Genomic DNA, 57671 nt, shown 5'->3' with positions numbered 1-57671 from the left:
CATCACCGGTGAACTGAAAGACAGCTTCCCTGCCGTCAGCATCACCAATCCCGACAACTTCATCAGTCTGCTCTACTACTTCGGAATGCTCACCATCAGCGGCACGTATAAGGGAAAGGCAAGGCTCACCATCCCCAACATGGTGGTACAGGAACAGCTCTATACCTATCTGCTGAATACTTACGACGATGCCGACCTGAGTTTCAGCAGTTACGAAAAGAGCGAACTTTCCTCGGCTCTGGCTTACGACGGCGACTGGCAATCCTACTTCGGCTACATTGCCGACTGCCTGCACCGCTATGCCTCGCAGCGCGACAAGCAGAAAGGCGAGTCCTTCGTCCACGGCTTCACCCTTGCCATGACTGCGCAGAACCGTTTCTACCGTCCCGTCTCCGAGCAGGACACGCAGGAAGGTTATGTAGATATTTTCCTCTGCCCGATGCTGGAAATCTACTCCGACATGAAGCACAGCTACATCGTAGAACTGAAATATGCCAAGTATAAGGATTCCGAAACCCGTGTGGAGGAACTTCGCCGGGAAGCCATCGCCCAGGCCGACCGCTATGCCGATACGGAAACGGTGAAGCGTGGCATCGGCGCCACCCGGTTGCATAAGATTGTGGTGGTGTATAAAGGTATGGAAATGCGTATCTGCGAGGAAGTAGGTTGATTGGCTACAAAAGTTTGTCATTCAGCTTTCATAAAACATGGTGGTACGGGAACATTTGCTTGCCATGCAAACGTTTCCGTAAGCTTGCTGCTACTTTTCTCTTGCGTTAATCGGTTTGCCCTTTCTTTTCCGGCTATATTTGTGAAGTGATAACTTTGAATACTTCATATTATGAAAATTATCAATCAACGTAAGATTTCTGTTTTATGGCATTTAATATGCTTCAGTTTAGTGCTGGCATTCACGGCATGTAGTGACGATAAAGAGGAGTTACAGGAGTATTTGACCCCTGCTTCTGGTAGTGAATCAATCTTTGAGCAAGGTTTTAGCTTTGGTGAAGCTGCTTCTTCGCAAAGCGTCAGTTTTGAGGCCGGGCAGCAGTGGACAGCCGAGCTGAGTGGTGAAGATACCGGTTGGTGCAACATCAGTCCGGCAAAAGGTACGTCCGGGAAAGCTACGATTATGGTTTCTGTCGGCAAGAATGAGACAGGGAAAGCGCGGACGGCACAATTGAATATTGTATCCGGTTCGAAGAAGAAAGAAATATCTGTCACTCAGGCTGCCAATGCGATTGTAGCTCCGGATGGTTTGAGTTTTACACCGGCAGCACCGGATGCCGACCAGTCCCTTGTAATTACTTTTAAAGCGGATGCAAAGTCTGCTCTCTATGGGCATAAAGGAGATGTGTATGTGCATATTGGTGTGGTCAGTGAAGGAACTTGGCTGTTCGTTCCGGCAGAGTGGACGGAAAACAAGGATAAATGTAAGATGACTTCAACCGAAGCCAACGTATGGAGCATTACGCTGAGCCCGAATATCCGGGAATGGTTTGGAAGCGGGAAGACACCGGTGAACCGGCTCGGAATAGTGATTCGCAGTGCAGACGGCAATAAGAAAGGGATAGAATCGGATTCCTTTGTTGAGGTGACCGACACAAAATATGAAGGTTTTGTTCCTGGTGAAATTAAAACTGCAGCAGTGCCGGCCGGTATGGTCGAGGGTATCAATGTAGTGGATAATTCTACGGTGACACTGGTACTTTATGACAAAGATGCGAATGGGAATCATAAGGACTTTGCCCATGTAGTGGGCGACTTCAATAACTGGACATTGGGCAATGACGAAAAATCGCAGATGTATCGTGATGATGCTTCCGGATGTTGGTGGATTACGTTGGCGGGGCTGGATGCTGGCAAAGAGTATGCTTTCCAATATTATGTAGGTACGAAGGCGGGTGAAGTGGTTCGCCTGGCTGATGCCTATACGGAAAAGATTCTTGATCCTGATAATGATAAATATATTCCGGCTTCTACCTATAACGAAAGTATGGCTTATCCTGAGGGAGGAGTAGGAATCGTTTCGACCTTCAAGATACAGAAAGACAGTTATAACTGGAAGGTCAATGACTTTAAAATAGCAAATCCTGAGCAATTGGTGATATACGAATTGCATCTACGTGACTTTACCGCCTCCAGCGACATCAATGGTGCAATGGGCAAGCTTTCTTATCTGAAGGCTATGGGAGTCAATGCCATCGAACTGATGCCGGTGCAGGAGTTTGACGGAAACGACAGTTGGGGGTATAATCCTTGCTTCTTTTTTGCGATGGATAAGGCTTATGGCACAAAGGCCATGTATAAGCAGTTTATTGACGCTTGCCATGAGGCGGGTATGGCAGTTATTCTGGATGTGGTCTATAATCACGCTACAGGAAACAATCCGCTGGCTAAACTTTATTGGGATGGTGATAAGACTGCAAAGAATAATCCATATTTCAATGTGGAAGCACCTCATCCTTATAGTGTGTTCCATGACTTCAATCATGAAAGCCCGTTAGTGCGTAAGTTTGTGAAGCGCAATCTGCAATTCTTGTTGAAGGAATATAAGGTGGATGGGTTCCGCTTTGACCTGACGAAAGGATTCACACAGACTTCTTGTACTGAAAGCACGGCATCCAATTACGATGCAAGTCGCATTGCTATCCTAAAGGATTATAATGCTGCCATCAAGGAAGTGAAAGAGGGCTCTTATGTTATCCTGGAGCATTTCTGTGATTCAAAGGAAGAAAATGAACTGGCTGCAGATGGCATGCACTTATGGCGCAACCTGAATAATGCCTATTGTCAGTCGGCTATGGGATATGCTAAAAATAGTTCTTTTAGCAGCCTTTATGAGAAAACACCTGCATGGGTAGGTTTTATGGAAAGTCATGATGAAGAACGCGCAGCTTACAAACAGTCGCAATGGGGTGAAGGTATACTGAAAACCGACCTTGATGCTCGCATGAATCAGTTGGCGCTGAACACTACATTCTTCCTTACTGTTCCAGGTCCTAAGATGGTTTGGCAATTTGGAGAGATGGGATATGACATTTCCATTGAGGAGAATGGACGTACGGGCAGGAAACCGTTGCATTGGGAGTATCTGGAGAATACTAACCGCAAGGAGCTGCACGATGTTTATGCGGATTTAATGAAATTGCGTAACGCCCATCCGGAATTGTTCGATTCAAGTGCCATCTTGACATGGAAGGTCGGAGTTTCTGATTGGGACAACGGTCGTTCATTGTTGGTAGAAAGTGTAACGGGCAAGCAGCTGGTTGTTATGGGCAACTTTACGCATAATGCGGTTGATGTAGCTTTCCCGGCAACAGCTGGTAACTGGACCAATTATTTTACCGGAAAGAGTGAAACAATAAATACACAGGTCAATGTACCGGCTCATGGATATGTAGTCTACACTAATTTCTAATTTCGGTAAAAATCATTCATACATCTTTATCAGCACCCGATTCAGCCAGTTCCAACGGAAACGGAACCAGCGTCGGGTGCTGCTTTGTTTTCCCCCGAAGCGGAGAACGAACTCACGGTAGCCATGCCTGCGGAAGGGAAGTCCCACGTCCATGAACTCTAAGTGGCGGTATCCGCGTTGTTTGGCATCATCCAGTGCTTTCCATACGGCAAGAATCCCCGGATATTGCAGGGCATAAGTCTTGCGCATGCCACCAGAGAACCATAGATAGGCGCTATCATCTGAATAAATGCATGCGCTGCCACCGATAATCTTCTCCTTATAAGTGACGATGAAGATTTTGCTTTGCTGCCCTTTTGTCAACTGGTTTTCGAGATGCTGAAAGAACTTGATGCTGGGGAAGTGGCGCCGTATCTTGGAAGAATATACGTGGCGCAACATCTGGGCAAAACAGAGAATCTCCTCTTTGGTACGTGCTTCCCGCACTTGGGCGCCGTTTTTGAGCCCTTTCTTTATTTGCCGGATACGTGACGGGCTGAAACGCTCTTCCACCTTTTCGACGCTGTGCAGCGAGTTGCGTACCCGCAGCCAATTGATGGCGATGTATTGGTTGTCCCGGAAAGATTTGTATCCGAACATGGCATTTTCCAGGTTGCGGAACTCGATGAGAAAAGAATCGCGCAATGCTTCATTGGTAAGCCTTTGCAGCATGTCACTGAAGATAATCTCTTTGTCTGCCTCGTTATTGAAATATTCTCCCGTACCGTACACCTCACATCTTTTGATGATGCCGGGTGGAAACATGCGGACACTTTTACGTATGGCGGCAAGCAGTTTCGCAACGGGCTTGTCATCTTCGGATGCCACAATGAGTATGGGGGTATACCCCGGAGTTGCCTCGTAGATTCGGAACAACTCTGTGGAATGGAAGGTGTTGGTGCCTGGCAGGTCAGGAACCTTGCTCCCACGGTAATATGTAGTGAGTTTCAAAGGCATGGTCTGCAAATTTAAAAAATAATCTCGTATCTTTGCAAAAATTATTGTTAATGTGTCGATGTGCACATTAGCATATTAGCACATAAAATCATTATGGAAAGTTTCAGTGAATTGATAAAAGCACGCCGCAGCATGCGGAAGTTTACAGAAGAAGAATTGACACAAGAACAAGTCGTCACTTTGATGAAAGCTGCTTTGATGGCACCCACGTCGAAGCGTAGCAATGCATGGCAGTTCATAGTGGTGGACGAGAAGGATAAATTGAAGGAATTGTCCTATTGCAAGGAGCAGGCATCGCAGTTCATTGCCGATGCGGCACTGGCTGTAGTGGTTGTTGCCGACCCGCTGGCAAGCGATGTGTGGATAGAAGATGCCTCCATTGCTTCCATCTACCTGCAACTTCAGGCCGAAGATATGGGGCTGGGAAGCTGCTGGGTGCAGGTGCGCGAACGTTTTACGGCTTCCGGTATGCCTTCCGGCGAGTATGTGCACGAGGTGTTGGATATTCCTTTGCAGTTGCAGGTGCTTAGTGTTATTGCTATCGGCCATAAGGGGATGGAGCGCAAGCCTTTCAACGAAGACAATCTGCAGTGGGAAAAGATACATATCAATAAGTACGGAGGAAAGTAACAGTGAGTGCAGCAAAAGCAAACAATAACCGTGATACATATAAGGCCACTGCCATCACACTGATTGTATTCGGCATTCTTTACTTGGTGGACAAATTGGTGCATTTTTCTGCAATCGGCTTGCCGTGGGTGATGAATAAGGATAATTTTCTATTGTATACCGCAGTGATTTTTCTGCTGTTCAAGCATGACAAGTCAGTGGGATTGGTATTGATAGGTTTGTGGCTGATATTGAACTTCGGGTTGATAACTGCCTTACTCGGTACGATGTCCGCTTATCTGCTGCCGTTGGCGTTGCTGGCATTAGGGGCTATTCTGTATTGGTTGGCAACAAGATAAGCGTATGGCAGGAAGAAGTATAGAAGATATGTCCATTGCCTTTATCGGTGCCGGAAATCTAGCTACTAATCTGGCAAAAGCTCTTTATCGGAAAGGGTTTCGTATTGTGCAGGTCTACAGCCGTACAAAAGAATCGGCGCAGGGATTGGCACAGACGGTGGAAGCTGCATATACCACGGAGCTGCAGGCGGTTACGAAGGAGGCGCAGCTTTATATCGTTTCGCTGAAGGACGCGGCTTTTGTAGAATTATTACCCCAGATTGTTTCTGGAAAGGAGAATGCTTTATGGGTGCATACAGCCGGCAGTATTCCTATGAATATTTGGCAGGGGCATGTTGCGCGTTATGGAGTGCTTTATCCGATGCAGACTTTCAGTAAGCAGCGTGAAGTGGATTTTGGACAGATACCGTGTTTTGTGGAAAGCAACTCGGAAGAGGATGTGCAGCTTCTGAAGGACATTGCTTCCGCCCTATCGGAAAAAGTGTATGAAGCAAGTTCTGAGCAGCGCAAAAGTTTGCATCTGGCGGCTGTGTTTACGTGCAATTTTACCAATCACATGTATGTGTTGGCTGCTGAACTGCTGAAAAAGTACGGGTTGCCGTTCGAGGCAATGCTCCCCTTGATAGACGAGACGGCCCGCAAGGTGCATGAGCTGGAACCGCTTGCCGCACAGACAGGACCGGCTGTGCGCTATGATGAGAATGTCATTGACGAGCATCTGCGGATGCTTGCCGATGAGCCGCAAATGCTGGAACTATATCGGGAGATTAGCGAGAATATACATCGGTTGGCAATAAGATAACCGGATGCCGATGCTTGCCTCTTTTGAACTAATGTTTTGCTGTATATAGGTATATTATAATGAACAAGAAAAAAGTGCAATGAGTACCATAAACTATGATTTGAAAAAGATAAAAGCCCTTGTTTTTGATGTGGACGGTGTGCTGAGTGCCAATGTTATCCCTATGAGTTCGGAGGGTGAACCTCTGCGTACGGTCAACATAAAGGATGGTTATTCCCTGCATTTGGCTGCTAAGCAAGGTGTGTTGCTGGGTATAATTACGGGTGGACGTACAGAAGCAGTCCGCAAGCGTTTTACCTCTTTAGGTTTTGAGGATGGAAATATCTATATGGGTTCTTCTGTTAAAATCCATGATTACCATGACTTCCGTGACCGTCATGGCTTGAAGGACGAGGAAATATTGTATGTAGGTGATGATATTCCCGACTTGGAGGTGATGCGTGAGTGTGGTTTGCCATGTTGTCCTAAGGATGCTGTGCCTGAGGTAAAGGCTGTGGCTCGCTATATTTCGTATGCAGAAGGCGGTTATGGCTGTGGTCGCGACATTGTGGAACAGGTATTGAAAGTGCAAGGGCTTTGGATGGCAGATGAAAAAGCTTTTGGTTGGTAGTTGTTTCAATCGTTAAATTGTAAATCGTCAAATCGTAAATGATATGATGTTAGATAATCTGAAGAAATATAAGGTGATTCTCGCCTCCAATTCTCCGCGAAGGAAAGAATTGCTGGCTGGTTTGGGAGTGGAATATGAAGTAAGAACTTTGCCCGATGTGGATGAATCTTATCCCGAGACATTGCGGGGAGCGGATATTCCTCTCTACATATCCAGGGAAAAGGCGGATGCCTACCGTGATATGATGCATCCGGACGAATTGATGATTACGGCAGATACCATTGTCTGGCTGGATGGACAAGTTCTCGGAAAGCCCAAGAATAGGGAAGAAGCCATGCAGATGTTGCGCGACATGTCCGGACGTACCCATGAAGTGTTTACCGGTGTGTGCATCACTACTACTGAGTGGCAACGCAGTTTTGCAGCGGCAACAGAAGTGCGTTTTGCTAAACTGAGCGAAGAGGAAATTGCCTATTATGTGGACAAATACCAACCCATGGATAAAGCCGGAGCTTATGGTGTACAAGAGTGGATTGGATTCATTGGGGTGGAAAACATATCCGGGAGTTACTATAATATAATGGGGCTCCCCGTACAGAGACTGTACAGGGAGTTGTTGGAGATCTAAACCAGATCCATCATTAGAGGGATATCTTTTTCACTGATTCCTTGTCTGACAAGTGTTTCTTTGTCTTTACCGAACATTTCTCTAAAAATCTCCTGCCCGCCATATTCCAAAGCTGCTTTACTGTAAAGTTCTGCAGCTTTTTCTATTTTGCCCGTTCTCCAAGCAACATGTCCGGCATTGAGATAGTCTGCCGCGAGTGGTTTGGAGGCGAGTATCTTTTCGTAATACTTCATTGCTTGCTCATACTTGCCGTTGACAAACGAACACCAGCCTATAGCACGCCATGCTTTGATACAATTGCTTTCGATGAAATCAAGCTTGAAGAAATATTGCAGAGCCTCTTCATATCTTTCCAGTTCGGCAAGGCAGCTTCCGGCGTAGAAAAGGACATTATGGCTTTCCGGCTGGATTGCCTCCACTTTCTTATAGTATTCCAGTGCAGAGGCAAAGTCCCTTATCTGCCGGTAGCACGTAGCGAGATGGCGGATTGTCCAGACATGGTCGGGCTTTAGTACATCGGCTTTCAGGTAGGCGTCTATCGCTTCCTTATACCTCTTTTCCTTTTGCAGGCAATAGCCAGCCTTTTGGAAAATGTCTGCATTTGCATGGTTCAAGGCTATCAATTCCTTATAAAGCTCCAATGCTTCTGCCGGGTGTTCTTTGCGGAAGTGGAAGTCGGCGATGGTAATCAGCAGCTCGGGTTTGCACAGAATCTCTTTGAGTGCCGGGATACGGTGCAGGGCAATCTCCTCCTTGAAGATGTCACGGAACTCGTGTCTGCGTTGGCTTAACTTGAAGAAACGGTATAAGTCGTGGACATACTGGTTGCTGATGACATCCGGTCGTTCGGCATACTGTCGCAAAGCGGAGGATTTGCTTTCGTCCATGAGTGCATCCAGATCCTGAGAAGTCATCTGGCTGAGCATCATCGTACGCTGTGACTGTGGTATATGTGCCATTGTAAAGCAAAGGGAATACTTGTCACTATTGCAGAAGAAACCGGATTGGAGGATAAGGGAGAGGATGGCATTATCTCCGGTAGGCTTGAATCCGAATTCCTTGATGATGCTGGAGTGATGCATGTCGAACGGATAGAACCAGTTGTACGGTTCCTTAAAGAACGGATAAGTCTTGAGTTGTGCAAACGTACTCATATAGACATCAGCACCTTCCAGCTGTAATTCGTTCATCTCTCGTATCTTGTCTCCCAGTCCGGAACTTTCAAAAGCTTTTTCCCAATCCGGATTAAGATCGTTTTCCTCAGGGTTCTCTTCAAAACCGAACTTCATGTTACGCATGATGTTCACATTCCTCATCATCTCCGGAATGATTTCTTCACGCATCTTCTTGTCTATCTTTTCCGTTTCCTGGCTACGGAGCAGCTCGATGTAAATACGGTTCAGTTGCTTGCCGAAACTGCCGTCTTCGTTGAGCAGGGAAAGGCGGGCTGTCAATTCGGGATAAAGCGACAGACGGGTGGGATGAAAAAGAAGTGCGAAAGCGATACCTACCAAAGCCCGTTGGTTTACTTGCGTATTTGCATGCGTTACGGCGTCTAGCAACCATGAGAATTTGCGGGTATCGAAGCATTCCATCAGACTGAGCATGACGGCACTGGTGAACAGGCACAAATCATTGACGGGAAGCATTTCTGATTCCAGTAATCCTTTGGCTTGCTGTTCGTCTTCTGCAGACCAGTCGCTGTTGCTCCATGTGGAAAGGAAAAGAACCTGGGCGGTTTGTTCGTGCCGTTGCAGTACGGCGTCCATGCCTTGGTTATCCGGCATCAGCTGACAAACGGCCAGGTCATCAGGGAAAGATTCCAATACCTTCTGTAGTGCGGCAATATTGTATTCTTTGGGGAGGCGTTCCCGGTTATTGCGCAAGGAATGGTAATAGTGCGTGGAAACTCCGTCAAGGAGAGACAGACGTGCCTGGTCAGCGACTTCCCAAGTTTCGGTCAGGATCTGGCGATATAGTTTCTGACGTTCAGGATCGTCGATTCCTTGGCGCATGTATTGCAGCATGTACTGATAGGATGTCTGAGCTTGTTCCAAGCGGTTGCGGAGTGTCCAGTCACCGCTGTTCCAAAGAAAGGCTTCCAGTTGGGATTGTGCTTCCTTCAGCCGTTGCTGCTTGAGTAGAGTAACGATATGCTGATATTGTTCTTGTATGGCTTGTTCGTTCATAAATCAGTCTCTTTTTGGGTATGTATCTTATAAAACTACAAAAAGGATGCCAAAAAGTTCATAAATTTCCATTTCCCCAGCTCAGAAACGAACTTGCAACTGTGCTTGAAGCAGGTTTGAGTTTTCTCCTTTATGGCGGTTACAGTATGTATACTGGGCTTGCAGACGGCATTTGGGATAGAACCAATACTGTACACCTGCTACATAATTGGTCTGTTTATCGGAAATAGTTTTATTTTTGTTGAAATAGTCATAAGAGGCTATTACGTCAAATTTGGGAAGCACATGGGCAGATACGGTTGCATAGTAACCGTCACTTTTAACGTGTCCGTCTTTTCCGGCCAAGTATTCTGTACGTACATCTACGGATTTTGTTTTGATGGTGGCACCTGCCGACCAGCGGTTTCGGGTGTAATTCTCTCCTATGGCTATGTCTGGATTAATGGAAGAAACGGCTACGGCGCATCCTTTCCCTTTAATAAAGGAACCGCCGACGGACAACCATTTCAATGGATGTACCATAAGGCTGCCTACAATATCTTTCTGATTGTTTTTATCTTTTAGGTTGATGCCTTGTCCGTTCATGATGGCAAGGTTATAAGTCATCAGAGAGTCGAACAAGTCTCCATAAATTAACAATCCCATATCACGACCGCTTGCAGAGCCATACAACGGATCACTGCCATTGATACCGGCCAGGTAATTGACGGCTTGAGAATAACAGTTTATTAATTCGACAAAGCAGGGAGACATCGGGTTCTCAATGGTATACATGGTTTTGAACTGTCCGATACGTGCTGTGAGTTGAGGGAGAAAGCGGTATTCCGTGTAGGCTTCCAGAATTTTTCCGGTATTGGCAAAGCTGTACATGAAGTAAGCCGACCATTTATCGGTGATTTTACCGCGCGCCATAAAGATAACTCTCTTTATATCGAAAGTATTGCTGGTACCTTCGCCCGCATCATCGTATGTATATCCCACTTGGGCATAGCCGGAGAGTGAAATGCGGTCTTTTAAAGTGTTGACTACATCATTCAGACAAGCATCTTGTGCTTTCAGGATGCATGTGGCTGATAAAAGGATGCAGGATAGTAGAATTCGTCTCATTATAGGGATAAGGATAGTAGTAAAAAAGGCAACCCTTTTTTCAAAGAGCTGCCTTTGGGTGTTATTTTGCTTGTTTTTATTCGTTGATAGCAGCGATACCCGGAAGGATTTTTCCTTCGATTGCTTCAAGCAATGCACCGCCACCGGTAGATACGTAAGACACGCCGCTTGCCAAGCCGAACTTGTTGACACAAGCTACAGAGTCACCGCCACCTACGAGTGAGAAAGCACCGTTCTTGGTAGCTTCTACGATAGCTTCGCCTACAGCGCGTGAACCGTGAGTGAAGTTCTCGAATTCGAATACACCCGTCGGACCGTTCCAAAGGATAGTCTTGGAGTTCTTGATGACATCTGCAAAGATCTTTTCAGTCTCAGGACCGATATCAAGACCTTCCCAGCCATCAGGAATTTCGTCAACCGGGCAGAACTTGGTGTTGGCATCGTTGGAGAAAGAATCGGCAATCTTGGCATCAACAGCCAAAACAAGGTTTACGCCTTTTTCTTTTGCTTTCTTCACCAGGTCAAGAGCCAAATCCAGTTTGTCATCTTCGCAGATAGAAATACCGATTTTGCCGCCCATGGCTTTGGTGAAAGTATAAGTCATACCGCCGGCAATAATCAAGTTGTCTACCTTGTTCAGCAGGTTTTCAATGATTTCAATCTTGGAAGAAACTTTGGAACCACCCATGATGGCAGTAAACGGACGTTGGATATCGTTCAAAACTTTATCAACAGCCTTTACTTCTTTTTCCATCAGGTAACCGAACATTTTGTTGTCCTTGTCGAAATATTTAGCGATCAATGCAGTAGAAGCGTGTGCACGGTGAGCGGTACCGAAAGCGTCGTTTACATAGCAATCTGCATAAGAAGCCAATTTCTTGGTGAATTCTTTCTGGCTTTCCTTAACAGCAGCTTTGGCAGCCTTCTTTTCTTCGTCTGTAGCATCTTCAGCCAAACCGCGGGGTTTGCCTTCCTCTTCAGCGTAGAAACGGAGGTTCTCGAGCAACAACACTTCACCCGGTTGCAGAGCAGCAGCCTTTACGGCAGCTTCTTCGCCCATACAGTCGTTAGCAAATTGCACCTCAACACCCAACAACTCTTCGAGATGCTTCAGAATGTGCTTCAAGGAGAACTTGTCAGCCGGGCCTTTCGGACGACCGAGGTGAGAACCGATAATTACACTACCGCCATCGGCCAAAATCTTCTTCAATGTAGGAAGAGCGGCACGCATACGGGTATCATCTGTAATGTTGAAGTTTTCGTCCAAGGGTACGTTGAAGTCCACACGAACGAATGCCTTTTTTCCGGCAAAGTTAAATTGATCAATTGTCATAATACTCTATTTTATTTAAAAGTGTTACTAATTTCTTTTTAGTGAGCGCAAAGTTAGCATTTATTTCTTTTTTTTGCTATGAAACCGTTGTTTATTCTTTGTCTTTGCCGCTCTCTTTGCTAACTTTATATTTCTGGCAGTAATATTTGCACATTAATTGCAAACCGCAGGTATCACATTGTGGAGTACGTGCCTGGCATACATAGCGACCGTGCAGGATAAGCCAGTGGTGAGCTATGGGGATGTCTGTTTCCGGTATATGTTTTACCAATTCTTTTTCGACACTGAACGGAGTTGTACATTTATCTGATACGAGACCCAGGCGATGGCTGACGCGGAACACGTGTGTGTCTACTGCCATAGCCGCTTTATTGAAAACAACGGATTGGATGACATTGGCTGTTTTGCGGCCTACGCCGGGCAGTTTTACCAGTTCTTCAAGGGTATCGGGTACCTCACTGTTGAATTCTTTCACCAACATCTGTGCCATGCCTACAAGATGTTTAGCTTTGTTGTTGGGATAGGAGACGCTGCGGATATACTCGTATACCACGTCGGGAGTAGTAGCGGCGAGTGCTTCGGGAGTAGGGAAGTCCCGGTAAAGGGCGGGGGTAATCATATTGACGCGTTTGTCCGTACATTGTGCAGAGAGAATAACTGCTATCAACAGCTCGAACGGATTGTCATAATGCAACTCTGTTTCGGCTACGGGAACGTTCTCCCTAAACCAAGCAAGGATTTTTTCATAACGCTCTTTCTTTCTCATCTTAATTTGTTTTTATGATAGTGAGGAGATACTTTCAGATTGAAATAGAAGATGGAGATAACCGTGAGGCAGGCTCCGAAAAAATATGCCATATCGAATGAGGTAATCTGTGCGATATAACCTCCTGCTGTCAGACCTATACCAATGCCTACATCCCATGAAGTCAGGTAGGTAGAGGTGGCTGTTCCGCGCTGGTTGTTGGGGGCCAGGTTTACGAACAGCGTATTGAAGGCGGGGAACATCGTCCCGAAGCCTACTCCCAATAGGAGGGCAACCATAAAAAACAATATGTTTGTCAGTTCCGGGACGGTCTTCATCAGTAGTCCGCAAGCGGACAATATGAAGAAACAGCTACATACCAGATATAGTCCTAAAGTTATGACTTGGGTGATACGTCCTTTATCCACTTGTTTGCCGGAGAACATACGGGACACTGCCATGCCGACGGCCATAAAAGTAAAAAACAATCCGGAATTCAAGGTAATTCCTATTTCTTTGGCATACATGGCTACATAAGTGCTTGTCATGCCATATGGTATGGAGAGCAATAGCAGTGCGATTCCTGCCGGGATACCTTTCAGCAGCACAAAGCGGTCCAATGAGATAGGTTCTCGTTTGACTGGTTGTTTGGGTGGGGTCTTGACGAGGCATGCGGCAACAAAACCGATAGTTCCTGATATGAGCGAGCAGGCAAAAATCGTTTCAAAGGAATATATGTCATGCATGAAAAGACCAATCATCGGGCCGAAGCTCATGGCTGTATTGTTCATCAGTCCATAATATCCTACGGCTTCGCCGCGACGGGACGAAGGGGTAATGTCAATCACAATTGTATTTCCCGCTACGGTCACCATTCCAAATGCAAGGCCGTGGACAACCCGCAACATGATGAATAAAGATAGGACTCCCGCTAACATGTAACCTGCGAAAATGGTGATAAAGATGAAGTATGCCACCAGATAAAGAGGCTTGCGGGCTAGCGTGTCGAGCAGGTATCCCGAAAACGGGCGTATGCAGAGCGAGGCAATGGTGTAGCATGACAAGATGACACCTACTGCTGCATTTCCGGTATGGAATACCTCAGTCAGGTAGAATGGAAGAACCGGTAGTATCAGATAAAAGGCAAAATACAAAAGGAAATTGGCAGCCAGGATAAGGCAATAGCCGGAAGTTACAAGTTTGTCTTTTGCCATAGCGAAAAATAGTGGTTAGCGATGAGTGGTTAGCGATGAGTGATTAATGATATGCTGAAAATGCGCAACTTATTAATCACTAATCACTAGCCGTTATTCACTATATTTAGTAAGCGCTCTCGAATTCTTTCAGGAAGCGTGTGTCATTTTCAGAGAACATACGAAGGTCTTTCACCTGGTATTTCAAGTTGGTGATGCGTTCTATACCCATACCCAGGGCATACCCGCTATACACTTTACTGTCTATTCCGTTCAGCTCCAATACATTCGGATCTACCATACCGCATCCCAGAATTTCTACCCAACCCGTATGTTTGCAGAAAGGACAACCCTTGCCGCCGCAGATGTTACAGCTGATGTCCATTTCGGCACTCGGCTCGGTGAAGGGGAAGTAGGAAGGACGCAGACGAATCTTGGTGTCACTGCCGAACATCTCTTGAGCAAAGAGCAATAAGGCCTGCTTCAAGTCAGTGAAAGACACATTGCGGTCTACGTATAAGGCTTCTACCTGATGGAAGAATGCGTGTGCACGGTAGCTGATGGCTTCATTACGGTATACACGTCCCGGACAAAGCACGCGGATAGGAGGCTGTGTAGTCTCCATAACACGGCTTTGCACGCTGGATGTGTGTGTGCGAAGAATGATGCTGTGCGATACGTTTTCTGTATCATTTTCGATGAAGAATGTATCCTGCATGTCGCGTGCCGGATGGTCTTCGGCAAAATTCATGGAGGAGAATACGTGCCAGTCGTCTTCCATTTCCGGTCCATCGGCGATATTGAATCCCATACGGGCAAATATATCGATGATTTCGTTTCTCACGATGGAGAGCGGATGGCGGGTTCCTAATTCTATCGGGTAGGCTGAACGGGTCAAGTCAATATCGTCACAGCCGGTATCTTGGCTTTCGAACTGTTCTTTCAAAGCGGCAATCTTTTCTTGTGCTTTGTTTTTCAGTTCGTTCAAGCGCATACCCACCTCTTTTTTCTGTTCGGCGGCTACATTGCGGAAATCTGCCATCAAGTCATTGATGGCTCCTTTTTTACTGAGGTACTTGATGCGGAGTGCCTCTAATTCCTCGGCGTTAGCGGCTTTCAGCGCCTCTACTTCCTGCAGAAGCTGATTGATTTTAGCTATCATATCGTTGTTATCTTATTTATTTTCTAAGTTAAAAACGGTGCAAAGATACAATATTATCATTGTTTTGCCTCCACTTGGGGAAGATAATTTGGTATCAGTGGTACAAAATTTTATGTGAAGAAGAAATGATAGAGGATGGGAGAAAAAATGATATATATGTAAAAGTCTTCATATTGTTTATGGAAAAAACATAAATGAGCGTTGTTTAGTGACTTTTAAAATATACTTTTCGTATCTTTGCGCCCCGTTTACTGTTCTATGGAGGTAGAACAAACTGGCGGTTGGTATTTATTAACATACGTCAAAGAGAGAGAGTTAACGGAGTAATTGTTGCATTAAAGTTAGAGTTTGAATTGATGAAATTGAAGACAATCCTGCCAGTCGTGGCAGTTGCGGGAGTACTCATGTGTGAGCCTGCCGTATTGTTGCATGCCGGTACATCTGATTTTGCTTCTCCCGAAGCTATGGGATGGTTCCGTAAGAAAAAGAAGAGTGAAACCAAGGACAGCGTTCAATCCAAGAGCGACTACGAAAAATTGACTGGTTCCGATGCTATTGCCCGCAAGGGAATGTTCAATGTTTACCAGAAGAAGAGCGATTATTACTTTGAAGTGCCGGCAAGGCTGTTGGGACGTGATATGCTGGTAGTAAATAAATTACAACGTGTGCCTTCCGAACTGAATGAGGCGGGTGTGAACCGTGGTACGAATTACGAAAATCAGATGGTGCGTTTTGAATTGGACAAGGCTGCCAACAAGCTGTTGGTACGTCAGAGCCGTCCTCTTCCGTTGGCACTGGACGAGGATGCCATACGGCAGTCCGTACTGGATAATTATATTTCTCCGCTGATAGCCGGCTTCAAGATAGAGGCATTCAATAATGACTCTACCATGATAGTGGTCAAGGTCAACGATATTTATGATGGTACGGAGACGAGTATCAATAATGTCTTTACGAATATCAACCTGGGAACTTCGGCCATCAAGAATCTCTCCCGCATTTTATCTATCAAAGCTTTTGAGAACAATGTGGTAGCTACTTCCGAGCTGACAACTAAGGTGACTGAGGGAACAACGACTGTGTTTGTTACGGTCGAAGTCAGTTCCTCTCTGTTGCTGTTGCCGGAGAAACCGATGATGGGACGTCTGGATAGTCCGCGTGTAGGTTATTTTACTAATCCGTTATTAAATTACAGTGACGGTCAGCAGCGTGTAGACAAGAAACCGTTCATCACCCGCTGGCGTCTGGAACCGAAACCGGAAGACCGGGAGCGTTACCTTCGCGGTGAATTGGTGGAACCGGCCAAACCGATTGTGTTCTACATCGAGAACTCCACTCCCCGTCGTTGGCGGAAATATATCAAGCAGGGAATCGAGGATTGGCAGGCTGCTTTTGAACGTGCCGGATTCAAGAATGCTATCATAGCCAAGGAACTGACGGACAGCATGAATGTGGATAAGGATGACGTGAACTACTCCGTGCTGACCTACGCCGCCTCCACCAAAGCCAATGCCATGGGCCCCTCTATCCTCGACCCCCGTTCGGGCGAGATATTGGAAGCGGACATCATGTGGTGGCATAATGTGCTGGGCATGCTCCAGGAATGGATTACAGTGCAAACCGGTGTCGTACGTCCCGAAGCAAGAGGAGTAAGGCTGCCGGATGAACTGATGGGTGATGCCATGCGTTTTGTGGCATGCCACGAGGTGGGGCACTCGTTGGGCTTGCGCCACAATATGATTGCTTCCTGGACTTTTCCGACAGATTCCCTGCGTTCCAAAACATTTACGGATCGTATGAATACCACTTCCTCCTCTATCATGGACTATGCACGTTTCAACTATGTGGCACAGCCGGGTGACGGTGTTACGGAGCTTTCTCCTCATATCGGTCCGTATGATATGTTTGCCATAGAATACGGCTATCGTTGGTATGGTAAAGAAACCCCAGAGGCAGAGAAGGACTTGCTTGCCGACTTCCTGAGCCGTCATACAGACCGTTTATATAAATATAGTGAGGCGCAGGATGTACGTGATGCCGTAGACCCGCGTGCGCAGAATGAAGATTTGGGCGATGATGCTGTCCGCTCATCTCTGCTGGGTATTGAGAACTTGAAGCGTATTGTTCCTCAAATCATCCAATGGACTACTACTGGCGAGAAAGGACAGACTTATGAAGAAGCTTCCCGCCTATACTATGCGGTTATCAACCAATGGAACAATTACCTCTATCATGTATTGGCAAACATCGGTGGTATCTATATAGAAAACACCGTTGTGGGCGACGGACAGAAAACCTATACTTTCGTAGAAAAAGAAAAGCAGCAAGCCGCCCTGAAGTTTCTGCTGGACGAAGTGCTGACCTATCCCAAATGGCTGTTCGACACGGAAGTGGGAGAGTACACTTACTTGCTGCGCAACACTCCACTGGGCGTAGTGGAGAATGCACCGACACAAGTGTTGAAGAATGCCCAATCCTATATCCTTTGGGATTTGCTGGGCAACAACCGCCTGATGCGTATGTTGGAGAACGAATCGGTGAACGGCAAAAAGGCTTTCACGGTGGTAGAGCTGATGGATGGCCTGCATCGTAACATCTTTGCCACTACGGAACGCGGTGCCTTGCCGGACGTCATGACACGCGCCTTGCAGAAGAACTTCGTAGATGCACTGATTACAGCAGCTGCCGAAAGCGAAGGAGTGAAAATAAACAAAAAACTGATGGACAACCACTTCTTGCTGGACCATCAGACTGCCCTTTGCAGCTGTGACGAGCATGCCGGTAAGACTTTGGATGCCGACCGTATGGGTGCACACCGCGAACTGAACTTCTACGGTTCGCAGATAAACCGCGTATCTGATGTCATCTCCGTGAAGCGTGGTGAGTTGCTTCGCATCAAAGAATTGCTCCAAAATCGTCTGGGTGCATCGGATATAGCCACTAAATATCATTATAAGGATTTGATTTTGCGTATCAATACTGCATTAGGAGTAAAGTGATTTTTCTTTTCAATAGAGTATTAATTAATTTTATATGTAACGCATGAAAAAACGTGTATTAATCGTTTTGCTATGCTTTGTAGGAGCTTTGTCATCTGCTTTTGCTGCAGAGAAAAAAGTCCAGGGCGTAGTAATATCTTCAGAGGATAACCTACCGCTTATCGGTGCTTCCGTTTATGTGACTGCGGAAGACTTGAAAAAGGCGGGGAGTGCTCAGACTACAATGGGGGTCATCACTGATGTGGATGGTCAGTTCTCTATCGCTATACCTGCGGGGATAACCCGTTTCTTTTGTAGCTACGTGGGATATGACGTATTGGAAGTGAAGCTTGTTCCGGGAAAGGAACATTATGAAATAACACTTCATGCATCTTCCCAAATGCTCGATGCCGTTGTTGTGACGGGTTACCAGACAGTGGAGCGCCGCAAGCTGACGGCAGCGGTATCCAAACTGGATATATCGGACGAGACCATCGGTGCAGTAAAAAGTATCGACCAGGCACTTGCCGGACAAATTGCCGGACTTTCTGTCAGCCCGACTTCCGGTGCTCCGGGTGCTCCGGCAAAGATACGCATTCGCGGTACTGCTTCATTGAATGGTACACAAGACCCTTTGTGGGTGCTGGACGGCATTCCTTTGGAGGGAACGGATGTTCCCGAACCGGATGAGCTGAATGACATCACCAACATGAAGCAATCTTCCATTGCAGGCCTGAATCCGGCAGATATTGAGAATATCACCATCCTGAAGGATGCGGCAGCCACTGCCATCTATGGTGCGAGGGCAGCCAATGGCGTCATTGTGATTACAACAAAGAAGGGTAAGGTCGGTAAACCGGTTATCAATTTCTCGTCCCGGTTTACCTATACTCCTACATTGAGCCTTGACCGGTTGAACTTGCTGAACTCAGCGGAGAAAGTAGGATTGGAAATGGATATGATCCGTAATAACTATTCTCCGGACAATCATAAAGGAGGCGTATATAATATTCTTTCCAATTACAATGAGTTGTCTGCTTTTCAGAATGGAGGATGGGATGCCTTGAGCAGTGATACACAAGCTGCCATCAACCGTTTGAAGAGTGTTAATACAAACTGGGGAGATATCCTTTTCCGCGATGCTTTCAGCCAGGAATATAACTTGAGCCTTTCCGGCGGTACGGAAAGGGTTACGTATTATACCTCTTTCGGCTATTATAAAGAGGATGGAAATGTGGACGGTGTGGGTATGGACCGTTTCAACTTGGTAGGAAAGACTTCCTATAAGGTGAACAGTATACTGAAAGTGGGTGCCTCCATGTTTGCCAACCGTCGCAAAAATACCAATTATCTGACAGATGCATACGGTATGTCGAATCCCGTGTTCTATTCACGCAAGGCTAATCCGTATTTTGAACTTTATGACAAGAATGGCAACTATAATTACGACTACGATATTCAGAACAACACTGATAAGGATTTAGGATTCAACATCTTTGAAGAACGGCAGAACACGTCTAATGAAAGCGTGGTGAATTCTTTTTCATCTATATTTGATGCGGAGCTACGGTTCAATGACAAGTGGAAGCTGACTTCCCAGTTTGGCTATCAGTTGGAAAAGACTTCCAGAGAAGAAATAGCGGACTGGGAAAGCTATGCCATGCGCTATTACTATAAGTTGAGCGAATACTCCCAGGGCGGAGAAACCAAACACTTCCTGCCCGAAGGAGGTATGCAGAAGTCTTATGAAAACTCCAATTCACAGATTACTTGGAAGGCGATGGGAGAATATCGCGACAGTTTCAATGATATTCATGAACTGGAAGTGATGGCGGGTACCGAGCTGCGCAAGACCTGGTATGAAACCTTGTTCTCGGCAGGGTATGGCTTCGACCGCAAGACGTTGACGACCAAACCGGTGATTTTCCCCAACGAAAGTTACGCCACGTCTTTCCCGCTCCATCAGACAACGTATAAGGAGAATGCTTATGTATCTTTCTACTCTACGGCCTCTTACTCTTTGTTGAACCGCTACACGGTGGGAGGAAGTATCCGCTTTGACGGTTCCGACCTTTTCGGTGTGGATAAGAAGTACCGCTATCTTCCTCTTTATTCTGTCAGTGCCTTGTGGCGTCTGTCACAAGAACCGTTTATGCAGCAGGCCAAGTGGGTGGATAACCTGGTGTTCCGTGCATCTTACGGTCTGCAGGGAAATATTGACAAGAATACTTCTCCGTTCCTGTTGGGTACATATCGGTCGGAAAGTATTTTGCCCGGAGTATCGGAAGATGTAATTATTATTAATTCCGCTCCCAACAAGAAGTTGCGTTGGGAAAAGACGCAGTCTGTCAATGCCGGCTTTGATTTTTCTGTATTGAACCAGGCTATCAATCTGAGCGTGGACTATTATTATCGTAAGGGTACCGATTTGATAGCTTTGCGCATGCTTCCTCTGGAGACGGGCTTTACTTCGATGAACGTCAACTGGGCAAGTATGGAGAACAAAGGTGTGGAAATCAGCTTGTCTACCCGTAACATAACGACAAAGAACTTCTCCTGGTACACAAATTTCAATTTTGCCTATAACGGTAATAAGGTATTGCAGGAAAACATACCGGAGCAGCAGACCACTCCGGGACGTGAAGGCTATCCCGTAGGGGCAATTTTCGCACTGAAGACTGCGGGAGTGAATAAGGAAACCGGTAATATGATGTTCTATAATCCGGAGGGAGAGAAAGTGACCTTGAAGGAGCTTTACCGCCTGAAGGACGAGTGGGGGATAGGTATTGCCTCTTCCGATGTAACTGCAGCCGAAGAGAGAACCTTTTATTCGTATATCGGGAGTAGCGATGCTCCTTATACGGGAGGTTTGATTAATACCTTCAGCTATAAAAACTGGGAGCTGAATGTCAATTTCTCTTTGACGTTTGGCGGGTACGTACGTACGCAACCCTCTTATGACATCATCAATCCGGATTATGGCAAGAACTATAATGCGGATGTGCTGAACCGCTGGACTCCGGAAAACCCGAATGCGGAGCTTCCGGCATTTATGCTGAGTGCTTCCAACCCGGAAGAGTACTCCTGGTATGATTCTAAAACCATCTGGAGAGATTTGGATATCTGGGTGAAGAAGCTGAACTACGTACGTTTGCAGAATCTGCGTCTGGGTTACCGTATCCCTGAGCTCCTGACAAAGCGTTTGGGAATGAACTCGGCAACGGTATCTATTGAAGGACGCAATCTCTTCGTGTTTGGTTCGGGATATAATAACTACATGGATCCGGAGTCGATGTACAATCCTTATGCAACTCCCGTACCCAAGTCGGTTACATTCAGTTTGAACTTGAATTTCTAACTTCAAAAGCAGAAAGAAAATGAAGAAAACAATAAGTCTGATGATAATGGCCTGCATGCTTCTGCTTGCGGCATGCGACAACTATCTGGATATACAGCCTACCGGTAGTGTCATTCCCAATTCTTTGGCTGAGTATAGAGCGTTGCTTGCCCGTTCTTATAAGGACGTGAGTAAATTCAGTGACCGGGGAATGGCTTGTTTCCGTTCCGACGAGATGCAGGTTCGGGATAATGAATATGACCAAAATTATTATATGGATATAGAGCGCTGGAACGACCTTGCTCCCAATGCCTATACCTCATCGTTTGAATGGGCCAAGTATTACAATGTGCTTTTTATTGCCAATCACGTTATTGAGAGCAGAAGTGATATTAAGGAAGGCACTGAGGAAGAGATAAATCAGCTTGTAGGAGAAGCGTATATGCTCCGTGCTTATGTACATTTCTTATTGGTAAATCTTTATGGACAGCCCTATACTAAGGAGGGAGCTTTGGATACCAAATCGGTACCGCTGAAATTGGATACGGATTTAGAGAAAGTCCTGAAACGCAATACGGTGGAAGAAGTTTATACTTCCATCCAAGCAGATATTGACGAGGCACGCAAACTGGTCACGAAGGCAGAATGGGAACAGAGATATTCATATCGTTTCAATGCGGCTTCGGTAGAGGCGTTTCAATCACGCGTATCCCTTTATAAGGGCGAGTGGCAGGCGGCTTGGGATGCTGCTGAGGCAGTGCTTGCCGTGAAGTCTGTATTGGTAGATTTGAATGATGCCTCTGCAACTCTTCCTAACAGTTATAATTCCGTGGAAAATATTACTCCACTGGAGACGCCTCTGAGCAGTACAATCAATGGGGCTGCTCTGGCTACTCCGGTTTTTCTCTCCCTTTATGTTGAGAACGACCTTCGGCTGGACAAATATTTTGCTGAAACGGATGAAAAAGGTTTCCGGAAGAATAAGAAGGCGGGAAGCAATAACTACTTGTGTACTTTCCGTGTGGGTGAAATATATCTGACGGCTGCTGAGGCTGCTGCCCGACTTGGAGAACTGTCTCAGGCACGTACCCGCCTGCTGGAACTGATGCGGAAACGTTATGCACCGGAGGCCTACGAAGCGAAATCCGTTGTTGTCAATGCCATGGATAAGGAAGCGTTGGTACAGGAAATATTAGATGAACGTGCCCGTGAACTTGCTTTTGAAGGACATCGCTGGTTTGACCTTCGTCGTTCCACCCGTCCGCGTTTGGAGAAAGTGCTTGATGGTACGCGTTATGTACTCGAAGAGAATGATGCCCGCTATACATTGGCCATTCCGAAAGAAGCCATAGAAGCCAATCCGGGATTGCTGAACTGATAAAGATAAAACTCCCCGATTCTGTATTGACGAGAATCGGGGAGTTTTGTCTTTATGTGGATTGGATATGTATTTTTTACGTACCTTTGCACCGTTTTTTGTAATAGACAGTATAAGATGATACAGAATCAGAGACCTCCTATCCGTAGAATTGCTTTTCCTATTCTTATAGCATTGAGTATTTCGCATTGTTTGAACGATATGCTGCAATCGGTTATTTCGGCAGTATACCCTTTGTTCAAGGAGGATTTATCCTTGAGTTTTGCCCAGATTGGTCTGATTACGTTGGTGTATCAGATGTCGGCGTCCGTGTTTCAGCCTCTAATGGGATTGTTCTTTGATAAGCGCCCCATTGCCTGGTCATTGCCGATAGGTATGGGCTTTACTTTGGTCGGTATCATGAATCTGGCTTTTGCTACTAATCTGTATTGGTTGCTGGCTTCGGTATTCATTGTGGGTATCGGTTCGTCTGTACTCCATCCGGAGGCGTCACGTATTACTTTTCTGGCTTCCGGCGGAAAACGCGGACTGGCGCAGTCTCTATTTCAGGTGGGCGGGAATTTGGGTGGCTCGCTTGGACCGTTACTGGTGGCTTTGCTGGTAGCTCCTTACGGGAGGCATCACATTGCCTTGTTCATGGTTTTTGCCTTGATTGCCATCGTGGTGATGATTCCTATATGTCGTTGGTTCCGTTCCTACTTGAACCACATCAAGAAACGCCCGATGCTTGTGGCAGGAAAGATAGAACGCCCTCTTTCCTCAAAGATGACGGTGTTTGCCATAAGTATTCTGCTGATACTTATCTTCTCCAAATATATCTATATGGCAAGTTTGACGAGCTACTATACATTCTATCTGATTCATAAATTTGGTGTTACTGTTCAGGCTTCACAGCTTTTCTTGTTTGTCTTCCTGGTAGCCACTGCCATCGGAACATTGGTGGGAGGTCCCGTAGGTGACAGGGTAGGACGTAAATATGTCATCTGGGCTTCCATTCTTGGAACGGCTCCATTTAGTATGATGATGCCTCACGTAGGGCTTGCATGGACAGTAGTGCTGAGCTTCTGTGTCGGTCTGATGCTTTCTTCCGCTTTTCCTGCCATATTGCTGTACGCCCAGGAATTGCTACCCAATAAGCTGGGTTTGATTTCCGGGTTGTTTTTTGGTTTCGCTTTTGGAATTGCCGGTATCGCTTCGGCTGTATTGGGAGGTATGGCAGATAAGTATGGTATAGAGGCTGTTTATAATGTATGTGCCTTTATGCCTTTACTGGGGTTGGTGGCTTGCTTTCTGCCTAATTTGAAAAAGAGATAGAGATTTTTTATTCCCATTGTCAGCCATACGGAGAGAACGAAAGGTGCGGTCAATGTAATAATTCCCCAATTCATTCCCACAATTTGCAATACAACAGAGAGTAAAACGGAACATGCAGCCCATATACAGCTCATCCAGCTTTTACCTCCTAAAGCAAGGGCACACAATACGCCATTATATCCCATCAGACCCATATTCAAAGCTTCGGAATCCACTCCCAATAATGTGGCTAGGAGGAGGGGGAGAAGTGCTCCCAATATGGTATATACTGCTGCATTCCGGGAATTCACGAGAATGCCTGCAAGGAAAAATAGTCCGGTCATCATGTTTCCTTGAAACATCACCTGGCCTATGCCCATACTGAAACATTGTAAGTAATTTATGGAGGAAGAAGCGGGTGTTTCTGTATCAGAGACGAGTAGCATGTCAGGCATCAGCCAACTGCACAATCCCAGCAGCATCCATACAGAAAGGATAAAAGGGGTAGTGAATCCGGGCAACACGCGTTGCATGTTGAAAAACCGTGCAATGTAGGTAGATGCACACGAGGCAATAGCCATCAGCATCAAGGAACTTACAGTCAGAAGCATAAAGACCCCTACGGCTATTCCTACCAGTGTACCGTTAAAACCATATAATCCATTTTTTATATCATCACAGTCATATCCTGAGATACGGGCTGTCAACGTACTTATTATGTTGCCACTTACAGCCAATAGGCCCATTTGCCATGAATTCAAAAAGATTCCAATCAACATCAATAATCCGGACAATGCATTGTTTTGGAACATGACTTGCCCTATGCCACGTCCTAAAATAAGTAATGACTTGCGTGTAAAAGCTTCTTTCATGAGTTGTCGAATGAAAATGGACTATATGTAAATTTATAGCTCGTTAATGCGTACAAAAAAAACGATTAGACTAATCTAACCGTTTTAATTTTCGTGGAGCGTATGAGACTCGAACTCATCACCTCGACACTGCCAGTGTCGCGCTCTAGCCAGATGAGCTAACGCCCCGTTGCCAACGTTTGCAGGCTTGCTTTCGTTTTTGATGGTGCAAATATAATGCATTATTCTGAAATAATTGCTATGTTTGCGAAAGAATTTGAAAAAATAAGTTATGCTGATATATAATACCACTTATCATGTAGAGGAAGGAGAAGACAAAAACTTCCTGATATGGATGCAGGAACACTATCTTCCCGAGGTAGAAAAGAACGGAACATTGTATGCTCCACGTATAGCCCGTATCTTGAGTCATATTGAAGAAGGAAGCATCTGCTATTCTGTTCAGTTTGAGGTGGAAAACTCTGCCAAACTGCATCGTTGGCATCAAGAGCAAGGAGTGAAACTGAACGAGGAATTACTGAATATCTTTAAAGATAAAGTGATTGGCTTTCCTACATTGATGGAGGTAATAGTGTGATACAACCGGTCAAAGAGAAAATAATATTGGGTATAGACCCTGGTACCACCATTATGGGGTATGGAGTATTGCGTGTGGCAGGTGTCAAGCCGGAAATGATAGCCATGGGAATTATCGACCTCCGCAAATTTGGAGACCACTATCTGAAGTTACGTCATATTCATGAACGGGTACTGAGTATCATAGAGAGTTATTTGCCTGACGAGCTCGCTATTGAGGCCCCTTTCTTCGGAAAGAATGTACAGTCCATGTTGAAGTTGGGGCGTGCGCAAGGCGTAGCAATGGCAGCTGCTTTGAGCAGGGATATTCCCATTACGGAATATGCTCCTTTAAAAATAAAGATGGCCATCACCGGAAACGGACAGGCATCCAAGGAACAGGTGGCGGACATGTTGCAGCGTATGCTGCATTTTCCTAAAGAGGATATGCCTACTTTTATGGATGCAACGGACGGGCTTGCTGCTGCCTATTGTCACTTTCTGCAGATGGGGCGTCCCACGGTGGAGAAAGGCTATCATGGCTGGAAAGACTTTATTGCCAAAAATCCGGATAAGGTGAAGAAGTGATAAGAATTGAAATGTAGAATCTAAAAATAATATCATGAAATTGAATGAACTTGCTATCATTGGAGTGGCTGCAACGACGGTTGTAAGCTGCACTCCCGCGAAGACGGAGTATGCTTCGTACGAACTTTACCCTGTCCGTTCGGGTAGTCTGACAGAGATGGAATATACACCTGCTGCCACGCAATTCACATTGTGGGCACCTACGGCGGATGAAGTTCGCCTGATGTTGTTCGAAGCAGGAGACGGAGGGCATGCCTATGAAACTATTTCAATGGAATCCTCTGAAGAAGGAACTTGGAAAACTAAAGTTGAAAAGGACTTGATAGGTAAATTCTACACATTCAATGTGAAAATCAATGATAAGTGGTTGGGGGACACTCCGGGTATCAATGCCAAAGCTGTAGGGGTGAATGGAAAGCGTGCCGCCATCATCGACATGAAATCCACGGACCCCGAAGGATGGGCAGATGATAAACGTCCGGCATTGGCCTCTCCTACCGATGTGATTCTTTATGAAATGCACCATCGTGATATGTCCATCGACCCGTCGTCGGGTATTGAGCATAAAGGAAAGTTCCTGGCATTGACAGAACAAGGAACGGTAAGTCCCGACAAGCTGGCAACCGGCATTGACCATCTGAAAGAATTGGGAGTGACACATGTACATCTTCTTCCGTCTTATGACTATGCCTCCGTTGATGAGACAAGGCTGGACGAGAACAAGTATAATTGGGGATATGATCCGCAGAACTACAATGTGCCTGACGGCTCTTATTCTACCGACCCCTACAAACCGGATGTTCGTATCCGGGAATTCAAGCAGATGGTGCAGGCTCTGCACAAAGCAGGTATCCGTGTTGTTCTGGATGTGGTGTATAACCATACTTTCAATACATCCGACAGTAATTTTGAACGTACAGTGCCGGGATACTTTTACCGTCAGCGACCGGACGGAACGTATGCAGACGGTTCGGCTTGTGGCAATGAAACTGCCAGCAACCGTCCGATGATGCGTAAATACATGATAGAGTCTGTATTACATTGGATTAATGAATATCACATTGACGGATTCCGTTTTGACTTGATGGGTATCCATGACATCGAGACAATGAACGAAATCCGTAAGGCGGCAACGTCTGTAGATCCGACTATATTTATATATGGTGAAGGATGGGCGGCATCGGCTCCACAGATGGCGGAAGATTCTCTGGCAATGAAAGCCAATACTTATAAGATGCCGGGTGTTGCTGCTTTCTCTGACGAAATGCGTGATGCTTTGCGCGGTCCGTTCAATGACAATCATCAAGGTGCTTTCCTTGCCGGATTGCCGGGAGGAGAGGAGAGCATAAAGTTTGGTATTGTAGGAGCCATCAGGCATCCGCAAGTAAATAATGACTCTGTGAATTATAGTAAGGCTCCGTGGGCGGAACAACCTACACAGATGATCAGCTATGTTTCCTGCCATGATGATATGTGCTTGGTGGATAGGCTGAAAGCAAGTATCCCGGGTATTACTCCCGTAGAATTGGCAAAGCTTGACAAACTGGCGCAAACAGCCGTATTCACTTCCCAAGGTGTACCGTTTATTTATGCCGGTGAGGAAGTGATGCGTGACAAGAAGGGAGTACACAATAGTTTTGAGAGTCCCGATTCCATCAATGCGATTGATTGGAGACGAAAGGCGGAGCATGCAGATGTATTTGCTTATTATAAAGGGTTGATACAGCTTCGTAAGAAGCATCCGGCTTTCCGTATGGGTGATGCGGATTTGGTGCGTAAGCATTTGGAATTTCTACCGGTTGACGGCAGCAATGTGGTGGTTTACCGTCTGAAAGAAAATGCCAACGGTGATGCATGGGGAGATATTATACTAGTCTTGAATGCCCGTAAGGAGCCTGCCAAACTTACCGTACCCGAAGGTAAATATACAGTGGTCTGCAAGGATGGCTTTATCAATGAACAAGGTTTGGGCACACTGTACGGCCCCGAAGTTGTTGTTCCGGCCCAATCGGCACTGATTATGTATAAATGATGATTGGATGATGCAACAACATACAATACACATAGCGGGGGGCGTAGTACGCAACCCGCTTGTTCGTTTGACAGAGCCTGTCACCCTTGATTTCCTGGCAGGAGAACACATTGCCATTGTAGGACCGAACGGAGCCGGAAAGAGCCTCCTGGTGGATATGCTGACGGAAAAGTATCCTTTGCGTGATGGTGAGCTTACCTATGATTTCTCTCCCTCCCTCACGAAAACTGCCTATGACAATATCAAATACATTGCTTTCCGTGATACTTACGGTTCTGCCGATGCCAATTATTACTATCAACAGCGTTGGAATGCCCACGACCAGGAGGATGCTCCGCTAGTACGCGAAGTGCTGGGAGAGGTAAAAGACGATATCTTGAGGCGGCAGCTATTTGAACTTTTCAGCATAGAGCCGATGCTTGACAAGAAAATCATTCTTCTCAGCAGTGGGGAGCTGCGCAGGTTTCAGTTGACTAAAGCTTTACTGACTGTTCCCCGAATTCTTATCATGGACAATCCTTTCATAGGGCTGGATGCGCCTACCCGTGAACTGCTTTTTAATTTGCTGGAGCGGCTTACCCGGCTGGGCGAGTTGCAGATTGTCCTTGTGCTTTCCATGTTGGATGACATACCTTCATTTATTACACATGTTGTGCCGGTAGAGGACATGAAGGTGGGCGAAAAGATGGAACGTGAGGAGTATGTGCAGGCATTCTGTGCGGGCAATCAGATGCGTATTCAGGAAGAGGCCGGAGCGTTGGAGGAATTGCAGCGGCGTATTCTCGATTTGCCCTACGAACATGCGAATTTCACTTCGGACGAAGTGGTGAAATTGAACGGGGTTAGCATCCGTTACGATGACCGTACCATTCTGAAGGAGCTGGATTGGACAGTGATGCGTGGTGAGAAGTGGGCGCTGAGTGGCGAGAACGGTGCCGGCAAGTCTACCTTGCTTAGTTTGGTTTGTGCGGATAATCCGCAGTCATACGCCTGCGATATCAGTCTTTTCGGACGGAAGCGCGGAACGGGGGAGAGTATTTGGGAAATCAAGAAACACATCGGTTATGTCAGTCCGGAAATGCATCGTGCTTATCTGAAGAATCTGCCTGCCATAGAGATTGTCGCTTCCGGTCTGCACGACAGCATCGGATTGTATAAACGTCCTCATGCCGAACAGATGTCGGTATGTGAGTGGTGGATGGAGATTTTCGGTATTGCCGCCTTGAAAGACAGTCCTTTTCTGCAACTCTCCAGCGGGGAACAGCGTCTGGCATTATTGGCACGTGCTTTTGTCAAGGACCCGGAACTGCTGATATTGGATGAACCGCTTCATGGACTCGATACATACAACCGCCGTCGGGTCAAGAAGATTATAGAGGCATTCTGCCATCGTCGGGATAAAACGATGATTATGGTAACCCACTATGAGAATGAATTGCCGCAAACAATTACTAACCGTTTATTCTTGAAGCGAAACCGCTGACCAGATAATAATTAGTCAAGCAAAGATAATAAAGGACTAGCAGGAACCATTTATGGTGTAAATCGTTATATTTGTAATATCAACCATCTAAACATTTATATCATGAAGTTTTTTATTGATACGGCAAATTTAGAACAGATTCGGGAGGCCTATGACTTGGGCGTACTCGACGGAGTTACCACTAATCCTTCGCTTATGGCAAAAGAAGGTATCAAAGGAGTGGAGAACCAGCGTAAGCACTATGTGGACATCTGTAATATTGTGCAAGGCGATGTGAGTGCCGAGGTGATAGCTACCGACTATGAAGGCATGATTAAAGAGGGTGAAGAATTGGCAGCCTTGAATCCGCATATCGTAGTGAAGGTGCCTTGCATTGCAGAAGGTATCAAGGCCGTTAAATACTTCTCGGGCAAAGGTATCCGTACAAATTGTACTCTGGTATTTTCTGTCGGTCAGGCATTGCTTGCAGCCAAGGCAGGTGCAACGTATGTTTCTCCGTTTGTGGGGCGTCTCGATGACATCTGTGAGGATGGCATTGCATTGGTTGCGAAGATTGTAGAGATGTACCGTTATTATGGATATACCACCCAGGTACTTGCCGCCTCTATCCGTCATACGGCACATATCATGCAGTGTATAGAGGTGGGTGCTGATGTGGCTACTTGTCCGCTTTCGGCCATTAAGGGTTTACTTAATCATCCGCTGACCGATTCCGGTCTGAAGAAGTTCCTTGAAGATTACAAACGCGTGAACGGATAAACTTAAAATATCCTATAAGCCTATCTTTCAATGTAATTATTGACTAATATTGGTGAGAAATAGAATAAAAAGATTTATTTTTGCACCTTATATTTAGATATACAATAAGGCACCGATGAAAGATAGGCTCATAGGATTTATTAAGACATACTGCTTGTTTGTCTGCATTTTTGTGTTGCAGAAACCACTATTTATGCTGTTTTACAAATCGCTGTATCCGGATGCCTCGTGTGCGGACTGGTTCAGTGTCATTTGGCATGGGTTACCTTTAGACCTATCTCTGGCTGGTTATCTGACAGCTATTCCCGGTTTTCTTTTCATAACCTCTGTATGGACACTTTCTAAATCCCTTCATCGCATCTGGTGCGGCTATTTCCTCTTCATTTCAGTACTTATCTCCATAATTTTTACTGTCGATTTAGGATTATACGAGTATTGGGGGTTCCGTTTGGATGCTACTCCGTTATTCTATTTCTTTTCCTCCCCTAAAGACGCAGTGGCCAGTGTCAGCATTTGGATGGTGCTGGGGGGAATTGTGGCAATGGCTGTTTATGCTGTCGTGCTGTATGCTGTTTTCTACGGCATCTTGCTGCAGAAGAAGCTGTTGCTGCGGATGAAACTGCCTTATCGTCGCCTGAAGGTGTCAGGTATATTGTTGCTGATGACGGGGTTACTGTTTATTCCTATCCGTGGAGGCTTTACAGTATCTACCATGAATGTGGGGAAAGTCTATTTCAGTGCCGAGCAGCGTCTGAACCATGCAGCTATCAACCCTGCATTCAGTCTGATGGAATCTCTTGCCAAGCAGAAGGACTTCAGCAAGCAGTACCGTTTTATGGAAGCTGCGGAGGCCGACCGGCTTTTTAAAGACATGCTTGAACCCGCAGGTGCCGGTGGTCAAACGGAAGAGACAGATTCTGTGCTGCAACCTGCCGATTCACTGCATACTTTATTCAATACTCAGCGTCCCGATGTACTCTTTGTGATTCTTGAGAGTTTTTCCTCCAGGTTGATGACAGCTTTGGGAGGTGAGCCGAATATTGCCGTCCATCTGGATAGCTTGAGTAAGGAAGGGGTGCTCTTTACGAACTTCTACGCCAACAGTTTCCGTACGGACCGTGGGCTGGTGGCTATCTTGAGTGGCTATCCTGCCCAGCCCACTACTAGTATTATGAAGTATCCCCGTAAAACGCAGTCCATTCCTGCCATTGCAGGCAGCTTGCGGAAGGCGGGTTATGGTACCAAGTATTATTATGGCGGTGATGCCGACTTTACCAATATGCGTTCCTACCTGATGTCATCAGGCTTTGAAGACATTGTTTCCGACCAGGATTTTCCCGTAACGGAACGTTTAAGTAAGTGGGGGGCGCACGACCATCTCGTATTCAACCGTCTGCTGGAAGACTTGAAAGCCGAAGCTGCCGAAGGAACTGCCGAAGAGAAAACTCCTCATTTCCGTGTCTTGCAGACCTCCAGCAGCCACGAGCCTTTTGAAGTACCTTTCCGTCGTCTGGAGAATGACCGGCTGAACGCCTTTGCCTATACGGATAGTTGTGCAGGCGATTTTGTAAGACAGTTCCGTGAGCTTCCCCAGTGGAAGAATACGGTGATTGTGTTTGTTCCAGACCACTTGGGAGCTTATCCCGAACATATCGACAATTTGTCGGTAGAACGCTACCGGATACCTCTGTTGATGGTGGGCGGTGCTGTCCGAGAGCCGAGGCGCATTGACGTCTATGGCTCGCAACATGATATTGCAGCCACGTTGCTGGCTCAATTGGCGCTGCCCCATGATGAGTTTGTTTTCAGTAAAGATATGCTTAATCCCGCTTCCCCTCATTTCGCGTTCTTTACCGTACCCGATGCTTTCGGTATGGTGACAGCGGACAACCAGGTGATATTCAATTGCCAGGCAGGTGCTGTGGTAGTGGATGAGGGCACGGCAAAGGGAAAGAACTTGCCGTTGGGCAAAGCCTATCTGCAGAAATTGTATGACGATATAGCAAAAAGATAAAGGAAGATAATTAAAGTATAAGAGTATAAAGTATGACAGCACTTATGGATGTCTTGCAAGGGGCGATAGATATAGACACAAACATATTCCTTTTCATCAATGGGATGCACAACACCTTTTTCGATTACTTTATGAGTGCCTACAGCGGTAAGTGGGTCTGGGTGCCGATGTATGCTGCCATTTGGTATGTGATGCTGCGCAACTTCCATTGGAAAGTGACTTTGTGCTGCATGGTCGGTCTGGCACTCGTAATTACCATTGCCGACCAGACGGGGGCAACATTGATACGCCCGTATGTGGAACGCCTTCGTCCCGCCAATCTGGAAAATCCCATATCCGACATGGTGCATATCGTAAACGGACATCGAGGAGGGCGTTATGGATTCCCCTCCTGTCATGCTGCCAATACTTTTGGCCTGGCATTCTTTGTCTGGTTTCTTTTCCGTAAACGATGGCTCACTGTGTTTATGATGGGATGGGCGTTGCTGACCTGCTATTCACGTGTCTACTTGGGAGTGCATTATCCGGGCGATCTCATCGCGGGAACATTGGTTGGATTGATTGCCGCATACATTGTATATCGCCTTTTCCTGAAAGTCAGCGGGTATAAGACCATGAAGAAAGTCCCCCATATTTATGCTCCCATATTGGTGGGCGGATTGACGATAGTTGGGATATTGATATATTCCACGGTGATGATATTGCAGGCTCAGAACTGATGATTTATCGTCACCATTGCTTCCCTCGGACGTATATTTAGTCGTGAAGTGTAGCTTTGCGTGGTGGAATACGTTGTGTAAGCATACTCTTTTTTGTTGAACAGGTTGTTGAGGCTTGCTTCCAATCTCCATTTTTTTCTTTTATAGATAAGGGATGCATCTGCGAACACGGTGTTGAGATGTGCGTCCCCTCCTAAGTCATTCCGGTAATGCTCGCCGGATAGCCGTAGGTCTACCTGCCCGATACTGAATGTGAGATGTAGCCGTTGTACGAAGTCCAGTAATGGGGTGAGACGGGTATCACTTCCTATCTTACTGCCGCCATAGCCTAATGTGGCATGATATTCCGCTTCAAAAACATCTGCGGGAGACCAGATTATTTTAGGCTCTGCTTTCAGATAATCATAACGATAGGTCTGCAGAAGACTTTGCCGGTTACCCTCGCTGTCAGCCAGGCGGGTAAGCTGTTCGCCACTGCTGCGACTGAGTAGTAGGGTGAGTGAGGTTTTCAAATGCCAGTCGTATATACCTTTGGACAAAGTACTGCTGAGATTCCAGCTATCGTTATGGTTCGGTAGTTCACGACGAGTGTAGACAATGGCATTTTCGGAAACACTCTGTTCGAAAAGAGTATTCCGGTTGCTGCGGCTGTAGGTTAGTGCGGCAGTGATGAAAAATTCCTGTACAGTGTTTTTGTACTCTCCGTAGAGATTGTAGGTTTGCGTGAGGCTGGTAGGGAAAAGTCCGTTGCCGTCTCGCCAGGTGCGGTAATCAGTTTGGTAGAGTCCCGGATACAAGTCGGAGAAGTCTCCTGCCGAGCGTTTCAGACTGCCATAAAGGGAGAACGTCCAATGATAATCCAGTTTATAGCGCAAATACATGGACGGATTGAAGAACAGGAACGAACGCTGTTGTGAGAAATACCGATCTGCTTTCAGAGGAAGCGAAAGTGTAGCCAGCCATTTTCCACGTTCCAGCTGGAAGTAGGGGGTAATATGCAATGACAGATGCGAAGCATTGAAATCATTGGGCTGTCTTGTCGGAGTATATTTCAGGGTAGCCCGTTCTCCTTGTATTCCTGCCTTATATTGTTGGGTAAATCCATCATACTTTCGTAGATATGCGGCACTGTTATCTGTGTAGAAGTTGTGCTGGTTGAATTTACTTTTTCCTTCTTCGAGTAGTAAGGATGCAGGCTGGTAAGCATACTGTGTCGTCGAACGAAATTCCCAGGTTCCGCTTTCCCGGTTTCGGATAAGATTGAAGTAGTTTCCGGCACTTAGCTGTGACGTTTGCAGAGTTTGTCCCAGTTCCTCCGAACGTCCGCGATTTATTTCTCCGTCTACGGTGAAGCGGTTGGATATATAATTCCGGCTGCTGTTATCTTCATAACGCAGTTCCAGATTAGCGATGTCACTTCTCAGACGATAATGGTAGGTTTCGTCTATTTGTATGGTATCTGTCGGTTGATAATAGATTTGGGTATTTCCCCGTTGCTGTTGGATTAGCTCATGAGTATATCCGGCTTGCAGGCGTAAGCTGCGGTCATCATTCCATTTGTACATACGGTTGCCGTTCAGGGTGTGGGTTTCATTGAATAATAAGCGATTCTTGTCTAATGGTGCGCTGATGCCCGGCTGGGAGAGAAAACCGGAAAGCGGAACTTGTTGCTGGCCATTTCCGGTCAGTTTGGTTTGCTCGTTGCTGAGGTCCTTGCCATTGTTATTCGTCTTGTAATTATAGACACTCTGTTTTCCTTTACCCAGTTGAAGGGCATTCAGTCTGCCTTCCCACAGGATTTTGTTGTTGTCACTCCATCCGGTTCCCAGAGTACCGTTTGCTATCCATTGATCGCGTGCTTTCGGATCGAGTTTTAGGTTTAATGCCACTTCGTCGGAATTGATTTTTCCTTTCAAGGCCTTTACTGACTGATAGTTCTCCATGATTTCCGCACTCTTTACGGCTTTGGCGTTCAGATTGTTGTTGATTTGGTTATAACGTCCGCCTGTCACGTCCATTCCTTCCACAAAGTAGTGGTCGATGGCTTTCCCTTTATACTTAACCTGTCCGTTTTCATCTACATCCACGCCCGGAAGTTTCTTCAATACATCCTTTATGTGCACATCTTTAGATGAAGCAAACTGTGCCAAGTCATATCTCACCGTATCTTTTCGGGTATTGATACGTCCGGGACGTATTTGTACTTCTTTTAATACGATGGCTTCCGGTTGTAGGCTGAGATTCAGGATTCCTGCCGCATTGATATTCCGCATTTCTCTCTTATAGCCTAACAAAGAAATATTGAGTTGCAGCATTCCGCTATGCTTCCACGGCAAAGAAAATTGTCCTTTGGCATCGGTCAATGCATAGTCTATCGTTGTGTGTCCGCGTAATACACTAATCATTACAGCTTCCAGCGGTTGATTGGTTTCTGCATCTGTTATCTTGCCGCTCAACGTCTGGGCGTAGGTAGGCGACAAGAAACTAAAGAGAAACAGGAAAAATAGAATGATAGTTTTTTTATTCATACACTGCAATAATTGATTGTTTGGCAATTGAAGTTTGTTGAAATTTTTATACGATTATGGTGATTTCGTAATTTGTTGATTATCAATGCGTAAAAAGAGGATGTTTAAGTATACGACTGAATGGCATTCACTATACGACTGAATAGGGTTCAGTATACGACTGAAATGCATTCAGTATGCGATAGATTTCACGAATGCTTACGGGTGTGGAGAAATATTATCGTTCCAGTGGATTATAAGGAACGTTTTTCGGGTTCTTGGTTGCATTGCCGTGTTCATCACTAACCTTAACGGTGACGTTCGGCATGCTTCCGGTGATAAATCCTACCGGATCGGCATAATAACGTTCGTGCACTTTGTTGTATGCTTTGCGGTTCATCGGTTCGTGCTTCTTTCCGTCGAAAAGTATCGGCCGATATGTGTGGCATTGCTCTACACCTGTGGCAGTGAATGAATAATGCCCTTCACTGTCTTCGGCTTTCAGTATCAGTCCGGGCAGTCCGCAAAGCTTCCATGGACCTTCGCTTATGGGTATTTCTGCAGTAAACCATGCCGTCCATGTACGGCCTTTTAATTGACATTCGGCTTTGCTGCAAAGGTAGGAGAGGACACTATCGTTTTCTGCCAGTATCTTCCACTGCGGACGTTCATCCGTTTCTTCGCAACGCAGGCGCGTCATGCCTGCCACTTCATCGAGGGTCGTTACTTTTCCGGCAGGATAACCTCTGAAGGTTCGTTCGCTCAGTTTGCTTGTTCCGTATTGTTTCAGATGTTCATTAATCGTTTCCTGCGAGGCTTTATTGGCGAAGTCTACTGCCAGTACAGAGTCGCAAACATACTTGGTGTAACTGTAGAACTTAGAGAGATTTTTACCGACTTCCAGCATCATGGTTTCTTCCGTAACATTTTCCGGCTTTTCCGTATTACTGATACAGCGCGTTTCATATTGCACAAGGATTTGTGCTTCACCGATGGTATCATTCTGTATTTTCGTTCCATCAGAAACGATGATTTGTGCCTTCGCTTGTGATGCGAACAATATAGCGAGACACAGATTGAGGAAAATAATTCTTGCACTCATAGTTTTTACATTTTTAGAGGTTTTACATATTGCTTCCAGCGATTATTGTACTGCAAAACTATGCGGATTTTGCTTCAGAAGAGGCTGAAAGTTATTACTGAAATATTACTCAATGCATAATATCTGCCTCGCACGTACCTATATTTGCAAGCTAACTTCTACCTTTGTCGGTACTAAATGAAAGTCTTTCTAAGTGAGACTAAAAAAGAACAATTATGGAACAACGGATTAAGATCGTTTGGATATTCTCCATCGCATCGATACTGCTTATTACCTGCGGACAGGTCTACTGGTTGCGTAATCAGTATCAGTATATGAATGATGAACAAATCAATGGTATTTATGATTGCATCTTGCAGACCACCCAACAGTATGACTCTATCCGTACTCCCCAACCCAAAAAGGTGCTTAGCAATACCAATATGTTCTTCTATCACTTGAGCAAATCCATTGATTTGGAAAAGCGGACCACTATCGACGAATTAATTTTGGGTGTTCTGAAAGGGCGGGACTTGGAGAGCTTGGGCCAAAAGAATATAGAAACTCTCAAAATAGAGCAGCAAGACTCTGCCAGTACAGATGATAAAGAGAGAGAGGCAAAGCGTAGGAAATGGGCATTGGCGTTAGACACCCTTTTGCCGGAAGAGCGGCTCATTGCGAAGGATTCATTCAAAATCAATATGTCCGATAAAGATGCTCCTAATTTGAACTCTATTATTAATCTTTATCGTTTGGAGTTGGATGTGCCTTTTGCGTTGCAGCAATTTGATTCCTTGCTTGCCATACGTTTGGACGAACAAACGTTTACTACGCATCTGGTGGTTTCCGAAGATTCCATTTACCAGTGGAATGCGGAACTGAAACGGCAAGGTACATTGTTCAATCCATATATAGAAGTAATGTATCCTTATAATCCCCTGAAACGCCAGTTTGTGCTTGTTTCCGTGAAGGTTTCACCTCATGTGGTACTTGTGCGTATGGGTTGGCAGTTAGTGGGCAGTACATGTCTGATATTTCTGCTGGGGCTTTGTCTGCTGTTTCAGATAAAAACCATCTTGAAGCAACGGCGGATAGACGAACTGCGAAAAAGCTTTGTAAACACTATGATACATGAACTGAAACGTCCCGTCCAGGCTCTGAAAATGTGTATCGCCTTTCTCAATGACAAGTCTATGCGAACAGATGAGAAAGCGATGGATGAAGTGATTCACGATTCCATGTCCGAGCTGGATAACTTGTCGGCCTATCTTTCAAAACTACGTGATATGACGCGTGCCGATGATGAACACACGCAGCTTTCCGTCCGTACATTTGATATAAAGACGAGTTTGGAAAAGCTTGTCCGGCTTTACCATGTTCCTGAGGATAAGGATGTTGCTATTGAAACCCATTTCAGTTCGGAGACTCTGGTAACGGCAGACCCGGTGCATGTTTCTAATATTATCAGTAATTTGATAGAGAACGCCGTAAAGTATTCGGGCAAGTCTGTGCATATTGTTGTAGATTGCCTTTTGCAGGATCACCAATTGACGATACGGGTGTCTGATGATGGCATCGGCATTCCGGTTTCCGAACAGAACCGTGTATTCGATAAGTTCTATCGGGGCAGTAATCTTCCCGACCGTTCGTTGCCCGGCATTGGTCTGGGGTTGAGCTATGTAAAGTTGCTGGTAGAGGCGCATCATGGAAGCATTTCTTTAAATAGTCAGGCAGGCAAGGGAACAATGATTGAAATTAATATTCCTCAATAAGTCCGTGCTAACCCGCATAATCCCTACTCTAAAATAACCAATGATATGAAAGCCTTGAAAATACTTTTTGCCGATGATGATTTGAAATATTCAATGCTGCTGAAGCGCTTTCTTGAGAAGGAAGGCTATGAAGTGACTTATGCCGGAAACGGGAAAATTGCTCTGGAACAATTTCCGCTCATAAAGCCTGATTTGGTATTGCTCGATATCAATATGCCCGGTTACAATGGCTTTGAAGTGGCTGAACGCATCCGCGAGATGGATAAACACGTCCTGATCTTTTTCCTTTCCGACCGTAGCGATAAGGCCGACCGCCTGCAAGGATTCCAACTGAAGGCGAACGATTATCTTGCCAAACCTTTCTATCCGGAAGAGCTGACAGCGCGTATCCGCGAGCGTTTCACTTCGCAGTTGTCCGGCGTGGCGGAGGATGAGATGTATGCTTTCGGCCATTCCGTGTTCAATTACAGTACGAACGAGATTCGTACGGGAAATAGTAAGGTGCTGATTACTTCCCGTCAAGCCGATATCCTTCGCTTGCTTGCGCTGAATGTGAATAAGACTGTCAGTCGCGATACGTTGCTGGATGCTGTGTGGGGCACTGCCTCGTATGCCAACTCCCTTGCCTTGAATGTACAGATGTCCTATCTGCGGCGGTCGCTAAAAAACGACCCGAGCGTGAGGATTGAGTCGTTGATGAAAAAAGGGTATATGCTTGCCGTTCTCTGAAAACATCTTTATCTTTGGATTGTTATACAAACAAGACACTTCAAAAAAAAGAGAGCTTATGATGAGTTTAGGAGGATGGATGAATAAAGTCCTGATAGGTTGGGGGATAGACCCGAAGTTTGCCGATATGTTTGACGAGACGATTATTGCACTGCTGATGGTGGGGCTTTCGATAGGGCTGGACTATTTGTGCCAGGCAATCTTCGTTGGCGGTATGAAGCATTATACCCGGCGCTCTCCCCATCAGTGGAATACGTTGCTGATGAAACGCAGGGTGATACACCATTTGATACATATTCTGCCGGGAATCCTCATCTACTACCTGCTGCCCATGGCCTTTGTGCGTGGAAAGGATATGCTTGAGTTCTCACAAAAGGTGTGTGCTGTCTATATCATTGTGGCGGTGCTGCTTACTATCAACGGCTTGTTGCTGGTGATGCTCGATGTTTATAACATGAAGGACAAGCAGAAGAACCGTCCGCTGAAAGGCTTCGTGCAGGTATTGCAAGTGCTACTGTTTTTTATCGGAGGCATCATAGTGGTTTCAGTGCTGATAGGCAAGTCTCCTATGACCTTGTTTGCCGGTCTGGGCGCATCTGCGGCTGTACTGATGCTGGTATTTAAGGACAGCATTCTGGGGTTTGTAGCCGGCGTGCAGCTCTCTGCTAACGACATGTTGCGGATAGGGGACTGGATAGCGCTGCCGGGTGGCGTTGCCAATGGAGTTGTAGAGGAGATTACGCTGAACACGGTCAAGATACGCAACTGGGACGAAACCATCTCGACCGTACCGCCGTATACCCTGGTGAACAACTCCTTCCAGAACTGGCGCGGCATGCAGGAAAGTGGCGGGCGACGGGTAAACAAGAATATCTTTCTGGATATGACTACCTTGAAGTTCTGCACTCCGGAAATGCTGGATAATATCCGCAAGGAAGTCCCCTTGATGGCCGACTATCAGCCTGCAGAAGGAGAGGTGCCAACCAATGCGCAGCTCTATCGTATCTACATCGAACGCTATTTGTGCAGCCTGCCGGTGGTGAACCAGGAGATGGACTTGATTATCAGCCAGAAGGAACCCACGACGTATGGGGTACCCATCCAGGTATATTTCTTCTCTCGCAACAAGGTATGGAAAGAGTACGAGCGCATTCAGTCCGACATCTTCGACCACTTGCTGGTGATGGTACAGAAGTTTGACTTGAAACTGTATCAGTATTCCGACTAATATATCAACCGGAACTCCGCATATACAGGCAAGTGGTCGCTGTATCCTCCTTGATACTTCATCCCGTAGTAGGTGCGGAAGGGTTGCTGCCCTCCGTATTTCTTGTCTCTTGTCAGTAGGAAGGGCAGGCAGAATACGTCTGCCTTCGCTTCCTCTGTATATAGCGGTGCGTGTTCTTGCAGCAGCGTACCCGATACGATGATGTGGTCCAGCAGTCCCCATTCTCCTTGATACTTGTAGCTGCCGAAGTGCTTGCGTGTCTTGGTTTTTCTTGCCAGTAGATGGTAAAGTTTTTGTGGACGTAGAGAGTCTTGCAATGTTGACGGTGCTGCTGCCTCCAACACCTCCTTTACCGATTTATTCTCCGGATAATCGTTGAAATCCCCTAAAAGGACTATTTGCGGATGTTGGCGTATCGTGTATAGGCTGTCTATAGCATGCTTCACCTTTCGGGCAGCCAGTAGCCGGTAGGGTTCAGACTCTCTTGCCCCTCCCGAACGGGATGGGAAGTGAGCTACCAGTACATCAAGCGTATCCCGGTTCAGCAACAATCCGCTGACGTGAAGAATGTCCCGTGTGGGACGGCTATTCTTCCGGGGCTTGTCTACGGGGAGGCTCTGATAGGAAAGCAGTTTGAAAAGATTACGTTGATAAAGCAGCGCTACGTCGATGCCGCGTTCGTCGGGAGATTGTGTCATCACATACCGGTAGTCTGCTTCGCGCAAGGCAGAGTAGCGGGTAAGGTCGCGCATCACACTGTCATTCTCCACCTCACACAAGGCAACAAGGGCGGGCGGCGTCCATCCTCCGGTGGCGATGATGACGCGGGCTATATTATCCAGTTTCTTTCTGTATTTAGAGTAGTTCCAATGCCGGGTGGCATCCGGCAGGAACTCGTAATCATTCTTTAGTGTGTCATGTCGGAAGTCGAATAGGTTTTCTACATTGTAGCTTACTATCCGAAACGTGAGGGTATCTCTTCCTTCTTGCCCGTACAGACTGATGTACGGGCAGAGAAGGAAGAGTATAACTCCTATCTTATGGATAACGTTCATACAAACTATTTCCGTTCCCCTTTAAGGAACGCGGGATATTTATTTCACCGGAATGTGCTTCAGTATATCCAGCAGATGGTCCCAGAACTTCTGTACGGTAGGAATCAGCATCCGTTCGTCGGGAGAGTGCACACCCTGCAGGGTAGGTCCGAAGGAAATCATGTCCAGTGCCGGGTATTTGTCAAGGAACAGTCCGCATTCCAGACCTGCATGGATAGCTTTTACCTTGGCATCTACACCGAACAAACGTTTGTAGGAATCAACAGCCACTTCCAGGATTTCTGAATGCGGGTTGGGCTTCCAGCCCGGATATCCGTCGCCGAACGATACGGCTGCTCCACCCATTTCGAATACAGTACGCACCATATTGGCAATGTCTTGTTTGGAGGAGGCGGTAGAGCTGCGCTGGCTGGTCTCGATGCGGATGATATGGCCGGGTTTCATCTTTACGGAGGCCAGATTGGTGGAGGTTTCCACCAGCCCCGGAATGTCTTGGCTCATGGCATACACACCGTGAGGTGCGGCATAGATGGTTTGCAGCAAGCGCTTGGCGGTATCTTTGTCAATGGCTTTGGGACGGGCTGCTTCCGATTCGAGTACGAATTGGAGGTCCGGGTCAACGACGGCATATTCTGCCTCCACTTCGGCGGCAAAGACATTCAAGTCTGTGCGCAGGGCATGCTTGTCGGCATCGGGTATGGCAATTACCGCGTGTGCTTCGCGGGCAATGGCGTTGCGCAGGTTACCACCGTCTATTTCGCAAAGGTACATGTCGTACTTCTGGGATGCCTGGCTCAGGAAGCGGTTCAGCAGCTTGTTGGCATTGCCGCGCCCCAGGTGTATGTCGCCGCCGGAGTGTCCGCCTTTCAGCCCCTTTACCTGCACTTTGCAGCAGAAATATCCTGCCGGTACGTCCACTTCCCGGTAGGTGAATTCGGCAACGGAATCTATACCTCCTGCACAGCCGATGAAGAGCTCGCCTTCATCCTCGGAATCGAGGTTCAGCAGAATGTCTCCGTTCATGAAGCCTTCTTTCAATGCAAAAGCACCGGTCAGTCCGGTCTCCTCGTCCACGGTGAACAGGCATTCGATAGGGCCGTGCTCGATGCTGTCGTCGGCAAGGATAGCCAGTTCGGTGGCTACACCGATGCCATTGTCGGCTCCTAAGGTAGTACCTTTGGCTTTCAGCCATTCACCGTCAATTTCGGTTTCGATAGGGTCGGTCAGGAAGTCGTGCTTCACGTCGTTGTTCTTTTCACATACCATGTCGATGTGCGATTGAAGTACGACAGTCTTGCGGTTTTCCATACCCGGAGTAGCGGGTTTCTTTATCAGAACGTTTCCGGCTTCGTCCACCTTCGTTTCCAACTTATGTTTTTCTCCGAATGCTTTTAAGTAAGCAATGATTTTCTCTTCCTTCTTCGAAGGGCGCGGCACTTGGCAGATTTCCTCGAAATAGTGAAATACACCAGCCGGTTTCAAGTCTTTTTTTTCCATAATTATCTGAATTAGCGGCTGCCTTACATGTGTTTATGCAGCCTTCATTATCAATTGTCAAATATCAATTCTCCATTAAATTAACCACTTATTGCTAAATATGGTTAAATTGATTGACTATTTTATTCCCCTTTCTCTTTTTTTAGAGTAAAAAAGGCGAGTTAGTCCAACCAAAGCCCTATATTTGCACCCACAAAAATAGTAAAAACACTATTTTCATGTAACAAAATTAATGGAAATGCTTGATACAATATTGATAACTCTGTTAATAGTTGCTATTTGCATTGTTTTATTGGGTGTGAAGGTCTTTTTTGTGAAAGGCGGCAGGTTCCCTAACGGGCATGTCAGTGGCAATAAGGCAATGCGCGATAGAGGTATCGGCTGTGTGCAGTCGCAGGACAGAGAAGCACAACGCAAATCCCGTTTTTCCATTGATGAACTGGAAAAAGCCTTAAACGATAGTATGAACTAATTTTAAAAAACAATATTTATCAATTATGAAGAGATTAAACTACCTCATGAACGGTCTGGCAGCTCTCGCACTGATCGTTTTATTTGCTCAATGTGCCGGCAATACTGATAAACAGACAACAAACGCTCCTGCACAAGCCGGCGGATTATCGGAAATGAAAATTGCTTATGTTGAAATAGATACGCTTTTGGCAAAATACAACTATTGCATAGACTTGAATGAGGCTATGGTGAAGAAGGGCGAGAATGTCCGTCTGACATTGAACCAGAAAGCCAGCGAACTGGAGAAGCAGAAGCAGGAATTCCAGACAAAGTATCAGAACAACGCTTATCTTTCTCAGGAGAGAGCACAGCAGGAATACAACCGCATTGCAAAGTTGGAGCAGGATTTGCAGAACCTGAGCAACAAGCTGCAGTCTGAACTGATGAGTGAGAATGAAAAGAATAGCCTGCAACTGCGTGATTCTATCAACGCTTTCCTGAAGGAGTACAATAAGACAAAAGGTTACAGCATGATTATCAGCAATACGGGTTTTGACAACCTGCTCTATGCAGACAGTGTCTATAACATCACCCGTGAGATTCTGGATGGTCTGAATGCAAGATACTCTTCTCCGGTGAAGAAATAATATTTATCCTATGATATAAAAAAGGATGTACCGAAAGTACATCCTTTTTTTATAGGTCTCTCCCCCGACCCCTCCCCCGTAGGGAGGGGAGTTTTGAAGTTGCTCTTGTTTGTATTTTGTAGGACTATCTCTGTCCCCCTCCCTACGGGGGAGGGGCTAGGGGAGAGGCTTTTAATGCTCCGATTGTACGCTTTACCCGCTCCGCAGTAGTGATGGTGTGTGTGTATTCATCAATATGTACCGTTCCTCCCATAGAGACGGCGGAATTATGATAGAGCATGGAGCTCTCGATATTTTCCCTGGCGGAGAAATGAAATTCGCGGATGCCGGTTTCTCGGGCAATGTGGGCTATGTTGGCTTCATTCACCCCACAGCCTGCCAATAGAATGATTCGGTCTGATGCTTGTTGTTGGAGCTCTTTCAGAAGGGGAATGCCTCGCTCTGCTGTAGGTTGCTGTCCGGAAGTTAGGATGCGGTTGCATCCTAATTCGATAATATCTTCTATTGCTTTTTGTGGATTTCTGCATACATCGAAAGCACGGTGGAAGGTGACGGACATCCCTTGTGAGGCTTTCATAAGCTGCTCCATCAATGGAATGTCTACATCTCCTTCTGCCGTCAGGCAACCGAACACGACTCCGTCAGCGCCTAGACGGCGGGCATTCTCTATGTCTTTCAGCATGATGCGCTGTTCGGTGGAGGAGTAAAGGAAGTCTCCTCCACGGGGACGGACAATGATATGCAATTTGGTCTGCTGCAATACTTCCCGTGCGATGAGGATATCGCCGTATGAGGGGGTTGTCCCTCCCTCGGGGATGCCTGCGCATAGTTCCACCCGGTCTGCTCCGCCGGCTTGTGCGGCAATACAACTCTCTACAGAGTTGGCACAAACTTCAAACTGATAATCTTTCATTTTGTAAAGTTATGGTTGTGGTGCAAAAATAAGAAAAGGGTGAATACGAATTCACCCTTTTCTGCATTTATTTTCTTTTCTGATGTTACTTTGCGTAGCTCACCGCACGTGTCTCACGGATAACGGTAATCTTCACCTGACCCGGATAAGTCATTTCGTCCTGAATCTTCTTGGCGATTTCACCGGAAAGGTTCTCCGTCTGCTTGTCGTCAATCTTGTCTGCACCGACAATGACACGCAGCTCACGGCCTGCCTGGATGGCATATGTCTTTGTCACTCCCGGATAGGACATGGCCAGTTGCTCAAGGTCGTTCAGGCGCTTGATGTAGGCTTCTACGATTTCGCGGCGTGCTCCCGGGCGTGCTCCTGAAATGGCATCGCATACTTGTACGATGGGGGCCAGCAGGCTGGTCATTTCCACTTCGTCGTGGTGGGCACCGATGGCGTTGCAGATGTCTGGCTTTTCCTTGAACTTTTCTGCCAGCTTCATACCATAGAGTGCATGCGGCAATTCCGGTTCCTCATCGGGTACCTTGCCTATATCATGCAGCAGTCCGGCACGTTTTGCTTTCTTCGGGTTGAGTCCCAGCTCTGATGCCATCACAGCGCAAAGATTGGCTGTCTCGCGTGCATGCTGCAAAAGGTTCTGGCCGTATGAAGAACGGTATTTCATCTTACCGATAATGCGGATAAGTTCCGGATGCAGACCGTGGATGCCCAGGTCGATAGTAGTGCGTTTACCGGTTTCGATGATTTCCTCTTCTACCTGCTTGCGTACTTTGGCAACTACCTCTTCGATACGTGCCGGGTGGATACGTCCGTCTGTTACCAACTGGTGCAATGCCAGACGTGCAATCTCACGGCGAACCGGGTCGAAAGCTGACAATACGATAGCTTCCGGAGTATCGTCTACCACAATTTCCACACCGGTGGCAGCTTCCAGGGCGCGGATGTTGCGGCCTTCGCGACCGATGATACGTCCCTTTATTTCATCTGATTCGATGTGGAATACGGTTACTGAGTTTTCAATGGCTGTTTCCGTAGCCACGCGCTGGATGCTCTGTATCACGATGCGCTTGGCCTCTTTGCTTGCCGTCAGCTTGGCGTCGTCCATGATGTCGTTAATGTAGGACTGGGCCTGCGTTTTGGCTTCTTCCTTTAGGGATTCTACCATGCGCTCTTTGGCTTCTTCGGCAGAAAGTCCGGAGATAGCTTCCAGTTTTTCTATTTCCTGGCGCTGCATGTGCTCCAGTTCTTCTTTCTTCTTGTCTACGATGGACAGCTGGGCTTCCAGATTTTCTTTCACGGCTTCTGCTTCCATCTTCTTGCGCTGGATTTCTTCCTGGCGTTGGTTCAGTACCAATTCACGTTGTTTCAGCTTGTTTTCTGCCTGCTGTATCTTTTGGTTACGTTGGGCCACTTCTTTTTCCAAGTCCGCCTTCTTGTTCAGGAATTTTTCCTTTACTTCCAGCAACTTATTCTTCTTAATCACTTCCGCTTCCGCTTCCGCATCTCTCAGGATACCGTCGTATTTGTTTTTCAGCCCGTGCTTGAAGAACAAGTACGAGGCAAACCCTCCGACAATGAAGCAGGCAATGGATAATACTATTGTAACTACTGTCATTTTATTAATTTGTTTTTAGTATATAAATAAAAAAGCACTGCATAAAAGCTTGCTTTGATGAAGGGCAAACTTTTGTACAGTGCGCGAATTTCTCTCTTTTACCGACCCGACGGAGGGATTGCAGCTTATTGTTCCTTGAAATAGGTCTCCAATACCTCTGTCAGTTCCTTTATTTTAGCTGTATAGGGTTCAGTATCATTACGGTCCTTCAACTGAAGGTTTTCTAAAGCGAACTGATAGGCCACCATGGCTATAATTCTCTCTAGAGACACATTCTGATAATGCTCCCGATACGCATTGAGCCTGATATCTACCTGCTTAGCGGCTTCTCTTACCATTTCCTCGTCCTCACGGTTGATTGTGAGAGGGTAGGAGGCTCCTGCCATCTGCAGGTTTATCTTTATCTTATCGTTCATACATCCTCTTCTCTTTATTCATTCAACAAAGCGATGCATTTATCGACTTCACGCACTAATTTGGACAATCGCAGTTTCGTCTCTTTCACGTCACTGCCGTTAAGGCTGATTGTCGTAGCTGTTTTTAGGTTCGTGTAGTTAAGTTCCAGTTCCCGGTATTCAGCTTGTACCTTCCCGTATTCCTCCTCTTTGGCTTCAAGAAGTTGCTTTAGCTCAGCATTTTCGCGTTTTAATTCATCGTGCAGATAGATTAAATGCCGCAGTCTGGCTTCAAAGGTACTTAATAGCTTCTTTTCTTCGTCTGTCATCACTACACCAAAATTGTACACAAAAATACGATTTACTTGGAGATTACAAAAACTTTTCGGAGAAAATGTGTTGTAGAAGTGCCGAAATAACCGAAATGGCCTATGAAAGCTTGGTTTCGGGGGATTGAAAAGGGGCGGACTGTTTATCAAAAGATAGGATATGTGGATAGGTGTGGGACTATTGGTTTTCTGCAAGGATTCTCTTCCTTTCTTTTCAAACGCTTAGTATTTCTGTTGCTAACTATTAATCGTCCGACAGTTGTTGAATTATCGTCCAACAACTGTCGGACGATAATTAGACATATGTCGGACGATAATAAAACGGTTATCGGACGATTAATAGTTAGTAAGGCAGGAATTACTTTTTGCTGTTTCCGGAACTACTGCTTGGGAATGATTGGAATAATCTATAGTAAAGGAGGATGCAAAGAAATAAATAAAATAATTTATATAATAGTTTGGTTTATAAAATAAACTAATTATATTTGCAACATCTTAGATTGTCAATCGGGGAATATGTGCTGAAATGAATAAGAATTTAACTGATTAAAGATTATGGAAGATAAGATATTTGATATGGGGAAGCAGAAGCCGGTTGCTGGAGTGGTACGGGATAGTTGGCAGCATCAGCTTTGGTGGATATTTACTGTACTAACGGTGATGTGTTTGTATTGGCTTTCCAATATCGTGTTGTGGGTTCCCTGGAGTCATAGCCCCCGGTTGGGTATGTTGCTGATGCTTACTGTAAACCCTCTTTTCTGGGGGATAGGCATTTATGCTTGCTTGTCTTGTGGGAGTAATGCCGGGAATCTGATGAAGAAGGCGTTGTTTGTATCATTGGTTGCTGTGGGAATATCTTTACTTTCGGATTTTCTGTTTTTTGCAGTATGCATGGAGTCAAAGGATGTATGGCATATCACTACTTTTTATGGTTATGCCTGGTTGGTGATACTGGCTTTGGGTGAGGCTTTCTTTTTGCGTAAAAGCTTGTTGGCCAGATGTTATGTGGTGACGGTGAGAGTACTGCTGGTTTTAGTGGGCATTCTACTGTGTTTATGGATTCTTCAGTATACTCTTGTTTAATTCTGAAAGGAGGGAATATGGAAACCTGGTTTGTGTATATGCTTACGGCCAATTGGCTACTGATGCTTTTCTTGATATTGAATGTATTTGATGTTGAATAATAAATCTATTGGTTATGAATGACAGAGTGTTGAATGAGAAGGAGAGTTTGGAACTCATTGCTCAAATGATACAGAATACGAAGTCCCGGATGACTCGGAATTCCGGAGCTCCTTTTCTGATATGGGGATATACGACCATAATAGTGTCGTTATTGGTTTGGTTTCTGTTGAAGGAAACGGGAAATTATCATTGGCAATGGCTGTGGTTTTTGTTGCCGGCTATTTCCCTGCCTTCTACTTTATGGATTGAGCACAAACAGCCGAAGATGATTAAGACTTATATTGACCGTATTGTAGGATATGTATGGGCGGTATTCGGATTAGGGGGCTTTTTTGTTTCCTGGGTTTCCATCTTCTTCTGGAATATGTCTGTCCTTTTTGTCATATTACTGATGATGGGAATGGGGACGGCACTGACGGGACTGATTATAAAGATGAAGGTAGTGACAGTGTGCGGAGTGGTGGGAGCTTTGGCCTCTGTGGGGTGTATCTATGTACACGGTTTCGACCAAATACTGGTTTTTGCATCGGCTTTTGTTTTTATGATGGTGATACCGGGACATTACTTAAACGGAATGGCAAAGCAGGATAAATAAATATTTATTGATTATGGAAGACAAGAAACTGAACGAGAAAGAGAGTTTGGAACTCATCACTCAGATGATACAGAATACGCGTCGGAATTTGGACACAGGTAGCGGAAACATGTTTTTAGTGTGGGGATATGTGAGTGTATTGGTGACATTGACGGTGTTGGCGGGTGTGTACTTTACAAAGAATCCTCTCTGGATGTGGGGATTTTGGGGAATTCCCGTTATCGGGTATTTACTGACATTTCTTTTGATGCGTAAGCGTCAGAAGATGGTAAAATCTTACATTGACAAGATTTTAGTTCAGGTTTGGAGGATGTTTGGACTGATTTGTATGATATTTGTATTGATGGCTACGGATCTTGAACGGTATGAGGTTATTCTTCCTATGGGGGCTATTGTCATGTCGATGGGAAGTATCATTACGGGTTGCATCATTCGTTATACTACATTTTTTATCTTTCCGGCTATGGGGCTTATGTGGGGTATGAAGAGTTTCTTTGATGCACTGAATTCCGGAACGTCATACGTGTCTTTGGTTTGGTTTACCGGTGTGGTGGTCTTTGCCATGATTGTTCCGGGGCATATTTTGAACTATAAAGCCCGGAAAGAAGTTCACAACAGAAAGTGAGGTATAAGATGAAGACAATAAATAATGTTTTGGACAGATTTCTGCTCTCCTGGAAATTTATGGTATGGATGATTGTTTTGCTATTCATTTTATTTCCGGTTGCAATAAAAGAAGTTCAATGGGAATCTGTTGGAAATATGGTATTCTATACGTTGGGACATGCTTTTATTGGGGCTTCCTTTGTTGGGAATATCTCTCTATGCATTGTTGAAAAATAAATGGAAGAATAAAATTTGATATGTTTAAAGAACTGAACCCTTTGCTCCACAGTGAACTGCGGCTTGCGGTGATGTCGTTGCTCATCAGTGTTGAGGAAGCGGATTTTGTCTATATCCGCCAACAAACGAAAGCTACGGCAGGAAACCTCAGTGTGCAGTTGGATAAGCTCAGCAAGGCGGGTTATGTGGAGATAACAAAAACTTTTAAAGGAAAAATGCCTTGTACACTTTGTAGGATTACTCCGCAGGGAGTGGATGCCTTTGAAGAATATATAGAGGCGTTGAAATCTTATCTGGTGGGAAAATTATGATTTTCCTGAGAATTTGATGGGATTGATGGAAAATGGCAGTGTCTGATTAAAAACAATGAGAAATTATGAAAAGGAGTATTGTTTTATTTGTCCTCTTGTCTGCATTTGTAGTAGGCGTATGTATGGTCAATGCGGCTTGTGGAGCCTCATTGTCAAGAACTGAATCTGATGATGTACTGGACGGCATTCAGAAAAAAATTGAACTGGCTATGAACAATTGCTTTGTTCAAAATACTGCAGCTCCGCTCGATAGTCTGTTTACAAAGCTGAACAAACTTGAAGATGGGAATGGTATGGTTCCGTATTGGAAGGCTTATATTACCTACTATAAAAGTGTTTTCTATTTGAAACTTGGAAAGAAGGAAGATAGTGGGAAAGTGATAAAGGAAGCCTCCGCTATTTTGAATGATATAGGGAACAAAACTTCTGAAACCTATGCCTTATTAGCGCTTGTGCAGAGTTTTTCCATTCAGTTTGCTTCGGGTATGGAGGCAGGAAGAATATCTGCTGGCATTCGGGAAAATGCTGGGAAGGCTTTGGAACTGGACTCTACCAATGTAAGAGGTTGGTATGTATTGGGCAGTAACGATTATTACACTCCGGCTAGTTTCGGTGGCGGGAAGAAGGTGGAATATTATTTGAAGAAAGCTACTTCATCTCCTGACAAGAATACAGATGATTCCAGCCTGCCTACCTGGGGAAGAGAATACGCCTATGCTCTCTTGATTCAATACTATATGCAGAACGATAGGACGGATGAGGCCAAAAATTGCTTGCTGATGGCAGAGAAGGAGTATCCGGACAGTTATTTTATCGGCGAATATAAAAGGAAACTGGACGAATAATTTATCATTCTTCTGGAACCACTGTGCATTTAATTGCCTCAAAGGTAGGAATCTTCAAAAAAAGGTTTCTACCTTTGTCTTTTCTTCAAGGAGTAATTTTTTGAATAGGTAGGAACTACAAACAATGAATTGATATGAGAATCTTGGTTACTTATGCCGTACAAGGCGAATTTACTGAATTGAAATTTCCCGGACTGATAGGGGAGGAAGAGGTGCAGGTTGGCTATCTCCGTACCGGTGTGGGAAAGGTGAAATCGGCTTTTTATCTTTCTGAAGCGATAAGCCATGCGCAACCGGACTTGGTGGTCAATGTGGGTACGGCAGGGACTATCCGTCACCAGGTAGGAGATATTTTCGTATGCCGTCATTTTGTGGACCGTGATATGCAGAAGCTGGTGGAGCTTGGTATGGAGTATGAGATTGATTCAATGGATTTGTTGTCCCAAAAAGGATATTGTTTACACTGGCCGGCAGGCGGTGTATGTAATACGGGGGATACTTTCTTGACAGAACTCTCGGATGTGTCCGGTGATGTTGTGGATATGGAAGCCTATGCCCAGGCTTTGGTATGCCGTGCCAAGAATGTTCCTTTCATTTCGGTGAAGTACGTGACGGATATTATCGGGCAGAACTCCGTGAAACATTGGGAAGACAAGCTTGCCGATGCTCGGAAGGGGTTGGGAGAATTCTTCGAAAAATTGGGAGGAGTTTGATTAATGTGCTAATATGCCAATGTGCTAATTGGCTGCGCTATGTGTATATTAGACTCTCACACCGCAGGTCATTGGCACATTAGCACATTAATCACATTAGCACATTCATTTATCTCAACGTCTTGAATGACAGTATATGCCAAGTCACCCCCACAGCGACAAGGAACAATACTATCTTTATTTCTGTTAGTGGAATCAAGAAGAAGATGCAGTAAACCATTGTTCCCCACATCAGCAGTAGGGAGATGATTTTGGCACGTAGAGGGATGGCTTTGTTCTCGCGGAAGTTGCGGATGTAGGGACCGAGGCATTTGTGGTTCAGCAACCATTGGTACAGTCTGGGTGAGCCTCTGAAGTAGAGTGCTGCCGTGAGCAGCAGGAAAGGCGTGGTGGGCAGCAACGGCAGGAAGATGCCGATGATGCCGAGTGCCAAAGAAACTGTTCCCAAAATGATGCAGACGGTTTTCATGCGGCAAATGTAGGAAAAATAATAATATAGATAATATGTATGCGAATAAAGTAAAGAAGGTTGTTGCCGTCCACGACTTGTCGGGAGTCGGACGGGTGTCTCTGACGGTGGTCATTCCCATCCTTTCGTCTATGGGTTTCCAGGTGTGTCCGTTGCCTACAGCCGTATTGTCGAGCCATACCCAGTATCCGGAATTCTCTTTTCTGGACCTGACGGATGAAATGCCGAAGATTATTTCCGAGTGGAAGAAGCTGGAAGTACAGTTTGATGCCTTTTATACCGGCTATCTGGGTTCTCCGCGGCAGATACATATTGTTTCTGACTTTATTGATGACTTCCGCCGACCGGACGGTCTGGTTGTGGTAGACCCGGTGTTGGGTGATAACGGACGGCTTTATGCGAACTTCCACGAGTCCATGATTGATGAAATGAAACATCTCATCACCAAGGCCGATGTCGTTACCCCCAATCTGACGGAGCTGTTCTATCTGCTGGGTATTCCTTATAAGGAGATGAATACGGATGAGGAATTGAAGTCATACCTTCGCCAGCTTTCCGATTGTGGTCCCGAAGTGGTGATTATTACCAGTGTGCCCGTACGGGATGATAAGCATAAGACGTCCGTGTATGCCTATAACCGGAACGGTAACCGCTACTGGAAGGTTACGTGTCCTTACCTGCCGGCCCATTATCCCGGAACGGGGGATACGTTTACCAGTGTCATCACCGGGGCACTGTTGCAAGGCGACAGTTTGCCCATTGCCCTGGACCGTGCCACGCAGTTCATTCTGCAAGGTATCCGTGCTACTTTCGGATACGAGTACGACAACCGTGAAGGTATACAGCTTGAAAAGGTGTTGCATAATCTCGACATGCCGATTCAAATCTGCAGCTATGAATTAATTTAAACCAATCCCATCTATATGAAAAAGAAAATATTCCTGGCAGTGTTTCTCTGTTGCGGCATGTTTGCAGCAATGGCGCAGACTGCTGCCGACTCTCTTGCCATCGTTTCTGCCGATTGGCAGACTGAGCCCCTGCAGAAAGGGATGCTTTATAAAAAGGCAGTATTCAGTTCTTTGTATGGAGTTCCTCAGGAAGTGTCTATTTTTGAAATATCCCCGAAGCGCTACCGTTTCGATGTGCTCGTCCACAATCCCAAGGAGGAGACCAGTATAGCCGCCCGGCATGCAGGTGCGGTGGCGGCCATCAATGGCTCCTATTTTGATATGAAAGCCGGAAATTCCGTCTGCTATCTGCGTAAGGACGGGGTGGTGATAGATACTACCTCTACTGGGGTTCTGGCAACAGTGTCCAATGGAGCTGTACTTATAAAGAAGGGCAGGCTGGAACTGATTCCCTGGAGCAAGCAGGATGAAAAGGCATGTACTTTGAAAAAAGGCACTGTGCTGGCTTCCGGTCCTTTGATGCTGAAGGACGGGCAAGTGTGCGACTTGTCCGGGACTAACCGGAATTTTGTAGATACCAAGCATCCCCGCAGTGCTGTGGCGCTGACAAGAGAAGGAAAAATCCTGCTTATTGTCGTTGACGGACGTCGGAAGGGAAAAGCGGAAGGCATCAATATACCCGAGCTTGCCCATATGATTCGTGTATTGGGTGGGGAGGATGCGTTGAATCTGGACGGTGGCGGTTCTTCTACGCTGTGGAGTGGGGAGTTGCCGGATAAGGGAATAGCCAATACCCCGAGTGGCAGCGCAGAGCGTAAGGTTGCCAATTCTCTTTGTGTGTACGAATAAGTTAGGGAAGTAAATGGATAAATCTTAAGTTTTTTGTAATTTTGCCGTCGCATCGAGGTGACATTAGATGCGGCAACTTATTATATTAATTAGCGTATTAACAATATGTACACAGTCATCAAACGTATGGAAGTGTCGGCTGCCCATAGCCTGAAACTTTCTTATCGCAGTAAGTGTGAGAATCTGCACGGTCACAACTGGATTATCACTGTCTATTGCCGTTCCAAAGAGCTGAATGCGGACGGAATGGTGGTAGACTTCAGTCACATCAAGCAGGTGGTAAAGGAACAGCTGGATCATCATAATCTTAATGAAGTGCTGTCCTTCAATCCCACAGCCGAGAACATAGCCCGTTGGATATGCGACCAGATACCCACTTGCTTCAAGGTAGAGGTGCAGGAGTCGGAATCAAACATTGCCGTCTATGAGGAAGATTAATGAGATATTCTACAGTTTGCAGGGAGAAGGATACCATACGGGTACCCCGGCTGTCTTTATCCGTTTTTCCGGTTGTAACCTGAAGTGCCCCTTCTGTGATACGCAGCATGAGGACGGCATACTGATGTCCGATGAAGATATCGTAACAGAAGTCAGTAAATACCCTACCGCTACCGTGATATTGACCGGTGGAGAACCCTCCCTTTGGATTGACCGTGAATTTGTGGATTGTCTGCACCAGGCGGGAAAGTATGTCTGCATTGAAACAAACGGTACCCGTCCGCTGCCGGATAATATAGATTGGGTGACCTGTTCTCCCAAGCAGGGGGCAAAGCTGGAAATTACGCGTATGAATGAAGTGAAGGTGGTGTATGAAGGGCAGGATATTACTGTTTATGAGCAGTTGCCCGCCGGGCATTTTTTTCTTCAGCCTTGCTCTTGCAGCAATACGGCCGAAACGGTGGATTGCGTGATGAAGCATCCTAAGTGGAGACTTAGTTTGCAGACACATAAGCTGATAGATATCCGGTAGGCATTTATAAAACGAATAATGGCTGTAAGCAATGCTTACAGCCATTATTCGTTCATGCACGGGAGGAGAGGCTCGAACTCCCGACACCCGGTTTTGGAGACCGGTGCTCTACCAACTGAGCTACTCCCGTGTTTGCGGCTGCAAAGGTAATGCAAACTTTCAAATATGCAAGTAACAGACGTACTTATTTTATAAAGAAAGTTGCTTACAACATCTGTAAGTCCTGATACATAATGCGATACGCTGCTGCTTTTTTTTCCAGTGCCAGCGGGTAGGCTCTTGAGGAAGAAGGCATCCGGTAGAGGCGCATCGGATGGTTTTCGAAAAGAAACTCCGTGAAGTCGCCTACTTTGGGCTTGTCGATGGAGAACTGCGTGCACAGCGTGTCCGTAGCCTTCTCGCCGGTGGTAACGATAGCCTTGCATTGCGGTATCCGGTGTAGCAGGGCAGGGACGTCCGTGGGTTGCACCACTTCCAGAAACTTATCCGAGGCGTTGTCCTGCAGGCGCCGTATGGCAGAGGCTGTGTCGAACAAGGCAATACCCTTTTCCTGCAGGAAACTGATGAGGCGTTCTTTGCAGAAAGCCTTCTTCGTCTTGTCTACAAAATAATCCTTGTCATTGAAGAAAAGGAACCCGGTAATCCTCCACATGTCATTGTTCCAGTTGGGGTAGTAAAACTCCATGGACCACCGCTTTTTCTGCGGAGGAAAGCTTCCCAGCATCAGCAGACGGGCGTTGCCGGGAAGGAAGGGTTCTAAAGGGTGTTGTTCTATTTCCATACTTTCCAATTTCATTGTTCTGCCTGCAAAAGTACGGAATATATCTTGGATATGCTATCCTGCAATGTCCTGATTGCTCATTCTGTCGGTGATTTGGAAGGGGAAATCAGGATATTCGTAGAGGCTGAACCGGGATTCTGTCTTGCCTTCCGTATAGTTCCAGATGGTGGCATATTCTTCGGCGTCTTCTCCCATGGCCTGCAGTTGGCGGAGGTAGGAGGCTATGGACTTGTTCTCTACGATATATATTTGTCCCAGCCGGTCTATTATAGGGCTGTGGCGCCGGGTGCTGTCATGGTCGAAACGCAGGATGCGCTTGCCTTCGGGAGTGATGCCTACCATGTTGAAGGTCATGCTCTTGCCGATGGCGGGCAGGTTGAGCACATTGCGGTCGGTGGCGAGGAAAGGCAGGTGGTGCGTTTTCAGGAAACGCCGGATGCAGGCTGCCGGGTCATGGACGGTTCCAAGCAGTACGGACAGATTATGGGCATCTTCCTTGGTCAGCTTCCCGAAGCGCTTTTCTTCCCGTTGCTCTTGTACGGAACGGCTGTTGGGGGTAAACACGGCATTGTTTTCTTCAAAACCTTTCACGGAGAAGGTGTAGTAGCAAACCACTCCCAACTGATTGAGCACTTGGCGCAGGCGGGTGGTATGCCCTCGGCGGGATGCAGCTACGTTGTATACCAGTTGGTTATCAATGAGCCAGCCTGCCGCCAGCAGTTTGCGTATTCCTTCGGCAGCTTCCGGAGTGACTTCGAGCGGGGTTTGGAAATGTGTCTGGATAATGAACTGGCGGATGCCGATGGTAGACGCCTTTTCCTTGAATTCCCTTAGAATCTCCACCAGCCCGTCATTGATGCGCATGGGCAGGTAGGCGGGGAGGCGTGAGCCGAGGCGTACACGTTGCAGCTCTGCATACTTTTCTCCCTCGGGCCGTTCCTGATTGGCTTTCCGCTTGCGGACTGCCATGCGGTAGACGGCGTCTAATATGTTGCCCAGCGTCTTGTTTTGGCTCATCAGTGCGTCACCGCCGGTGATGAGAATGTCCCGCAGTTGCGTGTCTTCCTCAAAATAGGCCATCAGCCGGCGCAGCTTCTTTTCCCATGTCTCCTTGGGACGCAGGGTGTCAAACTCAAAATTGAGCCGTTTGCTTTGAAAGTCGTACATACGCTGACAAGATGCGCAGAGTCCTCCGCAGGCGCGTCCCATGGTGTCGGGGATGAGGATGGCCACTTCCGGATAACGGCGGTGGATGTTATGCCCGTCGGGCAGCAGCCAGCCGGCGGCATTAGGCTTGCCGGGTTCCACCATATCTTCCCGTTCCCAGGCACGTATCTGTCCGTAGGTTTCCACCAGTTGGGGTGAATAGAGTATATAGCTGCGCAGAGCCTCGTCGTCGTATCCGCTGCCGGTGCAGTTCAGCAGTGACAAATAATAGGGGGTGGCGAAGAAAGGCATTCCCTTCTTACGGGCTTTTGAGAGCAGGTACATGGTTTCGGCAGAAAGGGAGTTGCCGAGAAGACGGTTTAGCTCCGTAGGGCTTTTGACGGCCATGGCAAGATGGAAACGGAAGTCATTCCACCATTCGCTGACGAGGTTGAACTTCTCCTCGTAGCTGAGTCCCTCTTCGAAATGGAAGCGGGAAGCCGGGTTCTTGCGGTGCTCAATCTTCTGCACCAGTGCATGCAGGATGCGTTCCTTGTTCTTTGCACGGATATGCTGCACGTCTTCATCCAGTCCGCTGGGCCAGCGTTCGGTCAGGGTTTTGATTTTCTGTGCGGAGGGCAGGGCGGGGGCGGGTTGGTGGAGG

General features: G+C 46.3%; 53 protein-coding genes and 2 tRNA genes (1 of these 55 running past the window's edge). 34 read left to right on the top strand and 21 right to left on the bottom strand.

Features of this window, described 5'->3' with window-relative positions; translation table 11 throughout:
- Together DWZ67_RS11145 and DWZ67_RS11140 are read left to right on the top strand one after the other, a co-directional pair.
- Positions 1 to 670: the final stretch of an AAA family ATPase gene (locus DWZ67_RS11145; RefSeq protein WP_009036587.1), read on the top strand. It extends 1091 nt beyond the left edge of the window; only the last 670 of its 1761 coding nucleotides appear in the window; its start codon lies beyond the left edge, outside the window; it ends in the stop codon at positions 668 to 670.
- Positions 671 to 841: 171 nt separating this feature from the next.
- Entirely contained in the window at positions 842 to 3421 is a 2580-nt protein-coding gene (locus tag DWZ67_RS11140; protein WP_005835762.1) for an alpha-amylase family glycosyl hydrolase, read from the top strand.
- A gap of 12 nt (positions 3422 to 3433) precedes the next feature.
- Here DWZ67_RS11140 and DWZ67_RS11135 read toward each other — a convergent pair whose 3' ends face one another.
- Positions 3434 to 4417 carry a GNAT family N-acetyltransferase gene (locus tag DWZ67_RS11135; RefSeq protein WP_005835764.1) on the bottom strand — a complete coding sequence of 328 codons (984 nt, stop codon included), beginning with the start codon at positions 4415 to 4417 and terminating at the stop codon, positions 3434 to 3436.
- 93 nt (positions 4418 to 4510) lie between these two features.
- Here DWZ67_RS11135 and DWZ67_RS11130 point away from each other — a divergent pair, with 93 nt between their 5' ends.
- The 5 genes from DWZ67_RS11130 (at position 4511) to DWZ67_RS11110 (ending at position 7425) form a co-directional block, all read left to right on the top strand.
- On the top strand, positions 4511 to 5047 hold the full coding sequence (locus DWZ67_RS11130) for a nitroreductase family protein (RefSeq protein ID WP_005826354.1): 537 nt from the start codon (positions 4511 to 4513) through the stop codon (positions 5045 to 5047).
- 2 nt (positions 5048 to 5049) lie between these two features.
- Complete coding sequence (locus DWZ67_RS11125) at positions 5050 to 5385, top strand: hypothetical protein (RefSeq protein WP_005826356.1); 336 nt, start codon at positions 5050 to 5052, stop codon at positions 5383 to 5385.
- 4 nt (positions 5386 to 5389) lie between these two features.
- Entirely contained in the window at positions 5390 to 6187 is a 798-nt protein-coding gene (locus tag DWZ67_RS11120; protein ID WP_005826357.1) for a Rossmann-like and DUF2520 domain-containing protein, read from the top strand.
- Positions 6188 to 6266: 79 nt separating this feature from the next.
- Positions 6267 to 6797 carry a KdsC family phosphatase gene (locus DWZ67_RS11115; RefSeq protein WP_005826358.1) on the top strand — a complete coding sequence of 177 codons (531 nt, stop codon included), beginning with the start codon at positions 6267 to 6269 and terminating at the stop codon, positions 6795 to 6797.
- Between the two features lie 46 nt (positions 6798 to 6843).
- Positions 6844 to 7425, top strand: coding sequence for a Maf-like protein (locus DWZ67_RS11110; RefSeq protein ID WP_005835770.1), 582 nt, complete (start codon positions 6844 to 6846; stop codon positions 7423 to 7425).
- Here the strand turns inward: DWZ67_RS11110 and DWZ67_RS11105 are convergent.
- From DWZ67_RS11105 to pheS, 6 genes are all read right to left on the bottom strand, one after another.
- Positions 7422 to 9614 (bottom strand): tetratricopeptide repeat protein, encoded by a 2193-nt coding sequence (locus DWZ67_RS11105; protein WP_120138845.1) that lies wholly within the window; start codon positions 9612 to 9614, stop codon positions 7422 to 7424. The two genes, DWZ67_RS11110 and DWZ67_RS11105, sit on opposite strands and share 4 nt — an antisense overlap.
- An 81-nt stretch (positions 9615 to 9695) precedes the next feature.
- On the bottom strand, positions 9696 to 10721 hold the full coding sequence (locus tag DWZ67_RS11100; RefSeq protein ID WP_057089210.1) for a porin: 1026 nt from the start codon (positions 10719 to 10721) through the stop codon (positions 9696 to 9698).
- Between the two features lie 76 nt (positions 10722 to 10797).
- On the bottom strand, positions 10798 to 12057 hold the full coding sequence (locus DWZ67_RS11095) for a phosphoglycerate kinase (protein ID WP_085929901.1): 1260 nt from the start codon (positions 12055 to 12057) through the stop codon (positions 10798 to 10800).
- A gap of 88 nt (positions 12058 to 12145) precedes the next feature.
- Positions 12146 to 12820 (bottom strand): endonuclease III, encoded by a 675-nt coding sequence (nth, locus tag DWZ67_RS11090; RefSeq protein WP_005826369.1) that lies wholly within the window; start codon positions 12818 to 12820, stop codon positions 12146 to 12148.
- Positions 12817 to 14013, bottom strand: a complete 1197-nt coding sequence (locus DWZ67_RS11085) for an MFS transporter (protein ID WP_005826370.1) — start codon at positions 14011 to 14013, stop codon at positions 12817 to 12819. The genes nth and DWZ67_RS11085 overlap by 4 nt, the downstream gene beginning before the upstream one ends.
- Positions 14014 to 14119: 106 nt before the next feature.
- Entirely contained in the window at positions 14120 to 15154 is a 1035-nt protein-coding gene (pheS, locus tag DWZ67_RS11080; RefSeq protein WP_005826371.1) for a phenylalanine--tRNA ligase subunit alpha, read from the bottom strand.
- A gap of 356 nt (positions 15155 to 15510) precedes the next feature.
- Here pheS and DWZ67_RS11075 point away from each other — a divergent pair, with 356 nt between their 5' ends.
- From DWZ67_RS11075 to DWZ67_RS11060, 4 genes are all read left to right on the top strand, one after another.
- Complete coding sequence (locus DWZ67_RS11075; protein WP_120138844.1) at positions 15511 to 18153, top strand: zinc-dependent metalloprotease; 2643 nt, start codon at positions 15511 to 15513, stop codon at positions 18151 to 18153.
- A gap of 43 nt (positions 18154 to 18196) precedes the next feature.
- Complete coding sequence (locus DWZ67_RS11070; protein WP_005826375.1) at positions 18197 to 21490, top strand: SusC/RagA family TonB-linked outer membrane protein; 3294 nt, start codon at positions 18197 to 18199, stop codon at positions 21488 to 21490.
- Between the two features lie 19 nt (positions 21491 to 21509).
- Positions 21510 to 22847, top strand: coding sequence for a RagB/SusD family nutrient uptake outer membrane protein (locus tag DWZ67_RS11065; RefSeq protein ID WP_009036592.1), 1338 nt, complete (start codon positions 21510 to 21512; stop codon positions 22845 to 22847).
- Positions 22848 to 22964: 117 nt separating this feature from the next.
- A complete protein-coding gene (locus tag DWZ67_RS11060) occupies positions 22965 to 24161 on the top strand; it encodes an MFS transporter (RefSeq protein WP_087332730.1) in 1197 nt (398 codons plus the stop codon).
- Here the strand turns inward: DWZ67_RS11060 and DWZ67_RS11055 are convergent.
- Complete coding sequence (locus DWZ67_RS11055) at positions 24089 to 25012, bottom strand: urea transporter (RefSeq protein WP_022401656.1); 924 nt, start codon at positions 25010 to 25012, stop codon at positions 24089 to 24091. The genes DWZ67_RS11060 and DWZ67_RS11055 overlap by 73 nt on opposite strands.
- 94 nt (positions 25013 to 25106) lie before the next feature.
- Positions 25107 to 25180, bottom strand: a tRNA-Ala gene (locus DWZ67_RS11050).
- Between the two features lie 103 nt (positions 25181 to 25283).
- On the opposite strand from DWZ67_RS11050, the gene DWZ67_RS11045 reads away from it, so the two are divergent.
- From DWZ67_RS11045 to DWZ67_RS11015, 7 genes are all read left to right on the top strand, one after another.
- On the top strand, positions 25284 to 25589 hold the full coding sequence (locus DWZ67_RS11045; protein ID WP_005826379.1) for a DUF4286 family protein: 306 nt from the start codon (positions 25284 to 25286) through the stop codon (positions 25587 to 25589).
- Entirely contained in the window at positions 25586 to 26155 is a 570-nt protein-coding gene (ruvC, locus tag DWZ67_RS11040; protein WP_005826381.1) for a crossover junction endodeoxyribonuclease RuvC, read from the top strand. Before DWZ67_RS11045 ends, ruvC begins: the two co-directional genes overlap by 4 nt.
- A 34-nt stretch (positions 26156 to 26189) precedes the next feature.
- Positions 26190 to 28187, top strand: a complete 1998-nt coding sequence (gene pulA / locus DWZ67_RS11035; protein WP_120138842.1) for a type I pullulanase — start codon at positions 26190 to 26192, stop codon at positions 28185 to 28187.
- A 10-nt stretch (positions 28188 to 28197) separates the two neighbouring features.
- Entirely contained in the window at positions 28198 to 29670 is a 1473-nt protein-coding gene (locus DWZ67_RS11030) for an ATP-binding cassette domain-containing protein (RefSeq protein WP_117680553.1), read from the top strand.
- 102 nt (positions 29671 to 29772) lie between these two features.
- A complete protein-coding gene (gene fsa, locus DWZ67_RS11025; RefSeq protein WP_005826385.1) occupies positions 29773 to 30429 on the top strand; it encodes a fructose-6-phosphate aldolase in 657 nt (218 codons plus the stop codon).
- A gap of 115 nt (positions 30430 to 30544) precedes the next feature.
- A complete protein-coding gene (locus tag DWZ67_RS11020) occupies positions 30545 to 32443 on the top strand; it encodes an LTA synthase family protein (RefSeq protein WP_120138840.1) in 1899 nt (632 codons plus the stop codon).
- Between the two features lie 32 nt (positions 32444 to 32475).
- Positions 32476 to 33162, top strand: coding sequence for a phosphatase PAP2 family protein (locus DWZ67_RS11015; RefSeq protein WP_044468503.1), 687 nt, complete (start codon positions 32476 to 32478; stop codon positions 33160 to 33162).
- On the opposite strand, the gene DWZ67_RS11010 is transcribed toward DWZ67_RS11015, so the two are convergent.
- Together DWZ67_RS11010 and DWZ67_RS11005 are read right to left on the bottom strand one after the other, a co-directional pair.
- Positions 33153 to 35690: a carboxypeptidase-like regulatory domain-containing protein gene (locus tag DWZ67_RS11010; RefSeq protein ID WP_120138885.1), complete on the bottom strand. Its 2538-nt coding sequence runs from the start codon at positions 35688 to 35690 to the stop codon at positions 33153 to 33155. The genes DWZ67_RS11015 and DWZ67_RS11010 overlap by 10 nt on opposite strands.
- A 217-nt stretch (positions 35691 to 35907) precedes the next feature.
- Positions 35908 to 36771 carry a GLPGLI family protein gene (locus DWZ67_RS11005; RefSeq protein ID WP_016273207.1) on the bottom strand — a complete coding sequence of 288 codons (864 nt, stop codon included), beginning with the start codon at positions 36769 to 36771 and terminating at the stop codon, positions 35908 to 35910.
- Positions 36772 to 36986: 215 nt separating this feature from the next.
- Between DWZ67_RS11005 and DWZ67_RS11000 the strand changes: the two genes are divergently transcribed.
- From DWZ67_RS11000 to DWZ67_RS10990, 3 genes are read left to right on the top strand one after another with little or no spacing between them, the layout of a single operon-like run.
- Positions 36987 to 38522 (top strand): sensor histidine kinase, encoded by a 1536-nt coding sequence (locus tag DWZ67_RS11000; protein ID WP_005835804.1) that lies wholly within the window; start codon positions 36987 to 36989, stop codon positions 38520 to 38522.
- 45 nt (positions 38523 to 38567) lie between these two features.
- Positions 38568 to 39251, top strand: a complete 684-nt coding sequence (locus tag DWZ67_RS10995) for a response regulator transcription factor (protein WP_005835806.1) — start codon at positions 38568 to 38570, stop codon at positions 39249 to 39251.
- A gap of 58 nt (positions 39252 to 39309) precedes the next feature.
- On the top strand, positions 39310 to 40479 hold the full coding sequence (locus DWZ67_RS10990) for a mechanosensitive ion channel family protein (RefSeq protein WP_022401650.1): 1170 nt from the start codon (positions 39310 to 39312) through the stop codon (positions 40477 to 40479).
- Here DWZ67_RS10990 and DWZ67_RS10985 read toward each other — a convergent pair.
- Together DWZ67_RS10985 and DWZ67_RS10980 are read right to left on the bottom strand one after the other, a co-directional pair.
- Positions 40476 to 41534 (bottom strand): endonuclease/exonuclease/phosphatase family protein, encoded by a 1059-nt coding sequence (locus DWZ67_RS10985; protein WP_120138838.1) that lies wholly within the window; start codon positions 41532 to 41534, stop codon positions 40476 to 40478. The two genes, DWZ67_RS10990 and DWZ67_RS10985, sit on opposite strands and share 4 nt — an antisense overlap.
- Before the next feature lie 39 nt (positions 41535 to 41573).
- On the bottom strand, positions 41574 to 43031 hold the full coding sequence (locus DWZ67_RS10980; protein WP_120138836.1) for an aminoacyl-histidine dipeptidase: 1458 nt from the start codon (positions 43029 to 43031) through the stop codon (positions 41574 to 41576).
- Between the two features lie 238 nt (positions 43032 to 43269).
- Between DWZ67_RS10980 and DWZ67_RS10975 the strand changes: the two genes are divergently transcribed.
- Positions 43270 to 43503 carry a hypothetical protein gene (locus DWZ67_RS10975; RefSeq protein ID WP_005835814.1) on the top strand — a complete coding sequence of 78 codons (234 nt, stop codon included), beginning with the start codon at positions 43270 to 43272 and terminating at the stop codon, positions 43501 to 43503.
- Positions 43504 to 43528: 25 nt separating this feature from the next.
- The gene (locus tag DWZ67_RS10970) at positions 43529 to 44131 is read left to right on the top strand and encodes an OmpH family outer membrane protein (RefSeq protein WP_009036606.1); all 603 of its coding nucleotides are present in this window, start codon (positions 43529 to 43531) and stop codon (positions 44129 to 44131) included.
- Between the two features lie 142 nt (positions 44132 to 44273).
- Here DWZ67_RS10970 and DWZ67_RS10965 read toward each other — a convergent pair whose 3' ends face one another.
- The 4 genes from DWZ67_RS10965 to DWZ67_RS10950 all read right to left on the bottom strand — a co-directional run bounded on the left by DWZ67_RS10965 (position 44274) and on the right by DWZ67_RS10950 (position 47392).
- A complete protein-coding gene (locus tag DWZ67_RS10965) occupies positions 44274 to 45044 on the bottom strand; it encodes a copper homeostasis protein CutC (protein ID WP_120138834.1) in 771 nt (256 codons plus the stop codon).
- Between the two features lie 85 nt (positions 45045 to 45129).
- Positions 45130 to 46668 carry a ribonuclease Y gene (gene rny / locus DWZ67_RS10960; RefSeq protein ID WP_005835816.1) on the bottom strand — a complete coding sequence of 513 codons (1539 nt, stop codon included), beginning with the start codon at positions 46666 to 46668 and terminating at the stop codon, positions 45130 to 45132.
- A 125-nt stretch (positions 46669 to 46793) separates the two neighbouring features.
- Positions 46794 to 47084, bottom strand: a complete 291-nt coding sequence (locus DWZ67_RS10955; protein ID WP_005826408.1) for a cell division protein ZapA — start codon at positions 47082 to 47084, stop codon at positions 46794 to 46796.
- Positions 47085 to 47098: 14 nt separating this feature from the next.
- Positions 47099 to 47392, bottom strand: a complete 294-nt coding sequence (locus DWZ67_RS10950) for a hypothetical protein (protein ID WP_008663836.1) — start codon at positions 47390 to 47392, stop codon at positions 47099 to 47101.
- A 555-nt stretch (positions 47393 to 47947) separates the two neighbouring features.
- On the opposite strand from DWZ67_RS10950, the gene DWZ67_RS10940 reads away from it, so the two are divergent.
- From DWZ67_RS10940 to DWZ67_RS10910, 7 genes are all read left to right on the top strand, one after another.
- Positions 47948 to 48475, top strand: a complete 528-nt coding sequence (locus tag DWZ67_RS10940) for a hypothetical protein (protein ID WP_034528592.1) — start codon at positions 47948 to 47950, stop codon at positions 48473 to 48475.
- A gap of 115 nt (positions 48476 to 48590) precedes the next feature.
- Positions 48591 to 49172 (top strand): hypothetical protein, encoded by a 582-nt coding sequence (locus DWZ67_RS10935; protein WP_005835823.1) that lies wholly within the window; start codon positions 48591 to 48593, stop codon positions 49170 to 49172.
- A gap of 13 nt (positions 49173 to 49185) precedes the next feature.
- A complete protein-coding gene (locus tag DWZ67_RS10930; protein ID WP_034528593.1) occupies positions 49186 to 49797 on the top strand; it encodes a hypothetical protein in 612 nt (203 codons plus the stop codon).
- An 8-nt stretch (positions 49798 to 49805) separates the two neighbouring features.
- Positions 49806 to 50015: a hypothetical protein gene (locus DWZ67_RS10925; protein WP_034523121.1), complete on the top strand. Its 210-nt coding sequence runs from the start codon at positions 49806 to 49808 to the stop codon at positions 50013 to 50015.
- A 20-nt stretch (positions 50016 to 50035) separates the two neighbouring features.
- The gene (locus tag DWZ67_RS10920; RefSeq protein ID WP_005835827.1) at positions 50036 to 50326 is read left to right on the top strand and encodes a winged helix-turn-helix domain-containing protein; all 291 of its coding nucleotides are present in this window, start codon (positions 50036 to 50038) and stop codon (positions 50324 to 50326) included.
- 65 nt (positions 50327 to 50391) lie between these two features.
- Positions 50392 to 51171 (top strand): hypothetical protein, encoded by a 780-nt coding sequence (locus DWZ67_RS10915; protein ID WP_016273217.1) that lies wholly within the window; start codon positions 50392 to 50394, stop codon positions 51169 to 51171.
- Between the two features lie 134 nt (positions 51172 to 51305).
- Positions 51306 to 51884 (top strand): MTA/SAH nucleosidase, encoded by a 579-nt coding sequence (locus tag DWZ67_RS10910; protein WP_009036613.1) that lies wholly within the window; start codon positions 51306 to 51308, stop codon positions 51882 to 51884.
- 109 nt (positions 51885 to 51993) lie between these two features.
- On the opposite strand, the gene DWZ67_RS10905 is transcribed toward DWZ67_RS10910, so the two are convergent.
- The gene (locus DWZ67_RS10905; RefSeq protein WP_057097625.1) at positions 51994 to 52353 is read right to left on the bottom strand and encodes a YbaN family protein; all 360 of its coding nucleotides are present in this window, start codon (positions 52351 to 52353) and stop codon (positions 51994 to 51996) included.
- Between the two features lie 35 nt (positions 52354 to 52388).
- Here DWZ67_RS10905 and DWZ67_RS10900 point away from each other — a divergent pair, with 35 nt between their 5' ends.
- The 4 genes from DWZ67_RS10900 (at position 52389) to DWZ67_RS10885 (ending at position 55080) form a co-directional block, all read left to right on the top strand.
- On the top strand, positions 52389 to 53261 hold the full coding sequence (locus tag DWZ67_RS10900) for a pyridoxamine kinase (protein WP_005826422.1): 873 nt from the start codon (positions 52389 to 52391) through the stop codon (positions 53259 to 53261).
- A gap of 15 nt (positions 53262 to 53276) precedes the next feature.
- Positions 53277 to 54110 carry a phosphodiester glycosidase family protein gene (locus DWZ67_RS10895; RefSeq protein WP_057089191.1) on the top strand — a complete coding sequence of 278 codons (834 nt, stop codon included), beginning with the start codon at positions 53277 to 53279 and terminating at the stop codon, positions 54108 to 54110.
- A gap of 105 nt (positions 54111 to 54215) precedes the next feature.
- Positions 54216 to 54548 carry a 6-carboxytetrahydropterin synthase QueD gene (gene queD, locus DWZ67_RS10890; protein ID WP_005826426.1) on the top strand — a complete coding sequence of 111 codons (333 nt, stop codon included), beginning with the start codon at positions 54216 to 54218 and terminating at the stop codon, positions 54546 to 54548.
- Positions 54535 to 55080 carry a 7-carboxy-7-deazaguanine synthase QueE gene (locus DWZ67_RS10885; RefSeq protein ID WP_120138832.1) on the top strand — a complete coding sequence of 182 codons (546 nt, stop codon included), beginning with the start codon at positions 54535 to 54537 and terminating at the stop codon, positions 55078 to 55080. Before queD ends, DWZ67_RS10885 begins: the two co-directional genes overlap by 14 nt.
- A 57-nt stretch (positions 55081 to 55137) precedes the next feature.
- On the opposite strand, the gene DWZ67_RS10880 is transcribed toward DWZ67_RS10885, so the two are convergent.
- From DWZ67_RS10880 to DWZ67_RS10870, 3 genes are all read right to left on the bottom strand, one after another.
- Positions 55138 to 55210, bottom strand: a tRNA-Trp gene (locus tag DWZ67_RS10880).
- 75 nt (positions 55211 to 55285) lie between these two features.
- On the bottom strand, positions 55286 to 55861 hold the full coding sequence (locus tag DWZ67_RS10875) for a uracil-DNA glycosylase family protein (RefSeq protein WP_016273281.1): 576 nt from the start codon (positions 55859 to 55861) through the stop codon (positions 55286 to 55288).
- Between the two features lie 54 nt (positions 55862 to 55915).
- A partial coding sequence (locus DWZ67_RS10870; RefSeq protein WP_243635156.1) for a KamA family radical SAM protein occupies positions 55916 to 57671 on the bottom strand: 1756 nt, incomplete at its 5' end.

Source organism: Bacteroides sp. AF34-31BH (assembly GCF_003602795.1).
GTDB lineage: Bacteria > Bacteroidota > Bacteroidia > Bacteroidales > Bacteroidaceae > Bacteroides > Bacteroides uniformis.
Note: the sequence above shows the minus strand (reverse complement) of the source record. Positions and strands in the feature narration are given on the sequence as shown.

Bases quoted from the DNA above. Each gene is read 5' to 3' on its own strand.
- DWZ67_RS11140 (WP_005835762.1), top strand. From the start codon at position 842: ATGAAAATTATCAATCAACGTAAGATTTCTGTTTTATGGCATTTAATA.
- DWZ67_RS11135 (WP_005835764.1), bottom strand. From the start codon at position 4,417: ATGCCTTTGAAACTCACTACATATTACCGTGGGAGCAAGGTTCCTGAC.
- DWZ67_RS11130 (WP_005826354.1), top strand. From the start codon at position 4,511: ATGGAAAGTTTCAGTGAATTGATAAAAGCACGCCGCAGCATGCGGAAG.
- DWZ67_RS11120 (WP_005826357.1), top strand. From the start codon at position 5,390: ATGGCAGGAAGAAGTATAGAAGATATGTCCATTGCCTTTATCGGTGCC.
- DWZ67_RS11115 (WP_005826358.1), top strand. From the start codon at position 6,267: ATGAGTACCATAAACTATGATTTGAAAAAGATAAAAGCCCTTGTTTTT.
- DWZ67_RS11110 (WP_005835770.1), top strand. From the start codon at position 6,844: ATGTTAGATAATCTGAAGAAATATAAGGTGATTCTCGCCTCCAATTCT.
- DWZ67_RS11105 (WP_120138845.1), bottom strand. From the start codon at position 9,614: ATGAACGAACAAGCCATACAAGAACAATATCAGCATATCGTTACTCTA.
- DWZ67_RS11100 (WP_057089210.1), bottom strand. From the start codon at position 10,721: ATGAGACGAATTCTACTATCCTGCATCCTTTTATCAGCCACATGCATC.
- nth (WP_005826369.1), bottom strand. From the start codon at position 12,820: ATGAGAAAGAAAGAGCGTTATGAAAAAATCCTTGCTTGGTTTAGGGAG.
- DWZ67_RS11085 (WP_005826370.1), bottom strand. From the start codon at position 14,013: ATGGCAAAAGACAAACTTGTAACTTCCGGCTATTGCCTTATCCTGGCT.
- pheS (WP_005826371.1), bottom strand. From the start codon at position 15,154: ATGATAGCTAAAATCAATCAGCTTCTGCAGGAAGTAGAGGCGCTGAAA.
- DWZ67_RS11075 (WP_120138844.1), top strand. From the start codon at position 15,511: ATGAAATTGAAGACAATCCTGCCAGTCGTGGCAGTTGCGGGAGTACTC.
- DWZ67_RS11070 (WP_005826375.1), top strand. From the start codon at position 18,197: ATGAAAAAACGTGTATTAATCGTTTTGCTATGCTTTGTAGGAGCTTTG.
- DWZ67_RS11065 (WP_009036592.1), top strand. From the start codon at position 21,510: ATGAAGAAAACAATAAGTCTGATGATAATGGCCTGCATGCTTCTGCTT.
- DWZ67_RS11060 (WP_087332730.1), top strand. From the start codon at position 22,965: ATGATACAGAATCAGAGACCTCCTATCCGTAGAATTGCTTTTCCTATT.
- DWZ67_RS11055 (WP_022401656.1), bottom strand. From the start codon at position 25,012: ATGAAAGAAGCTTTTACACGCAAGTCATTACTTATTTTAGGACGTGGC.
- DWZ67_RS11045 (WP_005826379.1), top strand. From the start codon at position 25,284: ATGCTGATATATAATACCACTTATCATGTAGAGGAAGGAGAAGACAAA.
- pulA (WP_120138842.1), top strand. From the start codon at position 26,190: ATGAAATTGAATGAACTTGCTATCATTGGAGTGGCTGCAACGACGGTT.
- DWZ67_RS11030 (WP_117680553.1), top strand. From the start codon at position 28,198: ATGCAACAACATACAATACACATAGCGGGGGGCGTAGTACGCAACCCG.
- fsa (WP_005826385.1), top strand. From the start codon at position 29,773: ATGAAGTTTTTTATTGATACGGCAAATTTAGAACAGATTCGGGAGGCC.
- DWZ67_RS11020 (WP_120138840.1), top strand. From the start codon at position 30,545: ATGAAAGATAGGCTCATAGGATTTATTAAGACATACTGCTTGTTTGTC.
- DWZ67_RS11015 (WP_044468503.1), top strand. From the start codon at position 32,476: ATGACAGCACTTATGGATGTCTTGCAAGGGGCGATAGATATAGACACA.
- DWZ67_RS11010 (WP_120138885.1), bottom strand. From the start codon at position 35,690: ATGAATAAAAAAACTATCATTCTATTTTTCCTGTTTCTCTTTAGTTTC.
- DWZ67_RS11005 (WP_016273207.1), bottom strand. From the start codon at position 36,771: ATGAGTGCAAGAATTATTTTCCTCAATCTGTGTCTCGCTATATTGTTC.
- DWZ67_RS11000 (WP_005835804.1), top strand. From the start codon at position 36,987: ATGGAACAACGGATTAAGATCGTTTGGATATTCTCCATCGCATCGATA.
- DWZ67_RS10995 (WP_005835806.1), top strand. From the start codon at position 38,568: ATGAAAGCCTTGAAAATACTTTTTGCCGATGATGATTTGAAATATTCA.
- DWZ67_RS10990 (WP_022401650.1), top strand. From the start codon at position 39,310: ATGATGAGTTTAGGAGGATGGATGAATAAAGTCCTGATAGGTTGGGGG.
- DWZ67_RS10985 (WP_120138838.1), bottom strand. From the start codon at position 41,534: ATGAACGTTATCCATAAGATAGGAGTTATACTCTTCCTTCTCTGCCCG.
- DWZ67_RS10980 (WP_120138836.1), bottom strand. From the start codon at position 43,031: ATGGAAAAAAAAGACTTGAAACCGGCTGGTGTATTTCACTATTTCGAG.
- DWZ67_RS10975 (WP_005835814.1), top strand. From the start codon at position 43,270: ATGCTTGATACAATATTGATAACTCTGTTAATAGTTGCTATTTGCATT.
- DWZ67_RS10970 (WP_009036606.1), top strand. From the start codon at position 43,529: ATGAAGAGATTAAACTACCTCATGAACGGTCTGGCAGCTCTCGCACTG.
- DWZ67_RS10965 (WP_120138834.1), bottom strand. From the start codon at position 45,044: ATGAAAGATTATCAGTTTGAAGTTTGTGCCAACTCTGTAGAGAGTTGT.
- rny (WP_005835816.1), bottom strand. From the start codon at position 46,668: ATGACAGTAGTTACAATAGTATTATCCATTGCCTGCTTCATTGTCGGA.
- DWZ67_RS10955 (WP_005826408.1), bottom strand. From the start codon at position 47,084: ATGAACGATAAGATAAAGATAAACCTGCAGATGGCAGGAGCCTCCTAC.
- DWZ67_RS10950 (WP_008663836.1), bottom strand. From the start codon at position 47,392: ATGACAGACGAAGAAAAGAAGCTATTAAGTACCTTTGAAGCCAGACTG.
- DWZ67_RS10940 (WP_034528592.1), top strand. From the start codon at position 47,948: ATGGAAGATAAGATATTTGATATGGGGAAGCAGAAGCCGGTTGCTGGA.
- DWZ67_RS10935 (WP_005835823.1), top strand. From the start codon at position 48,591: ATGAATGACAGAGTGTTGAATGAGAAGGAGAGTTTGGAACTCATTGCT.
- DWZ67_RS10930 (WP_034528593.1), top strand. From the start codon at position 49,186: ATGGAAGACAAGAAACTGAACGAGAAAGAGAGTTTGGAACTCATCACT.
- DWZ67_RS10925 (WP_034523121.1), top strand. From the start codon at position 49,806: ATGAAGACAATAAATAATGTTTTGGACAGATTTCTGCTCTCCTGGAAA.
- DWZ67_RS10920 (WP_005835827.1), top strand. From the start codon at position 50,036: ATGTTTAAAGAACTGAACCCTTTGCTCCACAGTGAACTGCGGCTTGCG.
- DWZ67_RS10915 (WP_016273217.1), top strand. From the start codon at position 50,392: ATGAAAAGGAGTATTGTTTTATTTGTCCTCTTGTCTGCATTTGTAGTA.
- DWZ67_RS10910 (WP_009036613.1), top strand. From the start codon at position 51,306: ATGAGAATCTTGGTTACTTATGCCGTACAAGGCGAATTTACTGAATTG.
- DWZ67_RS10905 (WP_057097625.1), bottom strand. From the start codon at position 52,353: ATGAAAACCGTCTGCATCATTTTGGGAACAGTTTCTTTGGCACTCGGC.
- DWZ67_RS10900 (WP_005826422.1), top strand. From the start codon at position 52,389: ATGTATGCGAATAAAGTAAAGAAGGTTGTTGCCGTCCACGACTTGTCG.
- DWZ67_RS10895 (WP_057089191.1), top strand. From the start codon at position 53,277: ATGAAAAAGAAAATATTCCTGGCAGTGTTTCTCTGTTGCGGCATGTTT.
- queD (WP_005826426.1), top strand. From the start codon at position 54,216: ATGTACACAGTCATCAAACGTATGGAAGTGTCGGCTGCCCATAGCCTG.
- DWZ67_RS10885 (WP_120138832.1), top strand. From the start codon at position 54,535: ATGAGGAAGATTAATGAGATATTCTACAGTTTGCAGGGAGAAGGATAC.
- DWZ67_RS10875 (WP_016273281.1), bottom strand. From the start codon at position 55,861: ATGGAAATAGAACAACACCCTTTAGAACCCTTCCTTCCCGGCAACGCC.